This is a genomic window from Alteromonas sp. LOR (assembly GCF_000753865.1).
GTDB lineage: Bacteria > Pseudomonadota > Gammaproteobacteria > Enterobacterales > Alteromonadaceae > Alteromonas.
Window position 1 is genome coordinate 57,672 of the sequence record NZ_JQFW01000014.1, and the last position, 57,671, is coordinate 115,342.

The following is a 57,671-nucleotide window of genomic DNA, read 5'->3' on the forward strand; positions in this document are numbered from 1 at the left end:
CATTTCACCGCTAGCAAATAGCGTGCTGTTGCCTGCTTGAAGCTTAAAGTTAAACTGCGGACCAACGAGTTCACCAAGCATGACACCTAAAATTGTTTGTACGTCGAAGCCTGCAACAATATAACCATGCTCAGGCTCTTGAGGGCTGATTGCTCGTCCTAACAGAATGTGATGGTGTTGTGTGGAGGGAGAATAGAGTATCGCACTATTAAGTGACTCTGATAGCGTTGGAATAGCAAGTCCAAGCGCGTCCATAGGCTCGCCAATAAGGCTATTGTCGATACGAGTTTTAGTACCTGCTTTAGGGGTAGCAATCCACTGAATTGTGCCGGTTTTGTCAACATACGCCAGAGAACTATAGCCTCGCTGCATTCCCATTAACGATAAAGATTGAGTATTAAACCAGTCAACTGGATTTGGCTCAAAAGTTGGCCAATTTTGCATCAGGTTATAAATTGCTTTTACGCGTTCAGTGGAAAATACTTCTAAGCTTATTTTTACTTGCTCGGCCACCGACTGCGCTTTTGATACCCTTGCGCTTTGTTCATCCTTTTGAATATAAATACCGGTGGACACGAACAGTATAGAAAGTAATAAGAACAACACCGTGGGTAATGCATAAACACGATGGTTTATTCTATCGAACATGACTAAATCTCCGGAAACACAGCCTTTAAGCTTAATAAAGATTTATGAAGCAAATATGAATTGTCTTCGGTAGTATTCAATTCAGTGATTTAACTTTTTTATTATTAATGAGTGGTAGTTATGGGCAAAACGCCAGACTTTGACAGTGTTAAAAAAGCAAGCGCGCGTATCAATGACGTAGTAAAACGCACGCCTATTGTTGAATCGATGCTGTTAAACTCGTGGATGGGTCATAGAATTCTTTTTAAAGCTGAGTGCTTACAAACCATTGGCGCTTTCAAAATTCGTGGCGCAATGAACTTTCTAGCCAAATTAAAGGAAGAAGGTCGACTGCCATCACAGGTTGTCGCCAACAGCTCTGGAAATCATGCGCAGGCGGTAGCCTATGCAGCGGCTCACTTTGGTATAAAAGCCACTATTTTCGCCAGTGAAAATATATCCCCAATAAAAGCGGCGGCTACAAAGAGCTACGGCGCAGAATTGAAGCTGTTTGCTACTCGCCCTGAGGCAGACATTGCGGTTAAAGAAGCGGCCAATAGCCCTGATACCGTGTGGATACCGCCTTTTAACCATGAAGATATTATTGCCGGACAAGGCACTGCAGCCTTAGAGGCACTTGAAGACGCAGGAAACGTAGACGCAGTCTTTGCGCCCTGCGGCGGTGGCGGCCTCTTAGCGGGTACGCTACTAGCGACACGAGCATTGCAGCCCAACGCACTGGTGATTGGCGCAGAGCCCGCCGAAGCGAATGACGCTTCCATGTCGCTGCAAGCAGGTGAAATTGTGGCCCTTGAGCACACGCCAGTTACCTTAGCAGACGGTGCAGCCACCCCCAGCGTGGGCGATGTAACGTTTGAGTTACTACAACAACTCGATGATTTTTATGAAGTTGACGAGCTGCAGATTGCATATTGGACTCAATGGCTACACCATCTATTGAAGTTGCATATAGAACCCACCTGCGCAATGACAATGGCGGCAGTGGCATCGTGGGCGGCTAATACCCCTCCGGGCAAAACGGCGTTAGTTATGCTCTCTGGTGGTAATATTAGCCAAGCGTCAATGGCAGCAATTTGGGAGCAAGACTTTTTACTTCAACCCCCTATTATAGATTTCGACGACGGAACAGAAGAAGAATTATGAAAACAAAACCAATGAAAAAGCTAATAACCGGCCTCACGCTCGCGGCATCCTGTATTGCACTTAACTCTGTTATTTCTATTAACTATGCAAACGCGGCAACACTGGTTAAAAACGTAAAAGGCTACACCCTAAACGACAGTGGCACACTTGTTCAATTCACTAATATGGTGATGGACGAAGGCAAAGTACTCGCCCTTGATGCAAAGTCAGAACACTTTGATATTAGCACAACTATTGATGGCGAAGGAAAAGTCATGCTTCCTGGTCTTATCGATGCTCATGGCCATCTGTTAGGGTTGGGCGCCAACCTGTTGGAAGTGAACTTACGGGAGAGCACGAGTGCAAGCAATGCGGCAAAAATGGTGTCAGATTATGCGTTCGCGAATAAAACGCAGAGCTGGATTACCGGTCGCGGCTGGAACCAAGAATTGTGGAGCGACCGTGCTTTTCCCAGTGCAGCCGACCTAGACAAAGTAGTGTCAGACCGTCCGGTAGTGCTGACGCGGGTTGATGGACATGCTGCGTGGGTAAATACCAAGGCTATGGAAATCGCCGGTATCACCAAAAACACCAAATCTCCCGTTGGTGGCGAAATAATTAAAGATGCCAACGGCAATCCTACTGGCGTATTTATTGATAACGCATCAATGCTTATTGAAAAACACTTACCTTCGGCAAGCAACGCTATTTATCAGCAGCAATTAGATGCAGCTGGCGAGCACTTGCTAGCCAATGGAATAACGTCAATGCACGACGCAGGCATTAGCCGCGATGTGTATGACTTCTATTTAAAAGAGTCGGTAGAAAGCGACTTACCCATACGTATTTATGCCATGGTGAGTGCTACCGATCCTGAGTTATCCACCATGCTGGGTAACGGGACCATTCGCGATAACGACGACTTTTTGTATATACGCTCTGTAAAAGCCTATGGCGATGGCGCACTCGGCAGTCGTGGCGCGGCGTTGTTAGAACCGTATTCAGATGCACCTCATCAACACGGCTTATTACTTACTCAGCCAGAAGATATGAGTGAGCTATTCACTACCGTAATAGGCGCAGGATTTCAGCTGAACTACCATGCTATTGGCGACAAAGCGAATCACGTAGCGCTTAATGAGTTTGAAAGTACATTTAAGCAGATAGGCGGAAGCGAACTTCGCAATCGTATTGAGCACGCGCAAGTTATTGCACCTGATGATCTAGCACGCTTTTCTGGCTTAAAGGTGCTTCCATCCATGCAGCCTACCCATGCCACCAGCGATAAAAATATGGCAGAAGATCGCATCGGTAAAGATCGAATGAAAGGCGCCTACGCGTGGAAAACGCTGCTAGATTCAGGCATTGCACTGCCACTTGGCTCCGACTTTCCGGTGGAATTAGCCAACCCGTTTTATGGCCTACACGCTGCGGTGACCCGTCAAGACAGAGACAACCAGCCGGTTAAAGGGTGGTATGCCCACGAAGCTTTGTCTGTTGAGCAAGCTTTCAAAGGCTTTACTCTTGATGCCGCCTATGCAGGGCATATGGAAGATACGTTAGGCACACTTACTCCAGGTAAATGGGCTGACTTTATTTTAGTCGACCAAGACATCTTCAGTATTGAGCCTCAGCACATTTGGAAAACTAAAGTCCTTTCGACCTATGTTGCCGGTGAACACGTTTTTAGCCTAAGCAATGACTAGAAACAGCCTGCTCACTAAGGGTATTGGCGGCATTGGTGCCGCCTTACTTGTGCTAAACGGCCTTATCGGCGCAGGTATTTTTGCCTTGCCTGCCAAAATGGCTGCAGAGTTAGGTGCGTTTAGCCCTTATATATTTCTTATTTTTGGCGCCCTTATGCTCACCATTGTGTGGTGTTTTGGGCAGCTTGCTGTTTTTTATCAAGAAACTGGCGGCCCTGTCATTTACGCCCGTAAAGGGTTCGGTAATGCAGCTGCCTTTCAAACGGGGTTTGTGTATTACCTTGCCAGAGCGACTGCCATTGCGGCGAATATGCACGTTCTGCTGCTGTACGCCGGCTATTTGTGGCCAGAAATCAACTCAGGAATGGGAAAATCTCTGGCAATAATAGCGCTCACTAGCCTACTCATATTTGTCAATATTGTGGGACTAAAAGCAGCAATGCGCTCCCTCGATACGATCTCTGTTTTGAAGCTATTGCCTTTTGTAGCGCTTATTGGCGTAGGATATTGGCAACTTGATTTCTCTACTGTATCGCCCGTTGTCACCCCAACATTAGACACAATATCCGCAGGCGCACTCATTACACTGTACGCATTCATTGGTTTTGAAACGGTTGTGGTTACCAGCGGCGAAACTAACTCTCCAAAGAAAACCATTCCAAAAGCATTGATGCTGACGGTGTCAGGCATAGCGTTATTTTATTTCTGCGTTCAGTGGCTTTATTGGCATACGCTTGGCGCTGCAACACCCGATAGCGCCCCCTTAATCGCCCTTGCGAATATTATTTTTGGTGAAACTGGTGCGCTGATAATGACGTTAACCGCCGTGGTGTCTGTAGCAGGTAACCTACTTGCCAATATGATTTCAACATCACGCCTTACGTACTCAATGGCCCGCCAGTCTCTTATTCCGAAAAATCTTGGTAAACATTGGCTTGGTAAAGTGCATAGCGAGTTTGCCACACCGTATATTTCGGTACTGGTGCTAGGCATTTTTGCAGGCGTTATGGCGCTTAGCGGCAGTTTTGTGTGGCTTGCTATTTCAAGTGTGTTGGCAAGGCTTGTGGTTTACGCGGTGTGCGTTGTGGTGCTCATGAAAGCGCAACATCAGCTTACCTACACACCCAACATCGTCAAACGTGCAATACCCTTTATAGCCCTTGCTGTGTGTATTTGGTCTATCAGTCAGTCGGCAACCAATGCCTGGTTGTTCCTAGTTGGCGAACTGGTGATAGGCGCAGCACTTTACTGGCTGTTCACGAAAAACGCGAAAGACTAAAAACGTTAATTTGCAAAGAAAATAAGAGAAATATTGTGGAAATTGTTGTTATACCCGTTACCCCATTCGCTCAAAACTGCTCTCTAATTTGGGATCCAGACTCTATGAAGGGCGCCTTTGTCGACCCCGGTGGCAACGTAGACCAATTGATCAAAGCGGCAAACGATAACCACGTTGATATTGATAAAATAATACTTACCCATGGTCACCTCGACCATGTTGGCGGTACCGTAGAAATAGCGTCACACTTTAATGTGCCCATTATTGGCCCACATAAAGGTGATAAGTTTTGGTTAGATGGCCTCATGCAGCAAAGTCAGATGTTTGGCTTCCCACCTGCTTCGCCCTTTGAGCCTACCCAATGGCTTAATGATAACGACACCATTGCTGTTGGCGGTTTAACGTTAAATGTACTGCATTGCCCTGGGCATACTCCCGGACATGTCGCGCTGGTTGAACGCACTAGTAATAAGGTGATTGTTGGGGATATTATTTTTGCAGGGTCCATTGGACGTACTGACTTCCCACAGGGCGATCAGCAGCAGTTGATAAGCTCAATTAAGCAAAAGATCCTCACGCTTCCAGATTTGATGACCATTTATCCAGGGCATGGACCTACCACCACGATTGCCACAGAGAGGGCAACTAACCCCTATGTGTCTGGCCCGTATGGTTAATTGAATTGGGGTTAATTACATTGGGGCTAATTGCATTGAGATTAGCTACACGAGATGCCGCACTCGCTTTCGCCTTATAGCAATATTTGAGCTTAAAGCGGAAGCGGCGGCGTCAGTTTTAACTTAGGTAGTCAATCAACGTTTACTCGTAAGCGCCGCTAGCATAGTGAAGTTCATAGCTGTGGCTGTAAATTTCTAAAATATTGCCGAACGGGTCTTCCATGTAAATCATGCGATATGGCTTTTCACCAGGATAGTAGTAACGCGGCGCCTTCATGCGCTTTTTACCACCAGCCGCGACAATTTTGTCTGCAAGGCCTTCAACATCTGGGTCTTGAACACAGAAGTGAAAGATGCCCGTTTTCCAGTACTCAAAGTTATCTTCTGGGTTTTGCTGATCTTTAAACTCGAATATTTCCACCCCTACTCTGTCTCCAGTAGATAAGTGAGCTATGCGAAATTTTTCCCAGCCAGCCCCGAAAACATCGGTACACATCTCACCAATTGCAGAATCATCTTCAAGAATTTCTGTTGGCTTCATGATCAGGTACCAACCTAGTACTTCGGTGTAAAATTTTACGGCCGCGTCTAAATCGGGAACCGATAGCCCAATATGAGAGAACGTACGTGGATACGGTGTTTTTACTGCTTCAGTCATCACTTGCTCCTCTTAACGCATTCTTGCGTTAAACAAATAGTAGAAAGAAACTCAAGCCACCCAATGGAATGCCTGTGAGTCAACGTGAAGTGATGATAGCTAGACAAAAGCAAAACTTGAAATTATCATTAATTCTTACTTTGATAATTTAAGATTATAGCCATGCTTAATCCTATTTGGTTAGACACCTTTATCACGCTGGTAGAAACAGGCCACTTTACCCGCACCGCTGAACAGCGTTTTATGACACAGCCCGGCGTAAGCCAGCACCTAAAAAAGCTTGAAGAAACGTGTGGCTGCGAATTAGTTATTCGCCTAGGTAAAGGCATTCAGCTTACCGAACAGGGGCGGCGGGTGTTCGAATATGCCAAAGCTCAGCAGCAGCAGGAACAAAACTTCATTGCCAGTTTAAAGTTTGATGAGCCTTACGAGGGTAAATGTATCGTCGCTTGCTCAGGTGCTATTGCTCAGCGCATCTACCCTGCTCTTGTCGCATTGCAGGCGCAGCACACAGCACTTAACATCCATCTTGAAGTTGCGCCTAGAAGAACCATTCTTTCCGGTATCACTAACGGGACGTTTGAACTTGGCATAGTGACTAATATGCCCAACACAGAAGACGTGTCCTGTACCTATCTAGGTGAAGAGCCGCTAGGGCTCATTTTGCCTAGCTCGTACCTTACCCAAAAAGGAGAGCGCCAAGGAAAGCGCCAAAGTAAACACAGCGCAAACAATATCGTCGACACGCTCAATGCACTAGGGCTTATTAATCATCCTGATGCCGTACACTATCTTCAGCGCTATATTAAAGATAGCGGCGAGGCAGACTTAGCACTTATTAATCCGAATAAACTTAAGTACTCAGGTTATGTAAACCAACTCTCTCAAATTCTTATTCCGGTGAGTAAAGGGCTTGGTTTTACTGTGTTACCAAGCAGCACACTAGAGTTTGTTAACGTGGCAAATGAGCTTGTGATGTATACACCTAAAAATGATGTGGCCGAACCTCTTTACTGCGTTCAGGCAGCACATGCCGCGCTGCCCGCTCGCTACAATATAGTTAAGAATGTAGTAAAGGACGTGATAAAGGACATGGTAAAAAAGGGATAACGAAGGGACTAAAAGAGAACGTTAGCCTTGGTTCTCATCAGCTGACGGTTCTCTTTCAATATCTGGGTCGGGAGATACCATTTCCGATTCTTTTTTATGTTCGGGCACATCTACTTTGCCAGCAGCAATCACTTCTCCCTCTTGCCACAGTTTCCATTCCCCTCGTTCGTAAACATCCCACTGCTCATCATTGGTAAGGGGCTCTGTGGCAATAATACTCACTACGTCTTTCGGTGTGGTCTCAGCTGCAAAATCGATGGCTACTTCCACATCTTTTAAACACGCTGGCCCAAACGGTGCTCTACGGGTAATACTGGCAAGCTTGGTACTGCAAAACGTAAATAGCCAATCGCCGTTACCCAATAAACAATTAAAGACACCTTGCTTGGCATAAGCTTGAGCTAATGAAACAAGGCAATCGACCAATTGTAGGGGCGATGTATCTCGCGGTAAATGTTGTCGTACGTGGTTCATAATGTCGCAAAACATTTCTTCGCTGTCGGTATCGCCCACAGGCTCATACATACCTTTTGCAGCAGAGAAGCTGGGTATTTGGCCGTTGTGCGCAAACACCCAATATTCCCCCCAGAGTTCACGTGCAAAGGGGTGAGTATTCGCCAACGTGATGTTACCCACATTCGCCTGTCTAATATGGCAGATGGCGGTTTTACTTTTGATGGGTAACGTAGAAACAAAATCTGCAATGGGTGATGTAGCGCTCGGCTCAGGGTCGTGAAACATCCTTACGCCTTTACCTTCGTAAAATGCCACTCCCCACCCATCTTTATGCGGGCCAGTCTCACCGCCACGGCGGGTAAGCCCGGTAAAGCTGAAACATAAATCTGTTGGGGTATTGGCACTCATGCCTAAAAGTTCACACACTGCTTGGCTTTCCCTTTGCTACTAATTCTTCAGCACTGAGAATACGCAAGCAGCGACAATCAATCAATTCAACATTATATTTAATGGGGTCAGAGTCAATTAAAGTTAATGGGGTCAGTAAAAAACGCACACTGACCCCATTTTTTCTTGAATTTAATGGGGTCAGAGTAGGTTATTCTTATATTTAATAACATAAGACACTCTGCCCCCATTTATTTTTATACCGCTTTTGCTTTTGGTGAGTCCTCAGCCTCTAAAGCGCTGTACTCTTGTTCATTATCGGTCTTGCGAGGCTCGATACTTGCCTTACGTGATTCGCCGATAGCATGGCTATCCCGTACGTTTTTCTGCACTGTGATAGCGGCAAACAGGCTTAGGGTGAACGCCATGCCGAAGAAACCTTTTTCACTCAATAAGAGTTCAGCATTTAATAGACCTACAACTAATAATACGATGGCTGATACGGTTGCTACTGCTGATGCTAAAAAGTACGCTTTGGTAGTCGGCACGCCTTCCATTTTATCACGTACCGTCTTTTGCAAACTTACCACTGAAAATAAGCCAAACAACATGATTGTAAGATAGTATCCTTTTTCGTTCAGGGCCATAGGCGCGTTATATAAACCTATGAAATACGCGCCTACTCCTACAACGAGTGCTGCTAGTGACGCAATACGAAAAGCTTTAGTTGGTTTATTAAGGTTTTGCATAGTAAAACTCCTAAATATTCTTTATTTGACCCGTATGGGTAAACGTAACTGCCTTGTTCGTTAAATCGTACTTTTGCATGTAGCGGGCCAGGCTACCAAAGGTGGTGGTCTCTACCTTGCGGCCGTGGTCTGACAGCGTTACGCCATCGCTAAACATACTTGCCAAACCAAGTTTAGCCCGGCTCATATTTACTTTTTGCGGCGTAAAATGCGCTTTCGCATTTACCTTTAGCTGCGCAATATCTGTCGTTGAGTACATTGCCGCGTTCAATACATCAAGGGTGTATTCAGTGCAGTTTTGACGTTCGCTATTAAACGGGTTTGCCACCACCGAATACCGAGAATTGTGAAGTAACTTAGCGTTGTCATCACGGTATAGATTTATCAAAGCCTGTTGCACCTCTACTGAAGGAATAATAATTCCTGCTTCCAGCGCATAAGCACTCCAGAAAAAATCTACTGGATAGTCGGTAATTAAGTGACTTTTGCCCTGCTCTTCAGCGTCTTGATATAAATTGTGTATGGCATAACCTTTAGCTGTATTGCCATCGCTCAGCTGAATACTTGAGTAAATAGCAATTGCGGTATGGGTAAAGCGAATGCCTTTTGGCATATCTTCAATAGGTCTGCCACGCCTTGCGATAATAAACGCCCGCGCGCCTTCACTTGCCGCATACTTTTCCACATTTTTTGAAAAGGTCGCAATCGCTTCTGGTGTAAAGCTGGGCTTACCATGCTGCTGGCTTCCCGCGTATACGTTTTGAAGGCTAGACATCAAGAGTACAACGGCAAACCCGATTGAAGTTAAGAAGGTTTTCATGGCTAACCTACCGCTTAGTATTAGTTGTCGTGGTAGTTACTTTAGTTTTAGTGGTAACCACTTGGTTTGGGGCGGGGTCGGCAGTAATAATTGTCTCGGTAATTACCAAAGGCTGGTTATGAGCCACAGAAGATTGATGGCTAGCTTGATGAAGGTTGCGAGCACTTTCATTCACGGCGCTTTCTGCCACCGCGCTTCCCGCTACAACAACACTCCCAGTCAGTACCACAGGTACTGCCACTACCGCACTGGCTACTGAGGCCGTTGTCGCTAAACCTTGAGATGCGGCTAGCGCACTGTGCTTACTGGCTTTACCACTATGGTTAATAGAATCATCTGCCAATGCAGAATGGGTAAGAAGCGCACTACTTAGTAATGCAGTTAACATCAATGTTGAACGTGTATTTTTCATATCACTTGCTCCTGGTGTGTTAAGACAAGGTTTGCCTGAACGCGTTCTACACTAGAGACAAGAATAAATTTCGTAAACCAAAATGATTAATGTAGTATTAAATTACACCACAAGTATAAAATATTAATACCATGAGCCAGATCAGTCTTGTCTACGACACATTAAAACAATGCTTACGCGAACGGCGACTCACCTATAAGCAACTTGCAGAAACGCTTAGCGTGAGCGAGGCAAGCGTGAAGCGCAATTTTTCGCTACAAGCGTTTAGCCTGGATAAATTAGAGCAGATTTGCGAATGCTTAAATTTGTCACTAAGCGATTTATTTAGCCTTTCACAAAAACAGCAAGAGAAGATTTCACAGCTATCTGAACAACAAGAAATGGAGCTGCTCGCAAACCCGAAATTACTTCTTGCCGCAGTGTGTGTAAGAGACGGTTGGCGCTTTTCAGAACTTATCGAATATTACGATATTGATGAAGTGGAAGGCATTAAGCTAATGACAACCCTCGATAGACTTAAGCTTATCGAACTGTTGCCGAACAACCATTACAAACTGCTTATTGCTCAAGATTTTCGCTGGATCCCCGGCGGACCGCTAGAGAAATTCATGGAAAAAGAAGTCATGGTGAAGTTTATGGATCCGAAGAAAAACGAGCCGTGGATGTTTCGCTTTTACTTGCGAGGTCGCTATTCACAATCATCTATCTCTATTATTCAACGACGCTTAGAACAACTTAGGCAAGAAGCGGCCAAACTAAGCAGCGAAGACAACGACTTGCCAATTGAAGAGCGTAAGCATGTGGGGTTACTCATGGCAATGCGGCCTTGGGAGCCTTCGCTCTTTGAGAACATGAAACGAAAATAGACTGATGAGAGTATATTTGGGGTCAGGGTAGAATAATACTTTGACGTTTGGCTTAAGTCTTAACACGCCCAAACTAATCGTTTAGTACATTCAGACACGTGCTGACGAACCATTGATATGATCGTGACGCCTTCTACGATGGCTAATTGAGTTATGTTACTATATTAAAAAAACACGCTTGGCTACCACATGACCGAACAACCAAAAAACCCCCTTCACGGACTCACCCTCGAGAAAGTCGTCACTCAACTGCACGAACGTTACGGATGGGAAGGGTTGTACTATCGCATTCGAATTAATTGCTTTAATAACGAGCCCTCGATTAAATCGTCCCTTAAATTTTTACGCAAAACTCAGTGGGCGAGAGACAAGGTAGAGCAGCTTTACATACAGACATTTACAAAGTAGTACCGATTTTACATAAAGAACGTGCTACTACGTGTTTCGTCTGTTTTATTTGATTTAAATTAATAACTAGCGTTCAATCAACGTCGTAATATTGTTTAGTTTTTAATGTACGTAGAAGTACAAATACTGCTATGTTTAGTAAAACAAAAACAACGGAAGGAATAAGCCATGGTTAAGCAAGTTGTTGAATTTCGAACGTTGTTAAATTATGCGTTACTTTTTACGTTGAGCTTTTCACTGTCCTGCACTGCAGCTACCCGCACGGTGACCGTTGTCGACCAAGACAATAAGCCTGTCAGCAATGCTGTAGTCGCATTTCTCCCTGTACCCAACGCGCTAAATACGTCCACCAGCGTCACTGCCACCACTCATCAGGAAACTGTAAAGCACGCTGCTACGGGCAGTATTCAAAGCGATAGTGAGCAGGTGGCCATTATGGACCAAGTAGATAAGCAGTTTTTACCTCGCGTTATCGCCATTCAAAAAGGCCAAAGGGTCAAATTTCCCAACAGTGATGATATACGTCATCACGTTTATAGTTTCTCCCCCACTAAACCGTTCGAAATAAAGCTGTATAAAGGCTCAAATGTCGATCCTGTTCTGTTTGATAAGGCAGGTATTGGTACTCTTGGCTGTAACATACATGACGATATGGTGGGGCATATCTACGTGTCCGACGGAGAAATAACCAGCGTGTCTGATAGCAACGGCATAGCGAGCTTCGACCAGTCAGTGCCAGACACTGTGATAGTGTGGCACGAAGACTTATCGATAGATGGCAGCCTTAAAGTGAAAGTAATGCTAAAAGATAGCGACGGTACCTCCATAGCGGGCGTTAAATTAGTCCGCCTCGCTCCGCCACCTAAAAAGCGCACTTTCGGTGCTAGCCGATTTGGCGGTTGAGACAACCATTGAAGTCATATTCTCTCAATCAACACGTATTTAGACTGGCTGCAGGGTTAGTCTTACTGTCAACATTAGCAATACTGTTGAGCGTGTGGTCGTCGACCACTGAACATGCCAAGCGCGAATTAGCAGAGAGTCTTGAGGTTGCACGCTACGTGGTAGCAGAGGTTTTCAGTAACCGTGAAGAACAGCTATTTACCAACGCAAGCGTACTTACCGATGATTTTGGCTTTAAAAGCGCAGTAGCATCTCAAGATAACGCCACCATAACGAGTACCTTAGAAAATCACGGTAACCGAGTTGGCGCAGACATGATGGCGTTGCTATCGTTGTCGGGCAGTATTACCAGCAGCACCTCTAAAGGATTACAATCGGGACAGCAATTCCCCCATCCTCAGCTAGTGCAAAATGCGCTGCAACAAGGTGGAGAAAATGCATTTATTGTAGTGAATAATGAGCTTTATCAAGTGTTACTTTTACTTGTCGAAGCGCCAAACCCCATCGCTATCGCTGCTATTGGCTTTAAAATTGATGAACCCGTTTTAGCTCGTTTGAAATCAATTACGCTGTCTGATGTCGCTATTGTGGCAGAAGAAAAAGGCAGCATCATTTTTAAGCAAAGTACGCTGAGTGACGCTCAAGAAAATTATAAACGTTTAAACGGCGTAGACGAGTTGTCTTGGTTATCTTTTATCCCCTCAAACCAAGCACAGCTAATTACCCAATACATAACGTTGTTTAGCGATAGTGATACAAAAATAACGCTAGAGCTTTCAGAGAGCGCTCAAACGCTATTAACCGAATTTGCCAAACTACAAAAGCAAATTAGCATCATTGCCGCCCTGCTTCTTGCGATTTCGCTTATTATTGCTGCATTGTTCGCAAAACGGATATCACGACCCCTTCGCCGTTTATCGACAATATCGCAAGAGATAGCGGCGGGTGTGTACAACCATAAAACGTTTGTTACTTCCCACACCACAGAAATCGCGGCGCTTTCCGACTCTTTTCAGTCAATGCAAAGCAATATTCAAATGCGCGAGGAGCAAATTCAGTTTCAAGCTAGCCACGACCTGCTCACGGGCCTCGTTAACCGCTATCACATTGCCGATGTCATCAATAAAAAGTTGTTTAACAAAGAGTCTTTTGACGTCATTGGGATAAACATTCTTAGCTTTCGAAATGTGAATGATGTGTTTGGTTATAGCAACGGTGACTTATGCTTACATACGCTAGCAGGGCGCTTAGATGAGCTTGGCGGTATGGCAGCAAGACTAAATGGCGGTGAGTTTTTGTGGATACCCGAATCTCGGCTTAGCAATAATCAGTTGGGGGCTATTCAAGCTGAACTTGAAGCCCCTATTTACGCCGAAAGTGTTGTGATTACATTGAAGCTGTCCTTTGGTGAATTACACTGCCCTGAAGACGCCGATGACCCATCCACGCTGTTAAAACGCCTCGCGATTACATTAGACCATGCGCGACATTTGCCAGAGCACCGCGTTCGCTACAGCCCAGATTTCGACGCTGAATACACTCGACGTATTAGCATTATTACCGAATTAAAGCAGGCTCTGCACCGAGATAGCCCTGAACTTTCCTTGGTGTATCAGCCCAAGTTGTGTTTAGACAGTAGCTCGATAAGTCATGCGGAAGCGCTTATGCGCTGGACCAGCAAAACTCTTGGCTTCGTGGGCCCTGATGAATTTATATTAGTTGCCGAACAGGCAGGGCTGATAGGAGCGGTTACCGATTGGGTAATTAAACGGGCCATTAACGATACTAAAACATTGGTGGATAACGATGTAGAGGTGTGCGTTGCCATTAATCTATCTGCCAAAGACATATTGAATAAGTCACTACTACCACAAATAAAATCCCGTATTGCAGAAGCCGGGCTATCCCCCACTCAACTTTCTTTCGAAATAACCGAAAGTGATTTAGTCAGTGATGCCCAGGGTGTATACAGTGAACTTGGTTTGTATCGAGAGGCGGGATTTACTCTGGCAATCGATGATTTTGGTACCGGTTATTCATCACTATCGTATTTAAAAAGCTTACCGGTTAATGAACTTAAAATAGATAAAAGCTTTGTACTGAATTTAGATAAAAACCAAAGTGACCAACAGATAGTAAAAACCATTATCGACTTAGCGCATAACTTTGACTTAAAAGTGATTGCTGAGGGCGTTGAAACCCTACCTAGTCTGTCGTTGCTTAATCAATGGGGGTGTAATTATGCCCAAGGTTACCTCATTTCTCGCCCAGTACCGGTAGAGCAGTTTATGCAATGGTACAAAGAAAACGAACACACTGACTGGTTATCATGATGAAACACTGTACTGCGATGTTATGCGCCCTTTTACTGATTGTTTATAACAATGAAGCTCTCGCTGGCGACGGTAAATTACTTGGCACTGCAGGGCTTATCCAAGTTGAAGGCTCTGGTGGTGGCGGCATAGTTCCGTGGGCAACGTTGGCTGGCTACGATACCCAAGACCAAGTCTCTGTTAATGCTGTGATGACACAGGTTGACCTTGACGACTATCGTCTGAATGTTATGGGTGTGTCTGCTTCTTTTTACGACCGTATCGAAATTAGTGCAGCCCACCAGCGCTTTGACCTTAAACAGCTTGGCGGCGACATAAGGCAAAATATATTTGGGGTGAAATACCGCCTTTACGGAGATGCGGTTTACTCTCGCTTGCCTCAAGTTAGCATTGGTCTTCAACACAAACGACTTGAAGATGGTGCAATTGCAGAGCTACTTGGCGCTGACTCATCATCAAACGGTACCGACTATTACATTGCCGCTACTAAGATTCATCTAGGTGCTGTAGCAGGTTTCAATGCGGTGTGGAATGTGACTGCGCGAGCTACTAAAGCCAACCAGCTTGGTTTGCTGGGGTTTGGCGGTGCTGAAAACAACGATTATGAAGTTATGCTTGAAGCCTCAGCAGGCATATTGCTTTCGCGCAGCGTTGCCATTGGCGCAGAATATCGTCAGAAACCTGATAACTTAGGTTTAGGTGAAGATGATTGGGTGGACTACTTTGTTAGCTACATCCCTAACAAACACGTTGCACTTACCCTTGCTTGGGCTGAACTTGGCAGTATTGCAGGCGCACAAGATCAAAACGGCCTGTATCTCTCAATAAATGGCCAGTTATGGTGACATCATGTTGATAACGCGTATTCTCCCCCTCATCAGTTTTGTAGCAATTGTCGGCTTAAGTGGCTGCTCTACCACCGTTGGTGACCAAAACCCATCATCAAGCGTATACGCAGAGCTGGGCGGCAGTAAAAAAGTAGAAGAGATAGTGGAAAACTTTGTTGTTGAGATTGAGCGCGACCCCGTTATTCTCGCCTATTTCGATGGCGCAGATATTAATCGCTTTATCGATAAATTAAGTGAGCAAATATGCCATCGCACCGGCGGCCCCTGCGAGTATTCAGGCGATACCATGGAGCAAGTGCACGGTGGTATGAATATTACTGAAGCCGATTTTAACCGCACAGTCGACTTACTGATTAATGCAATGAACAAGGCAGACGTGCCCCACCCGCTGCAAAACAAAGTGCTAAGAGTGCTTGCTCCCACTCGCGACGAAATGCTTTATTTGTAAGAGGCGACTTGTTTCAAGGAACTACTTTTTTAAGGGCTCCCCTGCCTGTATACTGGAGCATCGGCAAGGGAAGTGACGAGAAGTATTCGGGCGTGTTGCCTTGATGCAAAACCACTCAACTGCGGTAACACGCCGCGATTACGAACATTTTAAGTCTCGCTGAGTGGTAATTATCTATGCGGACTGATATTAATGCTAGGCGTCGTTATAAAGCGTGCTAATCCATTTTTCTTCGTTAATGAAGTTCCAACTCCATTTAGCCCATTTCTCTTCAAGCCCCATAGCTTTTACCTCATCAAGGCTTTTACCCTCTTGCTTAAGGGCTTTTACATAATCAAATGTTTCACTGATCATGTTAAGGAACGTCGTATATTCCGCCTTATTACCTACACCACCGTGACCAGGAATAATCATGGTGCTATCGTCTATTTTTGTCAGTAAATGCTGCACAGACTCCATATACCCTACTACATTGCCGCCTGCACCTTGGTCTATATAGGGAAACATACCATTGAAAAATAAATCGCCTGTATGCATAACGTTAGGCTGTTCGAACCATACAACACTGTCACCATCGGTATGGCCCACAGGAAGGTGCATCACGTGTACCGTCTCGTTGTTAAAATATATTTTGATACCGTCTTCGTAGGTTATCGTTGGCAAAGCGTCAGGCTCAACGTTCTCGTCTCCCGCTAAACGTACCCGCACGTTTTCGTGAGCAAATATGGTGGCGCCTTTGTGACTGTGGAAAAAGGCATTCGAGCCTGTATGGTCACCGTGATAATGGGTGTTTATTACATACTTAGGTTTGTCGCTGCCAAGCTCGCCAAGCTGTGCGGCAATTTTTTCCGCAAGCGGAGCAAACTGATCATCAATAATAAGTACGCCATCTTCACCTGCAGAAACACCGATATTACCGCCCATTCCTGTTAGCATATGCACAGCACCTTTTATGGGTGTTGCTTTTACTTCCACGTTTGCAAATCTATCTTGTGCAAATGATACAGATGTTGGTAACGCTACAGCCGATAGCGCAACTATTGCTGCTGCTATAACCGACATTGAATGTGGCGATGATTTCTTTATTGTTTTCATTCTTATTTCCTTGGGTGGGTAACCTGTACTTGAAATACTGTAATTCGAATACTCTGGCGTTTAATGCAATGACTTTAATGCTAATAGTTAACGCTATTAATTTAACAGTCATTTTATCGATTACTAAAATGTAGCAGCTTGATTGGCATTGCTAATTAGATGCTAACGATTTTGCAGACGATTAACCTTAACTAGCATTAACTAATGGCCGATATTAAGCATAAAATTTACTATGCATTCACTATGGCTAAATCGACGTATTAGATCATTTTTTCACCGTCAGGAATATCGCCCATATAAGCAAAACGCAAGACTTCCATTCCGTCACGCTCTACTGTTTCTGTAAACATATCGAGAGGGCGAACCCACAGCGCACGTTCGCCGTAACAGGGCCTGTATACCACCAGTTTCGATTCATCTTCTGAGTGTGTAGCAATCTCATACACATCGTACATATTGCCTTTGTAATGCTTGTAGCGGCCTGGAGTAATTAGCTGTTCTGTTTCCATTGTGAGTCCTTATTCTTAGCTAGCTTTATCATGTGATTGCGTTTGTTAGATGGCTAAGTGCTGCTTGCTTAGCTCTCTTTGCTTAGCTCTCTTTGCTTGGCTCTCTTTGCTTGGCTTGGCTGGCTCGGCGTTAATCGTCAAAGGGTAGGATCAATTGCTGTGTTGATTGATGGGCAGCTAAACCTATGTGTATCCCCACCAGACGAATTCCCCGTCCGTTGGCCCGCTCGAACGCCTCTTCCATCAGCGTTGCAAAATAATGCTCTTCAAGCATGGCATGTCGATGCTCAACGGTAGTAAGCTGAAAATCATTAAACTTAAGCTTAACGCCCTGTGTTCTTAAACGCACAGGCTTTCCTGTTCTTTTCTTGTGGTTTTCCATGCGCTCATGAAGTTTTTCAAGCAAATGGGGAAGGAATGCCTTGCACTGTTCAATCGTCTGAATGTCGTCACTTAAAGTACGCTCTACACCAATTGATTTTCGCTCGCGAGACACTGAAAGTTCGCGTTCATCAATACCATGAGCCCTTTCCCACAATACACTGCCAAACTTTCCAAGCTCTTTTTGTATTCGCTCAAAAGGATACTGGCGCACATCGTTACAGGTATTCAGCCCCATGCGCGCCAATTTTTGCATTGTCACTTTACCCACACCAGGAATCTTTTTTAGCGGCATGTTACGAACAAACTCATCAAGATTATCCGGCGTAATCACACAAATGCCGTCGGGTTTGTTTTCATCACTCGCTACCTTTGCAACGAACTTACACGGAGCGACCCCTGCTGATGCGGTTAAACCTAATTCGCTTTCGATTCTTGCGCGGATTTCCTCCGCTATTAACGTAGCGCTACCGCCGCAAAACTGACTGTTAGTCACATCAAGGTATGCTTCATCTAATGACAATGGCTCTACTAAGTCTGTGTAGTCAGAAAATATGTTACGAATTTTTTGAGACTCGCTGGCGTAAGCGTCCATGCGACCTTTTACTAAGGTAAGATTTGGGCACAGCTTCATGGCATAAGCGGTAGCCATTGCACTACGTACGCCATATTTTCTTGCCGGATAGTTACACGTTGAAATCACGCCTCTGCGATCGGAGCTTCCCCCTATCGCGATGGGAATATTCTTAAGCGCAGGATTATCCCGCATTTCCACAGCGGCATAAAAACAATCCATATCAACGTGGATGATTTTTCGCATTTAAACTCGCATTGCGGTACTAGGATGCTTATAAGTGTATGCTAATACCAAACTGTACATATAGACAGTATAGTAGCGACTAGCGAAGACTTATTCCAGTAAGACGTGCTCTTTGAAGATTAAATGATAAAGCTTCTAACAGCCGCTTGTTGTTAGACTAATGATAGGTTTTGAATCAGCTGAACGAGCAGCTGCATATCTCACCTTGCAATTTGAAGGGTCCGGAGCATCATCTAATGTAAGGTTGATATTCCCCAACCTACCTGAACAATTGCCTCCACCCCAAGTTAATCCTTCGCTTACATCCATCGCCCTTTCAATACCGCTCGGGTGAGGGCACGGGAAGCCACAGCGTAGGGTAATAGTTTGTCCGGCAAGTTCGACAGTAGGATCTAAGTTGCAATCGGTTTTATTTTCGAGCCTAGCCTTATAGTTGACAAGATCCGACGCCGTTTTCATTGATCCCTCTGCAGCTTCTAGGGTGGCAATTCGACCATCACGTCCTAGGTCTACTAATCGAGGCACTGCGGTCACCGCGAGGATCCCTAAAACAACGATTACAACAATCAACTCGATAAGGGTAAACCCTTCTTCACCTAACTTCATAAATACTCTTCTTTAGTATCGACATATTCATAAGGTAATATTTATTAAGAGATAGTATATGAACTTAAAAGTAGCATGAAATAAAACCGATACAAAAAAGCCGCTAGTGGGTAGCTAGCGGCTTTATTCATTTTGGAAAAGTTGTACGGTCGCGTTTCAACTTACAAAATTTGGTTTTGCTTCCATTCATTCAGTTTTTTCTGACGTGCTTCTTCTTTTTCCATACGCGACTTTTTACGATCGCAAGGCTCTGGGCAGTCACACGCTTTTTCTATACCGATTGCGCCTAATCCGCCACAACTTCCCGAAATAGTTTTTCGCTGCACCAAGTAACCAATAGCCATGGCTGCAACCATGGTCAAAAAGAAACCGAATGCGAGAATAAATGTAGACATACCTACCCCTTGGTTATCCCCTTAATTATGTACTGTAACCAGTTTATCAAATTCTGGCGACGCATACTCCTCGAAACTATCATCTGTGCGACGAATGAGGAATACCGCAAGATTTTCCTGCTCTGCCACTTCAATAGCCTGTTCCCACCCCATCACGTTAAATGCAGTGGCAAGGCCATCTGCGGTCATTGATGACGGATGGATAACCGTTACCGACACCAAGTTGTGGGATATTGGGTATCCTGTAGTTGGGTCAATAAGATGAGAATAGCGCATACCATCTTCTTCGTAATAATTGCGATAGTCACCCGATGTTGCCACTGCATTTGTTCCAATTGACACCACTTTTTGAATTGCGCGTTCTGTCGTCACTGGCTTTTCAATGGCAATTAACCACTCGCTACCATCGCCACGTAATCCCTTAACACGCATCTCACCACCAATCTCAACGAGGTAGTTTTCGATGTTGTACTGCTCTAATATTTCAGCCACTTCATCAACACCAAAGCCTTTAGCTATGGTCGATAGGTCGACATAGAGCATAGGATGCTGTTTCTTCAGTCCCGTCTGAGTAGTACCTAATTTTTGATAACCTACGTAATCGCGAATATCGTCGATATCTTCGCGAGATGGTACTTTTTCAGGTCGCTTAGTGGGGCCAAACCCCCATAGGTTTACCAATGGGCCTACGGTAACGTCTAATACACCGCCACTTAATTTGGCCAGCCGCAATGCCTCATTAACCACAAGCAAAGTATCATCAGACACAGCAAAATTATCGGTATAACGATACTGATTAAAGCGCGACAACTCAGACGTGGGGTCGTAAGTTGACATCATTTTGTTAACGTTAACCAAACGCGCATCAATCTCAGCCTGAAGACCTTCTACCGCCTTGCCTTTATCAGCCAAGTACTTAACGTTATACGTTGTGCCCATAGTTTGTCCCTGCAGATGCACAACAGGACGACTTTTGTCACTGCAGCTTGCAAGCATTACCATGGCTATGGCTATTACAGCCAATAGAATTCGAACAAAAAATCGAATCACAATAGGTTCCTTACTCTATCCTTCACACAAACAAAAAAGGGGCTTACGCCCCTTTTATAAAGTTATTTGCGTAGATTAACCACCGAAGTCATCTAGCATGATGTTCTCGTCTTCAACACCTAAATCTTTAAGCATGTTGATAACGGCAGCGTTCATCATAGGTGGCCCACACATGTAAAACTCACAGTCTTCCGGTGCAGGGTGATCCTTCAGATATCTTTCTAGCAATACTTGGTGAATAAACCCAGTTTCGCCTTCCCAGTTATCTTCAGGCTGCGGATCAGAAAGCGCAACGTGCCACTGAAAGTTTTCGTTCTCTGCAGCAAGCTCGTCGAAATCTTCTGTGTAGAACATTTCACGAAGTGAACGGGCACCGTACCAAAAACTCATCTTACGGTTTGATTTCAAACGACGAAGCTGATCGAAAATGTGTGAACGCATTGGGGCCATACCTGCACCACCACCTACGAATACCATCTCGTTTTCAGTGTCTTTCGCGAAGAACTCACCGAATGGACCAGAAATAGTGGCTTTGTCACCCTCTTTAAGGCTCCAAATGTACGATGACATTTTACCAGCAGGTAGGCTCAAGTTATTAGGCGGCGGCGTAGCAATACGCACGTTCAACATAATAATGCCTTCTTCCTCTGGGTAGTTCGCCATTGAGTATGCACGAATAGTCTCTTCGTCTACTTTAGACTCAATGTCAAAGAAGCCAAAGCGTTCCCAGTCACCACGGTACTCATTAGGAATTTCAAACTCTTTATACTTAACATGGTGAGCAGGTGCTTCAATTTGAATGTAACCACCGGCACGGAAAGGTACACTTTCACCGTTAGGAATTTTAAGTTTCAGCTCTTTGATGAAGGTTGCTTTATTATCGTTAGAGATAACTTCGCAATCCCATTTCTTAACACCAAACACCGACTCTTCAAGTTCGATTTCCATGTCTTGTTTAATCGCAACCTGACACGACAAACGACAGCCTTCGCGTGCTTCACCTTTTGTAATGTGATCAAGCTCAGTAGGTAAAATCTCACCACCACCTGAATGCACATCTACGCGACACTGACCACAAGAGCCACCGCCGCCACACGCTGAAGATACAAAGTAACCGGCATCTGCAAGTGCACCTAGCAACTTGCCACCCGGCTCAGTTTTAATAGCTTTGTCCGGATCGCCATTAATGGTAATAGTCACGTCACCACTTGGTACCAATTTAGACTTGGCAAACATGATGATGAATACTAGTGCCAATACAATGGCAATGAACATGCCGACGCCTAGATAAATTTCTACGTTATTCATTTAAATGCTCCCGAGCTCGATTAAAGCTGAATACCAGTGAATGACTGGAAGCCTAACGCCATAAGACCCGCAATCATGAATACTGATCCAAGACCACGAATACCGTCAGGCATGTCAGCGTATTTCAGCTTTTCACGTACAGCGGCCAATAGCACAATGGCAATTGCCCAACCGATACCACTTCCTACGCCGTAAACGACACTTTCGGTCAAGTTATATTCACGTTGAACTGCAAATGCTACACCACCAAAAATTGCACAGTTAACTGTGATTAGTGGTAGGAAGATACCAAGTGCGTTGTATAGCGCTGGAAAGAACTTATCCAAACTCATTTCTAATATCTGAACCAACGCAGCAATAACGCCGATGAAGGTAAGAAAGTTAAGAAAACTTAAGTCAGCTTCTGGGAAGCCTGCCCATGCAAGCGCACCTGGAGCAAGGATATTAACGTAAATGATTTGGTTAACAGGTACTGATATACCAAGTACAACAATAACTGCTACACCAAGACCCATTGCAGTTTTCACTTTCTTAGATACCGCCAAGAAGGTACACATACCTAAGAAAAGTGATAACGCCATGTTCTCAACAAATATTGAGCGAACAAATAACGACAAATAATGTTCCACGACTTACTCCTTAGGCTCTACTTGCTCTGGACGGATAGTACGGATAAACCATATTAAGCCGCCGATTAAGAAGAATGAACTGAATGGCAGTATTAACAGCCCATTACCCTGGTACCAACCACCGTTCTGAACAAGTGGAAGGATCTCAAATCCAAGAATAGTACCGAAGCCAAATAGCTCTTTAATAGTACCAATAACGACAAGGACAAAAGAGTACCCTAGGCCGTTACCTATCCCGTCAAGGAAGCTCATAAGAGGTGGACTCTTCATCGCATAGGCTTCTGCACGACCCATTACGATACAGTTAGTAATTATCAATCCGACGAACACCGACAGTTGTTTCGAAATTTCATACGAATACGCTTTCAATATTTGGTCAACAACAATTACCAGCGAGGCAATGATTGTCATTTGAATAATAATTCGAACACTAGAAGGTATCTGGTTGCGAATAAGTGAGATAAACAAGTTTGAGAATGCTACAACGCTTGTTAGTGCTAATGACATTACCAACGCTGTTTCCAGCTTTGTGGTAATTGCCAGTGCTGAACATACCCCTAGTACCTGAAGGGCGATCGGGTTGTTGTCCAAGATTGGCCCAAAGAGGGCCTTTTTCATTTCTTTAGTATCTGCCATGAGACTTCCCTTATGAACGCCATGCTTGGTTCTTCAGGAACTGGCCGAAGCCTTGCTCGCCTACCCAGTAACGAATGGTGTTTTCTACACCGTTACTTGTTAGGGTCGCACCTGAAAGCGCATCAATTGTGTGAGGATTGCTTGGGTTAGCATTCTTTACTACACGAATGGCTACATCGCCGTTTTCGTATATTTCTTTACCATCCCATTTGTCCTGCCACGCTGGATTTTGAACCTCACCGCCTAGTCCTGGCGTTTCTTTTTGCTGATAGTAGATAAGCTCACGAACAGTTTGTCCGTCTGCATCTAGCGCTAAGAAACCGTACATAAGATCCCATAGTCCACTGCCGTGCACTGGAAGAATGATGCGCGAAACATCACCTTGTGCGTCACGCACCAAGTAAACACTTGCTACGTCAGGGCGGCGTTGGAAACCAACATTACTGTTTGTTACTTGCGTGCTGTATTCAGTTTGTTTAGCAGCCTTATACATATCGTAATCTGCAGTTGGCGCTTCAACGAATTGACCGCTATCCAGATTTACGAAGCGCGGTTCAACACGCTCGTCATAGGTGCTTTCGATAACACTGTTGCTCATGCCCATTTCATAAAGGCCTGCAGCGTTAAGGATATTACTCTTCTTATCAAGAGCAGCGTTTGTCTGCTGTAGCGAGCGCAGGCCAACAGCTGCGCCAGATACAACAATTGAACATACTAAACATACGGCAACAACAATGCCTACCGTTTTGCCTAAAGATTCTTTCTTAGCCGACACGTGCTACCCTCCGCTTGATATTGCTCTGCGCGACGAAATAGTCGAACAATGGTGCCCACAAGTTAGCAAATAGAATCGCTAGCATCACACCTTCAGGGAAGGCTGGGTTCAATACGCGTATTAATACCGTCATGAATCCGATGAAGAAACCGTAAGCCCATTTACCTTGGTTTGTGAATGCAGCCGATACTGGGTCTGTTGCCATAAAGAACATACCAAAGGCAAGTCCACCGACTACAAAGTGCCAGTATGCAGGCATTGCAAACATCGCGTTAGTATCACTACCGATTACATTGAGCAATGTTGCAAAGAACGCTACGCCAAGACCAACACCGGCAACGATGCGCCAGCTTGCAATACGCATATACATGATGAATAAACCACCAAGAATAATCGCAAGGGTCGATACTTCACCAGCAGAACCTGAGATAGTACCCAAGAAGCTGTTCATCCAGTGATCCATGTTTGCGTAGTCAAGTTCACCAGAAGCCGCTTGGCTTAGTGACGTTGCACCCGAGTAACCGTCTGCCGCTACCCATACTTGGTCACCTGAAATTTGTGCAGGATAAGCAAAATATAAGAACGCACGACCAGACAATGCTGGGTTTAAGAAGTTACGGCCTGTTCCGCCAAATACTTCTTTCGCGATAACAACACCGAAAGTGATGCCTAAAGCAACTTGCCACAAAGGAATTGTTGCAGGTAACGTTAGAGCGAAAAGTACTGAGGTTACGAAGAAACCTTCGTTAACTTCATGCTTACGCACTGAAGCGAAAAGGACTTCCCAGAAACCACCTACAATGAAGGTAGTGGCATAAATAGGTAACCAGAAACACGCTCCGTAGAAGAACATGCCTAGTACGCCGGCATTTGATAAGTCTCCGCCTAGAGCAGAGAACAAACCCGCTTGCCACGTGTCTGGCAACGTACCCGCACCGGCAGCAATCGCGTCTTGCGCTTGGAAACCAATGTTGTACATGCCGAAGAACATTGCTGGGAATGTTGCCATCCATACAAAAATCATAATGCGCTTAAGATCGATGCTATCGCGCACGTGAGTGTTTGCTTTGTTTACTTTGCCTGGCGTGTAAAAGATGGTCGCCGCAGCTTCGTAAAGCGCATACCACTTTTCATGCTTACCACCTGGCTCGAAGTTCGGTTCGATTTTTTCTAAATACGCTTTTAAACCCATGACTTAACCCTCTTTCTCTATCGTGGCCAAACAGTCGCGTAAAATAGGAGCATAGTTATATTTGCCAGGGCATACATACGTACACAACGCCAAATCTTCTTCGTCCAACTCTAAGCAACCCAATGTCTGAGCACCGTCAGTATCACCAGAAATCAGATCTCTAAGCAGAAGCGTAGGAATGATATCTAGGGGCATAACGCGTTCATAATTACCAATTGGAACCATAGAACGTTCTGAACCATTGGTAGTTGTTGTCATATCAAATTTCTTGCTACCACCTAAATGGCCTAGGTAAGCACGTGTCACTGAGTGTTTGTCCGAGCCTGGAGTAATCCAACCAAAGAACTTTTTCTCGTGACCTTCTTTTAATGCTGATACTTGTGTGTGGAAACGACCTAAGAAGCCGTGAACACCCTGTGCTGTTGTACCGTTAAGTACAGAGCCAGACACAACGCGTACGTCACCGTCTACAAGTTCATTTTTTGTTAATTCTGCTAAATCAGCTCCCACCGTTGTGCGAACAAGGCGTGGATTTTTAGCTGCAGGACCGGCTAATGAAACTACACGTCTGCTGTCTAATTCACCTGTTGTCAGTAATGCGCCAATGGCGATCACGTCTTGGTAATTAACATGCCAAACGGTTTTGTTCATGCCAGCAGAATCCAAATAATGGATGTGCGTACCTGGAAGACCAGCTGGGTGTGGACCACCGAACTCTTCTACGTCTACCGCGGCATCACCGGTTGCTACCGATGTACCTGGCGCCTTACAGACGTAAGTCTTTCCACCGCTCAATTGCGTTAACGCTTTCAGACCATTTGCAAAGTCTTCTTGGCGCTCAGCAATAATCACAGCCGGATCGGCTGCAAGTGGATTAGTATCCATTGCTGTAACGAAAATTGAGTTTGGTACAGAATCTAACGCAGGCGATTTGCTAAATGGACGCGTACGAATCGCTGTCCACATGCCAGATTCCACTAGGATTGATTGAAGCTGCTCTCGTGAAGCACTTGAGATTTGTCCAGTAGATAGCGTATCAAATTTAACAGCATCGCTGCCGTTTGCTTTGATAACTACAGACTGAAGCACTCGTTTTGCACCACGATTAACCTCTACCACCTCACCCGCAACTGGTGCAGTGAATTTAACGCCAGGGTTCTTTTTGTCTTCAAAAAGAACCTGACCTTTCTTCACTACATCGCCAGCTTGGACGTGCATGGTAGGGCGCATACCCACATATTCTTCTCCCAGAATGGCAACGCGCGTTGCAGCAGATGCATCAGCAATCTCCTGCTTTGGCGCTCCCTCAATTGGGAGGTCGAGACCTTTCTTGATTTTTATCATATGTAATTGCACTACTCTAATATAAATACCCTTTTGCATAACCGCAGTTATCCTGCCTGTCAGCATGCAAAAGCGTACTAGTAACAGGTGCTAAACACCTTTTTTGTTTTGATTGGCGGAACTTACCGATAAAGTCGCGGTTTGCTTGCTACTTTGCCGCAACGGCTTATTCCTAACGCGGGCTTCTCGCCCTGTTTTTATTGGACAGCAGTAATTGAACTATTTATTGCGATAACTCTGATATCAAATTCGTTACTGTTGTATAAGCGAAACACTGTCAAAAGCTTCTCACTTAATATCGGGATTTTAGCATTAACCAATGCCTTTGTGCCATGCAAATCACAGATAAAGACAAAATTTTCGACAATTTAATGTAAACCTATGGTCTATATCGGCTAATTTTTACATTTAACGCATTAAATAGGCTTTAAAAAAGCCGCCTTTAGAGGCGGCTTTCAACATGTTTTAGAGTCGCTATTCAGCGCTTACCAATTTACCTGAGGATCCATATCCTGCTCGTAATCTACCGACTCAATATCAAACCCGAACAGCTTAAGAAATTCGTGATGATAGCCAGCGTAATCACTTAATTCATGGAAGTTTTCTTGTGTGACTTGGTCCCACAACACCTTAATTTTTGCCTGCGTTGCGTCGTTGGTTTCTTTTGCATCCATACGATAGCGATTAGCTTCATCAAGAGTGGGGTTATCGCCAAAGAGGCACTGAGTGAATAATCCGTGTATTTGCTCAATACAGCCCTCGTGGGTTCCCTCTTCTTTCATCACTTTGTAAATGAGTGAGATATAAAGGGGCATTACTGGGATTGCTGAACTTGCTTGGGTAACGAGTGCTTTAAGCGAGCTGACGTTAGCTTCAACAAAGAGGTCGCTATTTTTACCAATAATGGCTGCTGCCGCACGGTCTAAGTCTTCTTTCGCTTTACCGATTGTCGCTTGCCCATAAATAGGCCAAGTTAATTCTTTACCAATATAGGTGTAGGCAGTTGTTTTACACCCTTCTGCCAACACATCGGCATCGCGAAGAAAGTCCATCCAGCGTTCCCAATCTTCTCCACCCATTACTTTGATGGTATTGAGAATTTCTTCATCATTCGCAGGCTCTAGTGATACATCGTGTACTTTGTCTTTATCAGTATCGTAAGTCTTGGTTGTATAGGCTTGGCCCACAGGCTTTAGAGTAGACTTATAGGTTACGCCCGTCTCTGGGTCTGTTCTACGCGGTGAAGCGAGACTGTAGATAACAAGGTCTACTTTTCCGATGTTTTGCTTAATCTTTTCGATAGTTTCTGCTTTTATCTCATCAGAAAATGCATCGCCGTTTACAGTGTCTGCGTATAAACCTTTGGCGTTAGCTTCTTTATGAAAAGCAGCGGTGTTATACCAACCAGCGGTACCTGTTTTTCTCTCCGTTGGGGCTTTTTCAAAGCATACACCCAAGGTTTTAGCGCCATATCCAAAGGCTGAAGTAATTCGAGATGCAAGGCCATAGCCTGTTGAGCTGCCAATAACGAGTACGTTTTTAGGTCCATCACCTAGGTCGCCCTGACCTTGTACATATGCGATCTGTTCTTTAACTGATGCTGTACAGCCCGCTGGATGCGCGTTTGTACATATGAAGCCTCTCACTTTAGGCTTGATAATCATAATAATTTTCCTTATTTAAGCGTGGCGCTATTGTAATGCCGTCATTGCGTTTAACAACTCGGAGCAGTGAACACAGCATAACGCAAAGGAAGGGGTATTGAATATGGCCTTGGTAAAAGCCCAATTTACTGAAGATGTTTTTTACAGAAGGTGCTTTTAATAGGTAGTGTTTTTAACAAAAGAAGATTTTTATTGATGGTGCCTTACTACACCAGATGATTTTTTAGTAGAGATTGGGGCGCAGCAGAATGCTGCGCCCCAATAGGCTGATTAACCTAGAATGTCGAGTAGCTCAACATCAAAAATCAGTGTGCTATAAGGTGCAATTGCTGCGCCAGCACCTTGCTCACCATAGGCAAGATCGTGAGGCACATATAAACGCCATTTTGCGCCAACTTTCATGCTTTGAAGTGCTTCAGTCCAACCTTTGATAACGCCACCAACTGGGAACTCTGCAGGCTGACCACGCTCGTAAGAGCTGTCGAATGTTGTACCGTCAGTTAAGGTGCCGTGGTAATGAACACGAACCGTGCTTTCAGCTACTGGTGAATCGCCTTCACCTTCAGCGATCACTTCGTACTGAAGACCAGACTCTGTTACGTTAACTTCTTCACGCTTGGCGTTATCTTCCAGGAATTTAGTTCCTGCTTCGATCACAGCTTTGCTTGCTTCTTCTTTAGCAGCTTGCATACGGTTGTGGATTTCACCAAACGCATCGCGAAGCGTGTCGTTATCAACTTGAGGTGCAGAAGCCGCAAACGCATCTTTTAAACCAGCTACAACTGCATCAATCGCTAAGCCGTCGAACGGGTTAGATTGTAGTTGCTGGCCCATTTGGTAACCAATGCCGTAACTTGCTTGGGTTTCTACTGTATTGAAAGTATCAGTCACAATAACTCCTGAAATTAAATTACAAATGCAGTGCATATTTTAAACAATTCGCACGCTGCGAGAATTTTTCTGCATTTTCCGGTGCGAGAGTGTATCACACCACAATTTATCTTGCTTTCAGCATTGTTAATAAGTCTATTAAAGTATCAAAATGTTGTAAATTATAACCGAAAGAGGTTAGACAAGTTGCAAAGGACACAGTATGGTTATGACCATATATTTAGGAGGATAGCATGCAAACTCATCACGATGCTGAACTAAAAGATACCGTTCGATATCTTGGAAAGACACTTGGCGAAACGATTAAAAATCAGTTGGGTCAAGATTGGCTTGATCGTATTGAAAAAATACGAATCGACGGCAGAGCCTCGTATCAGGGCGACGGAAAATGTAGCGAAGAACTGAAAGAAACTTTCAAAACCATGTCTGACGATGATTTACTCACCGTTGGTCGTGCATTCGCGCAGTTTTTGAATTTAGGCAATATTGCTGAGCAAGAGTACAACGCAGCGATGAATGTTGATGCGTCGATGGATGCATTATTTGAGCACCTTGATAAAGCCGAACTTACCACTGAAAAAGTACAAGAAGCTGTAGGCAAGCTCAATATCGACCTTGTTTTAACTGCCCACCCTACTGAAGTTACTCGTCGAACGCTAATACACAAGCATAAAGAATTAGCCGACTGCTTGCAGGCCGTTCACCAAGAATCACTCAACGATGTGGACCGCGGCAAAGTGGAAACCCGTATCGCCGACTTGATTGCACAGGCATGGCATACTGAAGAAATTCGTTCGGTACGACCAACACCAGTAGACGAAGCGCGCTGGGGCTTCTCAGTTATCGAGAACTCACTATGGGAAGCGGTGCCAGACTTCCTTCGCGAGTTAAGCGATCGTCTTACTAAAGACTACAATGTTGCGTTGCCACTTGACGCTTCGCCAGTTCAGTTCAGTTCTTGGATGGGCGGCGATCGCGATGGCAACCCATTCGTTACTTCAAAGGTAACTGAGCAAGTATTGTTATTGGCAAGAAAGCGAGCTGCGAAATTATTCGCTATCGACTTAGATCGCCTGCAGGTTGAGCTTTCAATGTACGACTGCAACGACGATATTCGCGCTAAAGTTGGCGATGCAAATGAACCGTACCGCGCGCTGTTGCGTCCATTGGTAAACCGCTTCATTAAAACTCGTGACGGGATTGACGACTATCTTGCAGGGAAAAACCCTGATTCATCGGATTGGATTGAAAGCGACGACGAGCTTATTGATGCACTTATGCTTTGCCATCAATCATTGATTGACTGTGGCATGCAGGTTGTTGCCAATGGCTTATTGCTAGACACTATTCGTCGCGCTCGCGTATTTGGTATTCACCTGCTACGTCTTGATGTACGTCAAGATTCAGAGCGTCACTCAGATGTATTCAGTGAACTAACGCGTTATCTTGGCCTTGGTGATTACGCACAGTGGAGCGAAGCAGACAAGCAGGCGTTCTTATTGCGCGAGCTTGGCTCAAAGCGTCCTTTATTCCCGGCTAAATGGGATGCATCAGATGACGTAAAAGAAGTACTCGATACCTGTAAAGTTGTGGCTAAACACAGCAAACACGGTTTTGGTATTTATATTATTTCAATGGCGAGTGAGCCCTCTGACGTACTTGCCGTGCAGCTATTGTTACAAGAAAGTGGCGTCAGCTGGCCAATGCCTGTTGCGCCATTGTTTGAAACACTGGATGACTTAAACAACTCGCCTGATGTAATGCGCAAGCTACTGTCAATTGACTGGTATCGCGGATACGTGAAAGGCCGTCAGTTTGTGATGATAGGTTATTCTGATTCTGCAAAAGATGCCGGAGCACTCGCCGCTGGTTGGGCACAGTATCAGTCTCAAGAAGCACTCGTTGCCATTGCCGAAGAGTTTGATGTGTCACTGACGTTGTTCCACGGTCGTGGCGGTACTATCGGTCGTGGTGGCCTACCTGCTCACGCCGCTATTTATTCGCAGCCTCCAGGGTCTCTTGAAGGCGGCTTCCGTGTAACTGAACAAGGTGAAACCATTCGCTATAAGTTCGGTATGCCAACACTTGCTAAACGTAGCTTAGGTATTTATGCCAGCGCTATTATTGAAGCAATGTTGTTCCCGCCTCCGGCACCAAAAGAAGAATGGCGGGAGCTTATTACTACGATGGCAGGCCAAGGTCGCGACAACTATCGCGCTACTGTACGCCACGATGAAGAGTTTGTTCCTTACTTCCGCGTTGCAACGCCTGAACAAGAGCTTGGCAAGTTACCGCTAGGTAGTAGACCTGCGAAGCGTAAACCTCAGGGCGGTATTGAAAGTCTACGCGCTATTCCATGGATATTTGCATGGGCACAAACGCGCTTAGTACTGCCTAGCTGGCTTGGCGTTATGCGTGCAATCGATAGCGTGAAAACGCCTGAAAACGAGAAAGTGGTCAACGAAATGTTCAGCGAATGGCCATTTTACCGTTCTCGCCTATCAATGTTAGATATGGTGTTTCACAAAGCCGACCCTCGTATCAGTGAAGCGTATGACGAACGCTTAGTACCCAAAGAGCTTAAGCACTTTGGTGAAGCACTGCGTAGTGAGTTAAAAGAGAGTATTTCTTCTCTGCTTGCGATAACTGGCGAACAGGACATTATGGCAAATGATCCTCAAGGCAAAGAGTCGATGGAAATTCGCGCAGCGTATTTGCAGCCTCTGCACTATCTGCAAATTGAATTGCTTGACCGCATCCGCAAAGCAGGTGATGAGTCGCAAAATACCAGCTTAGAACGCGCGATGATGGTGACGATTGCAGGTATTGCCATTGGTATGCGTAATACGGGTTAGTAAGTTATTTTAAGAAAGCACATCAAAACCCGCGTTTAACGCGGGTTTTTTTATACCTCATTTTTCCCATTTGCTCTAAATCTCCTACCCTTCTATTAAATTGATAAGCGTTAAGTCTTATTTTTTATTCGCAGTATTGCTAATTCACGCACTCGGGACAGTTACCTTCTAGTATCACTCACTATATTGTTAGGCTTGTATTTGCAGTAACAATACAAAAAGTCTTGAGCAGAAAGCCTCTTACGTAAGCCGCTATTGGAATTATCGCAATTATGAATTATTTAAAAATAAGCAGCTCAATATATGCAGTTCTTATTATCTCCGCCTTCATTTTAATACAAGTGAAAGGAGATAATAGCGGTTACTTTGACTTCTTCGTTGTATTGACGCTTGGCTACATAGCAATTTTGCAGCATGTTGTTTTAAAAGAAATGACCAAAAGCAATGAACGGCACAACGATTGAAATCAAGCCTGCGCTACGACATATCAAGGCTCTAAACTGGAAGGACACTAATAGCAGGCTTTTACTCTTTCAAGAGCACGCGCATGGGTGCGGCGGCGAAGCCTAAAGGATTCAACAAAAAGGCTGGAGACGTAAGGTCGTAACAGACTGCATGTACTTATTTTAAAACGCAGTGAATCGATGCTATGCGGGGGAATGCCTAAACTGGAAGGCTTGTAATGAGCAGGCTTTTACTCTTTCAATAGCTCGCGCATGGGTGCGGCGGCGAAGCCTACAGGATGCAACAAAAAGGCTGGATACGTAAGGTCGTAACAGACTGCATTTACTTATTTTAAAACGCAGTGAATCGATGCTATGCGGGGAATGCTTAAACTGGAAGGCTTGTAAAGAGCAGGCTTTTACTCTTTCAAGAGCCCGCGCATGGGTGCGGCGGCAAAGCCTACAGGGCGTAACAAAAAGGCTGGATCCGTAAGGTCATAACAGACTGTCTGCAGCAGGGATGCTGCAGCCAAGCCTCCATGGATGGAATCTCGGCGTGTCTGTGTAGGCCTTACGTATCCAGCCTTTATTCAGCGGATGCAGCGCATCCGCCAACAGCCTAATTAGCCGTTTACGAAGTCTACGCCTAGCTTGATATCGCCACGTAGGCCTTCAAGCATGTCGTTTTTCGCTTTTTCTTCAAATGCGCTTAGCTCGCCGTATGGCAAGATTTCTTCAACACCGTTTGCACTAAGGCGAACTGGGTGTGCAAAGAATGCTGCATCATCGCTGTCATCAGTTTGAACGTAAGTGTATTCAACCACGTTCTCACCTTGCATTGCTGCTACAAGAGATAGGCAGAATCGCGCTGCTGCTTGACCCATAGAAAGGGTTGCAGAACCGCCGCCAGCTTTCGCTTCAACAACTTCAGTACCCGCATTTTGGATACGAGTCGTTAGGCTAGCCACTTCTTCATCGGTAAACTCAACACCTTCAACTTGTGAAAGAAGAGGTAGAATAGTTGTGCCAGAGTGACCACCAATTACTGGTACGTGCACAGAAGCAACATCTACACCTTTAAGCTCAGCAACGAAGGTTTCGGCACGAATAACGTCAAGCGTAGTTACACCGAAAAGTTTGTTTTTGTTGTAAACGCCTTTTGCTTTAAGCGTTTCAGCTGCAATAGCAACTGTAGTGTTAACTGGGTTGGTGATGATTCCAACACACGCATCTGGACAGTTATCAGCAACACCTTCAATAAGGTTTTTAACGATTCCAGCGTTGATGTTGAATAGATCAGAACGATCCATACCCGGCTTACGTGGCATACCAGCTGGAATAAGAACAACGTCTGATCCAGTTAGTGCACCAGCTAGGTCATCTTTACCGTGACCGGTTACTTTAACCGCAGTGGGGATGTGGCTTAAATCAACTGCAACACCAGGTACAACTGGCGCAACATCATAAAGCGCTAAATCTGAACCTGCTGGCAATTGTGTTTTTAACAACAACGACAGCGCTTGACCGATACCACCTGCAGCACCTAACACGGCTACTTTCATACCATTTCTCCTATGGGATTACTCACGTATTTAAACGGAACGTCACACTAATGCAACGCGGGGGAAAACTCAATCACCGGATCGTCTTATTGACGTCATAAGCAGCGATTTTTTGTCAATATTCATTATCATGGATGATTATGCAAACAAATTGCCTAAAGTCCACCTGTGGGGCACAATATGCGAATAAAAACCAGATTCTCACGTTTTTGTCACGCCCTACCGACGAAAACGATAAACGACATGAAAAAAGAGCGCTGAATGGCTAATACAAAACAAGAACAACTGATTAAAGCTTTCAAAGAGATACTTAAAGCAGAGAGCTACGGTTCACAAGGTGAAATTGTAGATGCCTTAAAGGCCCAAGATTTTGACAACATCAGTCAGTCGAAGATATCAAGAATGCTCAGTAAGTTTGGCGCAGTACGTACTCGTAACGCCCGTGGGGACATGGTGTACTGCCTTCCCCCTGAGCTGGGTATGCCTACCGCTAAAAGCCCCCTAAAACAGCTTGTGCTTGATGTAGTACACAATAATGTCATGGTTATCATTAGAACTAGCCCCGGCGCCGCACAGCTCATTGCTCGCCTCCTCGACTCATTGAGTAAGAAAGACGGCGTATTGGGCACCATTGCCGGTGATGATACTATCTTTATCGCCCCTGCGGATGTTCAGAAAATTGAAGAATTGAGAATTCGTGTGGAAGAGTTATTCGACAATGTTTGATAAAGACAGTGTTTAATAGAGACAGGGTCTAATAGAGACAGGGTTTAACAAAGACAGTTTTTAACTGAGACAATCTCTAACTAAGTAGCGCCGAGTAATAAACATCACAGCCTATAGAAAAGCCGTCGACGGACATTCACTATGAAGTGAGGTCATCGGCGGCTTTTTACGTTTTAGTTCGCGTTATCGCGTTATTTGAACCATCGCTTTAGTGCTCCTAAGCACTCTAAGACAGCAACTTAATTAAAGCATCTGCTGCAGGTCGTGATGACGGTGGATTTTGCCCCGTTACCAGTAACCCATCAGTACATACCTTCACAGCAAAATCTTCTGCAGCTTCAAATTTACCGCCCTTTTTGCGCAGTTCGTCTTCCACTAAATACGGCACTACTTCTGTTAACTGCATTGCCTCTTCTTCACTGTTTGTGAAGCCTGTAACTGATTTCCCCGCTACAAGATAGCTACCGTCAGGTGCTTTCACATCTTTAAGTACGATTGGCGCATGGCACACCGCACCAACAGGCTTATTCGCAGCAATAGTATCTTCAATTAATTTAATTGAATGAGCGTTGTCCGACAAATCCCATAATGGACCATGTCCGCCTGGGTAAAATACCGCATCGAATTCTTCTGCTCTCACATCTTCTAACGGAATTGTAGATGCGATTGCACTTCGGGCAATATCGTCTTTTGTGTAGCGGATAGCATCGTCGGTCATCGCGTCGTCGGAGAGGCTATTGGGGTCGATAGGTACCTGACCACCCATAGTCGATGCGAGTGTAATGGAGTAGCCTTGGTCTTTGAATGCATAGTAGGGAGCGGCAAACTCTTCCAACCACATACCGGTTTTGTTACCCGTATCGCCCATGATTTCGTGTGATGTCATTACCATAAGAATAGACTTTGACATTTGACCTCCTTGCGTTGATTTCCAGAATATAGAGTCTTCTTCTTTCGTCCAAGGTGAATGATTAGATCAAAAAAAATGCCACTGCCCATAAAGGGGAGTGGCATTTTACACTACAAAGATTTTATATCATTTGATTAGAAGTCGTATTTAATACCGAACTGTAGCTGCCATACAGACTGAGAAAGAATCTCAAGGTTCTGAATGCGGTCTTCGCCGTTAAGGTCGAAGTACTCATATTGGCCATCTACGATGTTAGCTGATACAACTGCGCGCTCATACTCGTAACGAGTACGCTCAATGCGGCCCCAATCGTCATTTAACAAGTTACCGAAGTTCTCAATATCAAAGAATACCGTTAGTTTGTGCTCTGGGTAGAACGCAGGTAGTTCTTGTTGGATACGAACATCGATGATTGTTGACCAGCGAGAGTTGTCACCGTTACGAGCGGCAATGCCACCTTTATACTGTGCTAACTCAGAGCTATTGATGTAATCAAAAAACGCTTGTTGTGCCGCTGGATCACCGTCGAAAGATGATGAAGCGAACAACGGATCATCCATACCAGATGGAACGTATAGTAAGTGACCTGCATCATCGTTACGGCTTTCACGAGCACAACGACCGCCACCAACATCTAGCACACACGCGTTGTTTTCGTCGAACGTGTAGCTGTAAGGTTGACCAGAACGACGTTCTGCGAATACTGACACTTTAGTTTGGTAGCCATCGATAAACTCTTGGCTCCAGTTAAAGCGCATTTTCCATAAATGCTCAGTTTGGAAACTAGAAGTTCCTGCACGAGGCTGCTGACGATCGTAGGCAGCAAAGTCTGAATAGTTAGACGTTGCGGTTGACGAAGTACCGTAACCGATGTCTTCTACGTCAGCATATGTATAGCTGGTGAAGAAATCGAAAGAACCGTACGCAGTTTCCCATGCATTTGTTGCTGACAATGCGTAAAGCATTGAGTCGCCTTCATCCACAGATCCTGTTGCGATTGCTTCTGGTCCTTCACTACAGTCGTAAACACCACGACCATCTGGTGCAGTACCAACAGGCTCTTCACAACGTTGGTCGTACCAATAAGTCGCGTTTTCTAGCTTGTTATAAAGAACGTCAGCAGAGAATACCCAACCTTCAAGCATTTCCATTTCTGGCTCGTGGGCAACACCTAAGCTCACTTTCCACGTTGTTGGTATATCAAAGTCTGAGCGAAGCGCATTTACTGCTCCATCAGGATCAGTATTCGCAAGCTGATCTAGGATATTCTGAGGAATATACTGACCTGTTACTGGGTCTGGCGTAGTCGGTACTTGGTAAGTTTGACCAGAACCGAAATCTTCGTAGTTATCAGAGATTACACCGTCGTTAGAGTAACTGTTTGATACCCAAACACTTGGTGCACCACCAGAGAAGCGACCGATACCACCACGAACTGTCGTGTAATCAGATGCATACCACTGGAATGAAACACGTGGTAGAAGTAGGTCTAAGCCATCGATGTCATTTGCATTTGAGTAACCGTAGCGGTCAACAAAGTTTTGGTTTTCGCGAATAGAACCTTCTGATTCGTACCAGTCATAACGAAGACCAGCGTCGATAGTAAGTTCTGACGTAGCGGCCCATGAATCTTGGATATATAACGAGTTGTAGTTATAACCCCAGATAGCGCGCAAATCGTCTTCGTTGTTACTTACCGCATTATCGTATAAAAGTGCTGACGCTTGAGCGTTGCGCAAATCATCGATACTGTCGAATAAGTAAGAACCTTCAGAGTTCTGAGCAAATAAGTTGTCTACATCAACTTCTTCACGTTCAAAACCAGCCTTAATAATGTGATCGCCAGTGGTATAAATTGCCACCGCTTTCATTTGTAGGAAGTCTTGGTCTAACGAGTTTCCGTGACGGAAGCGGTCTGGACCAATTGTAAGGTAGTTTTCATCACCATCTACTTCGCGAAGGAAAACAGCAAAGTTAGGGAATTCAGACCCGTTTAACGAATCTTGACCTGTTGCTTGTGTTGTACTTGCAATTTTGAACTGAGTAGAGAAGTTCGTTGTCCAGTCTGAGAACACGTGAGCAATAAAGCTTTCTACTTCTTCTGAGCGGTCGTACCACGTCGACGATGCACCTAGTACTTCATCGTTAGTAAGGAAGTTGTTACCGTTTTGCTCATTGATTGAGTTACCTTCAGTTCTCATGTAAGTGAACTTGGCGCGGTGGTCTTTTGCGATGTTCCAATCGATGTTTGCTAATACTTTTTCATCTTGTACAGCGTCTTTTTGGAAATTACCAACATCGAAGCCCCATACGTCTGAAACAACCTGAGATACTTCAGCAAGGTCATCAAGAGTAATGTTTTCTTGTTCGTTAACCGCACCAGAGCCTAAAGGGCCGTTGTTAAGCGGAGCAACTGCTTCAAACTTGTCGTAGGCAACAAAGAAGAAAAGCTTATCTTTAATAAGCGGACCGCCAAGCGTAGCAACAAAAGTTTCTTCTTCGAAATCGAAGTTGAAGTCTTCGTCACCATTGTTTTCGCCAATCATGCCGTCGTCAGTGTAGTAGTAACCTACTGAGCCATGAAATTCGTTTGTACCTGACTTAGTTACCGCGTTGATAGTACCGCCAGTAAAGCCATTGTACTCAACGTCAAACGGTGCTGTTTGAATCGATAGAGACTCAATTGCGTCGTAAGAAATAGGAGAACGCTGTGTAGGATAGCCGTTCGCGTTAAGACCAAAACGGTCATTTAACGCAACACCATCTACCGTAAGTGAGTTAAAGCGGTTGTTTGCACCAGCAATGCTCAACTCTTTTGAACCACCGCTTTGGACGTTTACAGACGCGAATGGGTCAAGTTGTGCAGCATCAGTAATGTCACGGTCGATTGAAGCAACTTCGCTAAGTGCTTTAAGGCCTAAACTCGTGCTTAGCCCTTCGTTGCTGTAACCAGCTGTAGCTCGAGTACCTGTAACAGTAATAACTTCGGCTGCATTAGCCGACTGAACGGTAACTGGAAGCGCCAACGCTTGATCTAGTGATAAGTAAACATCCTCTACCTTCGTTGGTACGAAACCATCACCAGAGATAGTAACTGTGTAGGGACCACCGACACGAAGACCACGTGAAGAGAAAGTACCGTTTTCGTTGGTTGTTGCTGTCGAAATAGTACCTGTTGGTTCGTGCTTGATAGTTACGGTGGCGCCGGCAAGATTTGCCCCTGCTTCGCTAACAACATTGCCTCGGATTGCAGACGTTGTTGTTTGAGCCATAACTGTACCAGCTAGGCCAGCAGAAACAGCAACTGCGATTGCAACGCGGCTGAGTTTTGCTTTGAAGTTCATGTGTGTGTTTCCCTTTTGTTTAGAATTTTTTTCTAATTAGATGTTACAGACAACTTTTGCTCGCCCTGCTTGTGAGCAAGATTTGGCTAAATTGTCTTCGAGCTTCGTGTCATTTTTATTACAAAATTGCATTTTTGTTTACGCAGAGTTCAGATATCGTAAACAGCTACGCTTATTTAAGCTGACCAGGTGGTCAAGTTAAATTACCTATTGTTATTATTGTTTCCAACTCGCAATTTACATCGCTATTCTTGCCACACCCGCGACTAATAAACAGCGTTTAACAAAAATCAGATTAACCCAGACAAAATTCATTAAAATCAGTACAGTAGACCATTCAAATAAATTTACCTATTGCAATAAATAATCTTAGCTGTTGAAATGTCACTTTCAATTATTAACTTTATTGGTCGTTTTTTGACAACTCTTCGAATTGTTTCTTCATTAAAATGGTGGTTGTTACTATTCGCAGCGGTTTGCTGCGTCTCAGTCAATTATTTTTCAAATTTACGGAACTTTTCTGACATACCACCACAAACAGGTCAGTATTTAACCTGCAATGGCGAATTTTCAGCCAACGCCGACCGATTTTCAGTATATGTTACAGACAGCAGAATTGCACAGCTTGCTAGCGAAAAAATCTGTAACAATAGTGTCATAAAACGGCAATATGGAGAGGTAAAGGTAATAATTGGTCAGAGCGACTATGACACCTTTCGGTATATCAACCACGGCGTGGTTGATTTAGCATTAGTGAAGAGAAACGTAGTAGACGCCTTTGCAGCCAACGATATCTACGGCTTAACGCCTATCGCATCTCACCCAGATTACGGGGCATTTTTTATCTCGTTACGAGAAAAGCCAAAATTGGAAAAAGAATATTTATTGGGCAAGCGAATTGGCTTGCTCGACTACCCTAGCAGCCGCTCGGGGCACATAGTACCTAAAACAGTATTGAAGCGGCTTGGGTTAAGTGACACTAATGTGAACATTGTGTATTACAGCTCACATCAAGAACTAAGGCGTGCCCTGCTCGCTGGTGAGGTTGATATCATTTCTTCTTATTGGGCAAAAGACGATGAAGAAATTCTGTCAAAAAATTATACCGCACCATTATTACAGCAGGTAAGCGGAATGCGTTGGTATTTAAAGATGCAAACTCAAAACACCGACCTATTTTGCGCAATGCAGTCAGTCATCCATGATATCGCTATGGCACATCCTCGTCCCTATTATAAGAATATTGTTCTTGAGGAAGGCTGCCGATGAACATTTCAAATAAACTGACATTTAAGTCTAAGCGACGAATTGTTATTAATGGATTGATGCTGCTCTTTTTATTGCAGTGCATAGCTGTTGCAGGACAGTTTGTTTCTTATCAAAGCACGCTTCATAGCGCTATTGATAAGGTTGAACGAAGAATTAGTTTAGACAGCGCTTTTTTAGATGTGGGTAATCAAACCCTGCAAACGCCGGTAAATAGCTACGCAATATGGCAATACACTACAACGTTGAATGCGGAGCTCTCTACCCAAGGCTACCCTGTTTTAGTGAAGTCGATTCAAGGTGTGGAATTTAAAAGCGAGAAAATCACAAAAGCGAACTTTCCTAAAAGCTATACAACGGTGTTAAGAAATGCAGAACAACGCATAGATATAGAGATAGTAAGCAAACCTATATCTAACGCACTTGGTTTTAGTTGGACCGCGTTGATCGCATCACTTCTTATAATGCCAATGTTTGCGATTAACACCAGAACCACTGCAAAACAGAGAGCGCAGCGAGCAGAGGCATTATTGCCCCCAGCCCCAAAACTTATTATCAACTTGCAAGATAAAACCATATCTAACGGCGTCACCGATAATGCAGTGACGTTACAGAACAAACCACTGTGTTTTTACACTGCGTTAGTGAAGTTCTGCATCGAGAATCCTGGAGTGCCATTGCCTCCGCACAAAGACGTACCTAATGAGTTAGTCGCACTGGCGAATAAAAGTTTTGGCCGTCTTATTGAATTAGGTCATACCAAACGGAAAAGGCCAGACTTTAACGCCAATTTAGATAAAACCCTCAGCGAGATTCGAGCGTCACTTGATGAAGTGTTTGCCGACTTTAATGCTGAAAAAGAAACCTACTATCCGCCAAGAGCACAAGGTGAAGGTTCTCGCTCAAAACAACATTCTTATGCTTTACCCAAAATCGCTTTAGCTGACATAGAAATAATTGGTAACTAGGGGAGTTGATCTAGACAACTTGCTTTAAATTTGAACAACAACGCTTTGTATGTGAATAATATTGACCAATTGGATAACTTCTTCATGTTTTAGTGAAGGGCCTGCAATACCTTGAAATATCGGTGAACTTCAAGAAAAGACCTAGCAAAGACCAGACCAAAGACTAACGAAACATGAATATAACATTGATTCGTGAGGGCTAAGCGCGTATCTTTGCACCAACAAAACCAGCTTTAAAGTACTATGCAATCGCCATTAATTATTGCCATTTCTGGAGCGTCAGGCTCTGGGAAGTCTCTTTTTACGAAAAATTTATTTAACGGATTCAGCGCACAAGGCCGTCCTGTACAGGTTTTGCGCGAGGATCATTACTACCGTGCGCAAGATCATTTGCCCATGGAGCAGCGCGAGCAAAATAACTACGACCATCCAAACGCATTTGAGCACGAGTTGCTTAAAGCGCATTTGCAGGCGTTGAGAGAGGGGCAGCCAATTGACTATCCTCACTATTGCTATAAAACACATACTCGCTTGCCTGAAACTGAGCGCTTAAATCCAGCACCAGTTATCATTCTTGAAGGTATTATGTTGCTTGCTCGTACGGATCTCCTTCCTTTATATGATGTGAAAATCTTTATCGACACGCCATTGGATATTTGTTTGATGCGCAGAATGATGCGCGACCTAAAAGAACGCGGTCGCTCTATAGAGTCTGTGGCCAAGCAATATGAAGAAACAGTAAAACCAATGTACCACCAATTCATTGAGCCAAGCCGCTTTACTGCCGACGTAGTAGTAACGCAGGGTGGAAAAAATCAAATTGCATTAGATGTGATCAAATCACACATTCAGCAAGCGCTTCTTTAAGGGAATAACATTATGGTAGGTTTACTGGGCGTTGCGCTCCTAATAGGTATTGCATTAGCGATGTCGTCGGCGAGGCGCAGCATCAACTGGCGCACTGTTGGTGGTGCATTCGCTATTCAAGCCACAGTGGGTGCGTTTGTCCTGTATTCCGAACCCGGCAAAGAGTTCCTTCTCAAAGCAACAGAATTTGTTGGCAATATCATTGGTTACAGCCAAGACGGAATAAGCTTTCTATTTGGCCCCCTCAGCAACAATTCTCTTGGCTTTATATTTGCGGTTAATGTACTTCCCGTTATTGTTTTCTTCTCCGCACTTATTGCGGTGCTTTATCACCTTAAGGTGATGGGCGTTGTTATAAAAATTATTGGTGGTCTTCTGCAAAAGCTATTAGGCACCAGTCAACCTGAGTCAATGTCTTCAGCGGCAAATATCTTTGTCGGTCAAACCGAAGCGCCTCTGGTAGTTCGCCCCTTTATCCCACACATGACTCGTTCTGAGCTGTTTGCCATTATGGTAGGTGGTTTGGCATCAATCGCAGGCTCCGTTATGGCCGGATATGCGGGTATGGGCGTAGAACTTAAATACCTACTGGCCGCGAGCTTTATGGCGGCACCTGGTGGATTGTTGATGGCGAAGATTATCTTGCCTGAAACGACTAAACCAAATGAAGATTTACACGACGTAGATGCAGACAGCGCAGGCTACGCCAACGTATTTGATGCTGCTGCTAGTGGTGCAGCATCAGGCATGCAGCTTGCGTTAAACGTAGGTGCAATGCTACTCGCTTTCATAGCACTTATTGCCATGTTCAACGGCCTCATTGGCTGGACCGCGGGGCTATTTGGCTTTGAAAACGTGACTTTTGAAGGGATCCTGGGGTTTGTTCTTCAGCCACTAGCATGGGCAATCGGCGTACCATGGGAAGAAGCACAACTTGCTGGTAGCTTTATTGGACAAAAGATGGTGGTTAACGAGTTTGTCGCTTACCTCAGCTTTTTAGAAAACCAAGATCAGCTGTCTCAAGCCTCTCAGGCCATTATCACCTTTGCATTATGTGGTTTTGCAAACTTCTCTTCTATCGCTATTTTGATGGGCGGAATTGGTGCTATGGCGCCAACACGCAGAAAAGAAATTGCGCGACTGGGATTAAAGGCAGTTATTGCTGCAACCTTATCTAACTTAATGAGTGCGGCATTGGCTGGCATTTTCCTTTCTCTCGGTTAAAATTTTTTTAGACAGACTATTTGGTCAAGTTTTTACTAGACTAAACGGTCAGGTTTATGTAAATTACGCACATTCTTCGCAGGCGTTGATCTGAATCAACGCCTGCGTCTTTTTTCTGTAGCCCGTCTACCTTTATAATGCCGCAATCAAAATATACGGGATAACGTTATGCAATTAGTTGCTGTTGATTACCAAGCTGAAAACGCACAAGAAGAATTTGTTAAATCACTTCGGGAAACTGGATTTGGTGTTCTTAAGAACCACCCTATTCAGCAGTCTTTGGTTCAAGGTATTTATGACAATTGGCAGGGTTTCTTCAATAGTGAACAGAAGAACGATTACCTTTATAACAAAGGTAAGCAAGACGGATTTTTCCCTCAGAGTGTTTCTGAGGTAGCTAAGGGTTTCACGAAAAAAGACATAAAAGAGTATTATCACTACTACCCTTGGGGCCAGTGTCCAGAGGAGCTACGTCCTCAGGTATCTCAATACTACAAAGAAGCCAACACGCTTGCTTCAGAGTTATTGAGTTGGATTGAGTCTCACTCGCCAAGTGACGTAAGTGATAAGTACAGTCAGCCGTTAGGGGATATGATTAAAGATTCAGATCAGACCCTATTGCGTATTCTTCACTACCCGCCTTTAAGCGGTGATGAAGAGGTAGACGCAATTCGCGCTGCTGCTCATGAAGATATTAACTTAATTACTATTTTACCAGCTGCAAATGAGCCGGGCCTTCAGGTTCAAGCGAAAGACGGCAGCTGGCTAGATGTTCCTTGTGATTTTGGTAGTTTGATTGTGAATATTGGTGACATGCTGCAAGAAGCATCTGGCCACTACTTCCCATCAACCACTCACAGGGTAGTGAATCCTGATGGCGCAGACATGACAAAGGCTCGTATTTCACTGCCTTTGTTTTTGCACCCTCGACCAGATGTTGTTCTTTCAGAACGTCATACCGCAGGGTCATACCTGCAAGAGCGCCTTCGTGAGCTGGGCGTGATTTAAGTTAAGTTCCTTTTGTAGTGTTACCTTTCTGCCACGGCTTGTCCGTGGCTTTTTTCTATCTGCTTATTTTCATCTCTATTCAGCGTCGAGCCAATACAGCAAGCTTTGATGAATAGCGCTCAGCGCTATAATCATCTGGTGCGTAAGTCTTAGCGCTTTTAAGGTAACGCACGGTATTGTTGGTATCGCCCAATTCGAAATAGGTCTTAGCCATACCAAATAGCACTTCGTGATTCTTTCTGTCGAGTCGCACAGCACGTTGATAGTGACTCAGCGCTTTCTCAAACTTACCATCCTCAAATGATTGCTCGCCAAGGATAAAATGATAAAAAGGGTTAGTCTTTCTTTTTGTTTCTATTTTGCTAAATAGTTCAGCCGCTTCCTCCCGCCTATTTTGATATCGATACAAAATAGCGAGGTTCTCCCATACGGTTAAGTTTTCAGGATCGAGAGATAACGCGTGTTCGTAAGTCCGTTGAGCTTGTTCAAAATCTCCTTGCATACGATAAAGCACGCCTAAATTTGTCCAGGTTTGCTGTAATGTTGGCGCAACTTTGGCTGCGGCTCTGAAATAGCTGTATGCACGGGTATAGCTATTTGCTACAAATGCATCTGCCCCCTTGTTGTTATAAAACATGGCTAACACACTTTTTTGCGATACGGGAATGCGAGGGAAGTGACTTCGAATAACTTGTGGATCAAAATCCACGTCGGCATAGGTTGTTCCTATGGTAATTGCCATTGAGGTTTCTGGCGCGCTTACTCTTAAATTGATATGGCCATTGAGCAAACTAAAGCCATCTCTGCGGGTCCAGTATTCGGGAATGTCTACCTCGTAAAATGTGGTATTTAATCCAAGGTGTTGGGCTAAGGCGAAGGTCATTATTGACAATGACAGGCAATTGGCCGCTCGGTTATTAAAAGTGGTATTTGCCACCGTATTGGCGTTATTGCGATACACCATGCCATTGTCTGAGTAGTCTAAAATAGCGTTGACAAAGCCTCTAACATTCTTTGCATTTAATGCGTTGTCGTAGGCAGAACGCTCTGCAAAGCGTTTTGCTTCTTCACCGAGATAAAATACATCTTCCTCTGACTCAACGCGAAAAAGTGGGTAACTGGGGAATAACTCATCTTTTAATAAGGGCTTGATATCTGCAGTTGCACGATCATCTTGCTGTGTACTTTGGCAAGCAGCTAAACACACCGTTATTATTACTAGTGTTAATAATGATTGGACAGGCATGACATACACTCCTCATGCACTTTCATAGGCATTTCATGAAGCCGCTGAGTAAAAGCGCGCTTCGAGCCCCTATAAAGCGTCATTCGATACTATAAGTATAGACTGCCCTGATAAACTTGCTTTTCTCTGTATTTAATTTGAGTTATTCGCCTTCAATTTGCTTTAGTTCTTTTTCTATTTACTGCGCCGGACAAAATAAATAAAAGCACATTTTATCGCCTCGCGCCCTTCCACAGATGCATTTTAACGCTAAGGGCTCTCGTGTTACATAAAGTTAATCATCACTTTTTGAGAAACCACCGTAATCATTAGCGAAATCAAACTTGTTAAAAGATAGTAAAGATTTATAACCCGTTGGATAAACTCAAAAGGAAATATTATGCGTAAGTTTTTAAGTGCTTTAGTTATTGTAGTAGTGAGCTCATCTGCATTCGCTGGACACCATAAAATGGGTGACCACAAAGATATCGTTGACACAGCGGCGAGCAACCCAATGTTTTCTACCTTGGTAGCTGCGGTAAAAGCAGGCGGTTTAGTAGACACATTAAAAGGTGACGGACCGTTTACCGTTTTTGCACCTACTAATGATGCCTTTGCAGCGCTTCCTGCAGGTACATTGGAAATGTTGTTAAAGCCAGAGAATAAAGACACCTTAGTGCAAATTCTTACATACCACGTTGTTGCAGGTAAAGTAGCGGCGAAAGACGTTGTATCACTTTCATCTGCGACCACAGTGGAAGGCAGTGATGTAAAAGTTAATGCCGCTATGGGTAAAGTGAAAATTAACAATGCGAACGTTGTGAAAGCTGATGTAATGGCTGAAAACGGCGTGATTCACGTCATTGACGCAGTATTGCTACCTGCTGATGTAGCAGCAGCGTTATAGTCTAGAAAACGAGAAAACGTTGTAAACCACCGCTCTGCGCGGTGGTTTTTTGTATTTGATGCACAGAGATTATAAATCAGTTATGCCAACATATTAGATTTCTATAATTTAAACTTATGTTGAATAACTTTTTTTCTCGCGTAGGTGTAGAGTTAATAGATATACTGCCTCAGAGTAGTACCCTAACGAGGAATTGCTGTGTACATCGAACAAGTTGACAACAGAGCACTCTCTGATTGTAACGTTCTTATTGTAGATGACGATGCGAGTAGCAGACTCATACTAGAAACCTTGCTGACAGATATGGTTTCGTGCGTTTCAGTTGACTCTGGCAAAGCGGCCATCGAGCATTGCCGGTTCAAAAAGCCTGACCTAATTTTGATGGACGTTTCCATGCCAGAATCAGACGGTCACGCCACCACGGTATTATTGCGTAAAAAACCTCAGTGTGAATCCATACCCATTATTTTTGTAACTTCATCCTCAACGGAGGAAGAAGAATCAAAATGCTGGAACTCTGGATGTGTGGATTTCGTCGTAAAGCCAGTTAACGCCTGCACACTGCTAAATCGCGTAAAGTCTCACCTAAAAAATAAAATGCGCAATGACTTGCTCGAGAAGCTCATTTATATCGATAAACTCACTGGCGCATACAACCGCCATTACCTAGATGACTATCTTCCCAGACTTGTTCGCGATGGACTTCGTAATGTGACGCCACTGTCCCTTGTCATATTAGATATCGACCACTTCAAGCTTTTCAACGACATGTACGGTCATTTAGACGGCGACAGCTGTCTGTGGAAAGTCAGTCAATGTATCAACGACACGTTAAAACGGCCTATGGATAAGTTGGTTCGTATCGGCGGGGAAGAGTTTTTAGTTATTTTGCCGAATACGGATACAAGAGGAGCCGCTGCAGTCACAAAGAGGCTGCTAGAAACCGTATATGAATTGAATATCAAACATGATGCCTCTGAATTTGATCGAGTCACATTAAGCGCAGGACTCTCGACTAAAAAAGCGGACGATGAAAAAACCATAGACTACGTCATGCTAGAGGCTGATAAAAACCTCTATCTCGCTAAAACCGATGGTCGAAATCGCGTAAGAGTAGAAGGGCTTGATGAAGCCGAATTTGACACCCCGGTACGAGAAACCAAAAGACGAGTACTTGTGTAGGCTTAGCGGTTCGTTAGCTAGCTTTTTTCCTAATCTGTGTTTTTATTTACCCTGTGTTTTTACCTATTCTGTGTTTCTCCCAATCGATATTTCCCAACCGCCTTAGTGTGCAGCAGTTGCGTTAACGGACTGGTTTGGTCTAACCCAAATTGCTCAAATTGAGCGAATAACAGCTGAATTGTGGCAAGTGCGTCATCAAGGGCATTGTGTTCAGGACAGCTTGGAAGGTCTAATCGCTGTCGACACACGGTAAGTGTTGCACTATTGGTAGGAAGCACTTGATGCTGTTTATTCAACTGATAAACCGCAAGCTTGAGCGTATCAATATAGATAACATCCATAGCGGGTAAAGACAGCTTTATAAACGCTTTATTAAGCGCCGCTAAATCAAGACTCGCATTGTGAAACACCAGCACTGACGATTGAAGCCGTGGCATCAACTTATCTAAGCTAACGGCTAACGGCTTCCCTTGAGCCAAAATATCATGGGTTAACCCGTGAATGACTGGGCTTTGGCCTAACGCAGCCGATGTTTTTATAACAAAATACTCGCAAGAGCCCAGCGACAACTGCCCGCCCTTACCTGCCACCCATCCTATAGATGTAATATCAGTGACTTTGGCATCAAGGGAAGTCAACTCAACATCAATTGCCAGTAAATCCGTGTTATTGATATACCTACCGCTAAGTTGCTTTGTTAGCGACGAGCCTGCAGTTAATGCAAGCTGCCTTTTAAGCCATTGCAATATCATCTATCGTTTTACCCTACCCGTTGATTTACCTTACGCTTTAGATCACCTTGCGGCTTTCTCACCACAGCCTTGCTTACCTTTGTATCATTAATCCTTATCACCAGTGACAGAAGGCGCGCTAACCAACCCCGCCGGAAAACTTCATTACCATGGCTTCGTTAGCCCGCTCTATAGCTTTAAAGCCCGCTTTAAGTTGGTGCTTTTGAATCGACGACAGCATGCTCACCGAAACGAGGTTATCGGTTACTTTGTTCTCTAGCTGATGACGCCAGCGCAGCCTATTTAAAAACACCCAAATATCTTTTAAGTTAGCCGCATCTTTAGAAGAAAGCTCTGACTTGTCAGACAAACTCTCAAGACGGGCAACGGTATTGGGTAACGTAATACCATCAGCTAACGCATAAATACGCGCAATGTTGTTAATCAGTGCGACGGCACGGGTTTTTAAGTCGATGGTGTCTTTTTGTTTACGTCCTTTTTCATAGCTAAATTTTTGAAACATAGATAGGGGGACAGACACATCATTGCTATTGCGCGCCAGGGCGGCTAAGAACATCTTCTGCTGTAATAATGGTGCTCGCCTTTTCTGCAACTGTTTGAACAGGCTTGCATCACCTGCTGCACAGCGTACATCCAAAAAAATATTAAAGTGCATAATGGCCTTGCTTGTGGGTGCTGCTACCCACCGCTCAGCTTCTTTTACCGCTTCATCAACTGACAACCGCAGCTCAGGATTACTGGCCATAATGTTGCCATCACACAGCTTAATCCCGCATTTTGCTAATCCTTTGCACACGTAATCTGTCATATCAGCAAAATAGGCGGCCTGCTTTTCGTTAGGCGTAGACGCTAATAATAAACCGCTGTCTTGGTCAGAGCCCGTGGTTTGATCTTCCCTCGCCTGCGAGCCATACACTAGCCAGGCAAACATCATAGGGGCTTTACCGTTATCTTGCTGGAAAAACCCAATAAGCTTTCGCGTCATTACGTCGGTTGCCTGAGACAAGATTTTGCCCGCAATATCGTAATCTCCGGCACGCTTGGCGTGCGCAGCAAAATAATGCGGTAATTGCCAAGACAGCCTTGTGAGCTCATACAGGTTATTCGCTTTTGTGAGCTCACCAATAATAAAAAGTACGTTGCCCCTTTGGTGCCTAATAATATCGCTGGCCGTCACCATGCCTATAGGCGACTGGGATAGATGGTCGATAACCGGCAAGTGATGAATATTTTTTTCTGTCATCAGCGCCATGGCATCAAACAGCGTTCTGCTGTTGCCAATTTGGGTAGGGTTCACTGTCATTATTTGCTTAACCGGAAGGGCGGTATCAAGAGCGTGGGCCACTACGCGAGAGCGTAAATCTCTATCTGTCACTATGCCAATGAGCTTATCGTTATCGGTTACTAATAAGGAAGATACTTTTTCTTGAGTCATTAGCATTGCAGCATCAGCAATTGACATATTGCTGTGAGCGGCCACTGGCGCTTTATCGATAACATCGGTTAGCGACTTGTATAGCCACATGGAATTAGAGTCGGCTATAGCGTGATTTTGCAGCGCATTATTGCGCAAGCCCGTAAAAAAGCTATTCACCTCTACAAGCTCAAGTAACGAAAATACGTCATCAGCGGCAAAACTGTAAACAAGGCCAGGGCTGTCTACGTGTATGGACAATGGATAGGTACGCTTATCTAAAATTGCGGCATAATTAAAATAATCTCCCTCGCTTAAATGCCTAGCCGCGCCTTCCCCATCTTCTACGGAAAACTGACCGCTTTGAATAAGATAAAGTCGGGGCTCGCCCGTTTTAAAATGCTCGGTATTATCTTTTGTCACATAGAGTAAATCAGCATGTCGAATAAGGTCATTGCGTTGAGACTCGTTTAACATATCAAACGGTGCTGATGTAGAAAGAAAGTCTTCAACCTGCTTTGCTATTGCTGTCATTTGTTCATCCTTATTCTCGTTCTATTGGCCTTTCAGTTGCGCAGCGCCTTTCTTTAAATCTGGTCTTTACCTCTGATTTTTACATCAAGGGTTTACCTCTGACTTTTGCATCTGGCTTTTACCTCCGGGGCTGTTGATACTTCTGCCGCCGCTTCTGACTATGCCTCTTTCTTTAGTGAATTGATTAATTCATCAAAGAAAGGGGCATTTGCACAAAAGAAAAAAACCAACCCACTAAACACTGTTAGAAGGTTGGTTTTCCATTGTACTAATGCATCTTCTTACGAATGTTTTTCATTCATTAGTGTGCAGAGGCCTCGCCTGCTCCTTTAGGATAGCGAATACTTTCAACCAACTCTTGGATTTCCTCTGGTGCTTCATCTGTCACTTTGAAGACAAGGAATGCCACCACAAAGTTAACTATCATACCCAGTGTACCGATACCTTCAGGTGAGATACCAAACAACCAGTTGTCGGGTATATTCGCCTCAGGACTCACAAACTTGAAGTAGATAATGTACGTCGCGGTGAAGGCAATACCAGATAGCATACCCGCAACTGCACCTTTGTCATTCATACGCTTGCTAAAGATACCCATAATAATCGCAGGGAAGAAACTGGACGCTGCTAAGCCGAAGGCAAAAGCGACCACCTGCGCAACGAATCCGGGCGGGTTAATACCAAAGTAACCGGCAATGACGATGGCGACACCTGCGGCCAATCGTGCATAAAATAGCTCTGCCTTATCCGTAATATCTGGCGCGAAGTTTCGTTTCAGTAAGTCATGAGATACCGACGTGGAAATTACGAGTAACAAGCCAGCTGAGGTAGAAAGCGCAGCGGCAACACCACCAGCGGCCACCAAAGCGATAACCCAAGCCGGTAAATTCGCAATTTCAGGGTTCGCCAGTACCATGATGTCACGGTCGACGGTCATTTCGTTGCGCTCATCACCAGAGTAGAACATGACGCCATCGCCATTCTTATCGTTAAATTCGATAAGTCCGGTTTGCTCCCAGTTCTTAATCCACGATGGTGCTTCTTCATAGCTTGTACCTGTAAGCTCAGGGCCGTTTATGGTTTCAATCATATTAACGCGAGCGAAAGCAGCAAGAGACGGTGCAGTGGTGTAAACAATGGCGATAAACGCTAGTGCATAACCCGCTGATTTACGTGCATCGTGTACTTTAGGAACAGTGAAGAAGCGAACAATAACGTGTGGCAAACCTGCCGTACCTACCATAAGTGCAAAGGTAATGAAGAACACATCAATCGTACTTTTCGTGCCTGTCGTGTATTCATGGAACCCGAGATCGGTGGATAAATTATCGAGCTTTTGCAGCAGATGCATACCCGACCCATCGGCCAGTGTGGCGCCAAACCCAGTTTGAGGAAGGATATGACCGGTTACCATTATAGAAATAAATACCGCAGGAACTACATAGGCAAATACCATCACACAAAACTGTGCAACTTGCGTGTAAGTAATACCTTTCATACCACCTAGTACGGTGTAGAAAAAGACGATAACCATACCAAGCACAACGCCGGTAACAATATCAACTTCTAAGAATCGACTGAATACAACGCCGACCCCTCGCATCTGCCCGGCCACATAGGTAAAGCAGACGAAAATGGCACAAAATACTGCAACGGTTCGCGCTGTTTGTGAGTAGTAGCGGTCTCCAATAAAATCGGGTACAGTGAATTTTCCGAATTTGCGAAGATAAGGTGCTAAGCAAAGCGCGAGCAGAACATAACCACCTGTCCAACCCATAAGATAAACGGCACCGTCGTATCCCATAAAAGAGATAAGACCGGCCATGGAAATAAATGATGCAGCTGACATCCAATCTGCGGCAGTTGCCATGCCGTTTAGTACAGGTGGAACACCGCCGCCAGCGACGTAGAAATCGTTTGTCGATCCGGCTCTGGCCCAAATCGCAATGGCAATGTACAGCGCAAAAGTAGCGCCTACAATGATAAAGGTGAGTGTTTGAACATCCATCGTATTATTCCTCTTCTACGCCGTAACGTTTGTCCATTGCGCTCATTTTCGCCATATACACAAAAATAAGAGCAACAAAAACTAAAATGGAACCTTGTTGTGCAAACCAGAAGCCCAGTTTGAAACCAAAGAATTGGATGTTGTTTAATGCATCGGCAAACAAAATGCCGGCACCAAAGGATACAGCGAACCAAACGACTAAAAGTTTAAAAAGGAGAGCTAGGTTCTCCTTCCAATATGCTTTTTGGTCATCATTATTTCTAAAAGACATTGTTCCGTCCCCACGTCAGGTTAATCGGTTGTTGTTTTTTTACATTTTCCTAACGCTTAACTTTTTTACATTGTCGCTACTGATTTCACATTGCAAGCAACATTCACCAAAAGCAGCGAAGCCAAGCCTATAGGAGGTTGGATATCACTTTAGACCTGCATGAAATATTTAAAAATGAGACCATGGTCGTAGGTAGACGATGGTCTCAATAGGTATAATACGCATCGAGTTGTAAATTTTTAGTTAATGGAAAGGCTATGGTTTTTGGTTGGGTTACACTAGCGGTACTGTATCTATTTTTACTTTTTTCTCTAGCAAGCTGGGGCGAAAAGAACTCGCCAACGGCGCGGGCGCTTACCTCACACCCAGCGATATATTCTCTTGCATTGGCTATTTACTGCACTGCGTGGACGTTCTTCGGCATGGTGGGACAGGCAAGCAGAGATACCTGGATTTATCTGCCTATTATGCTCGGCCCCATTTTGGTATATGTGGTGGGTTATAAGTTTATTTATAAGCTGACTTTGGTAAGTAAAAAGCAGCACATCACAACTATTTCTGACTTTATTGCTTCTCGTTACGGAAAGCGCCAAACAGTGGCGTTGGTCGTTACACTCATCGCGTTACTTGCCACCATTCCCTATATCGCGCTGCAACTCAAAGCAGTTGGCAATACGTTTCAGCTACTGACCCAGCAACCTAAAAACGACATTATTATTATTGCGGCAACGGCTTTTATTGCAGTTTTCGCCATCTATTTTGGTACCCGCCAAACGGATGTCACTGAATATAGAAGAGGGTTAATGCTAGCTATCGCCTTCGAGTCGTCGGTGAAATTGCTCGCACTGGTTTTGGTGGCGTTTGTTGGCTATAGCGCCTGGAAAACCACACAAAGCGGGCCCTTTTTTGAAAGCTTTTTAAACGAAGCAGCCTTGTCTACTTTTAGCTCATTTACATTTATTGCTCAAACCATAATGGCAGCCGCCGCCATCGTGTGTTTGCCACGGCAGTTTCACGTAGCGATTATCGACAATTTAAGCTTGTCCCATTTACGCACCGCCCGCTGGCTGTTTCCGCTTTATCTCATTATTATTTCAGCGGTTATTCCGGTTATCGCCATTGCCGGTAAAGCCATATTTGCAGGTACCGGCATCGAGCCCGATTCGTACGTGTTATCACTGGCCATGTTTTCAGAGTCTGCCCTACTACAAGTCATTGTTTTTGTTGGCGGTTTGTCTGCTGCCACTGCGATGATTATTGTAGCAACGCTTACGCTCAGCACTATGCTAACAAACGACGTAATACTACCGCGCATACTGGCACTGACCGAAGACACAGACAAAAAACGAGATATTTCACGCCGCATTAGACTAATTCGGCGGGTGGTTATCGCCTTTATTTTGCTAATGGCCTTTTTATACCACCAGCAAATGACCAGCAGCCGCTCCCTGCACTCTATAGGTCTAATTGCTTTTTCATTGGTTATTCAACTACTACCGGCCATTGTAGGCGGCTTATATTGGAAACGAGCCCATGCTCACGGTGTGTATGCGGGGTTAATGATTGGCTTGGTTATTTGGGTTTTGTGGCTAGTGCTGCCTATTGTGAGCGACCAAGTATCAAGGCTTGAACAAAATGAACTGATTAGCCAAGGAGCAATGATAAGTTTAGCCGCCAATGCGTTTATGTACGTGCTTTTTTCTTGGTTTGCGCCTCAGCGACTTATCGATCGCATTCAGGCAGAAGCCTTCGTGTCGCCTACTATGTCTGCCAGCAACACCATAAAAACCCAGGTAGCAAACGTGAGAGTGTCAGACTTAACCACGCTACTGTCCACGTTTATGGGTTCGGGCAGATGCGTACAGCTTGTTGATGAATATCAGACGCTTAATCACTGTCAGCTGAATGAGCAAGATACTCCTGATGAGTCATTCTTATCGTTCTGCGAGCGAGCGCTAGGGGGGGTAATTGGTGCATCAAGCGCAAAAGTGCTTCTTGATAGCGCCTTGCGTGGTAAAAAAATGGACTTCACTGAGATCATCAACTTCTTTGATGACACCACCCAAGCCATGCAGTTTAATATGACCGCCCTACTCACCTCCCTTGAAAATATGGACCAAGGGATAAGTGTTGTCGACAAACATCTTCATTTAGTCGCGTGGAACAAGCGCTATTCAAACCTGTATCCCTACCCTGACGACTTACTTGCTGTTGGCGTGCCCATTGAACGTCTTATTCGCTATAACGCGGCTCAGGGTGAGTTTGGCACTTTCAATGTTGAAGCCGAAGTAGAAAAGCGCTTAGAGCACTTGCGCTCGGGCATGCCCCATAAATTCACCCGCCAGCGAAAAGATGGCCGAGTGATAGAAATGGTGGGTAACCCGCTACCTGGTGGTGGCTTTGTAACCAGCTTCAATGATATTACCGGTCACGTAGAAATTCAGCAGGCCCTTGAAGAGTCTAATATCGATCTTGAAGCCAGAATTAAGAAGCGTACCGAAGAGGTACATTCCATTAATGCCGAGCTTCGCCTTGAAATTGAAAAGCGCGCTGGTGCTGAAAAAGAGTTAATTCGAGCAAGAAAAGCTGCAGAAGATGCCAATGCAAGTAAGACGCGATTTTTAGCCCTTGCCAGCCATGATGTATTACAGCCACTCAATGCGGCCAAGCTATACGTAAGCGCACTGGAAGAACAAGACTTGTCAGAGCAAACACATACGATCATTCAAAAGCTCAGTCATAGTGTGTCTTCCAGCGAAGCGCTTATTGGTACGTTGCTAGATATTGCGCGCCTTGATCAGGGCGAGATGAAGCCAGATTTTGAGTCGGTTGACGTTAGCAATCTGCTTTCACCTCTTGTGGATGAGATGTCTATGCGAGCGAAAGAGAAAGGGCTGGAGCTTAAAGCAATAATTCGCCCATGCTGGGTGCGAGCCGATAAAACTTACTTATACCGGATTTTGCAAAATTTACTGTCTAACGCGGTGAAGTATACCGAGAAAGGCAGAGTGTTATTTATTGTTAAACCTGTGGGCAATTCCGTGACGTTTAATATCATGGATACCGGCATTGGCATTTCTAGCGACAAATTGGACACGATATTTGGCGACTTTTTCCGGGCTAATGAAAGCAAAGAGCACGGTCTTGGATTAGGGCTTGGTGTCGTACGGCGACTTAGCTTACAGCTTAACAGCGAAATTAAAGTCACTTCTCGCCTAGGCAGAGGCAGTAGCTTTCGATTCACGCTGGAAAAAGTAGCGGCAAAACGTCCTTCTGCCCAAGTCGCGAAACCAAGAAACACCACATTTAGCGGAATGAAAGTACTATGTGTAGACGATCAGCGGGAAAACTTAGATGCGTTGAGTACCTTACTTGAAAAATGGGGCGTTAGCGTAACGCTCGCCAATAATTGGGATGACGCACTATCTCTTGCAGTGTCGGTGAAGCCACAAATTCTCTTAATGGATTATCAATTAAGCTTTGAGGAAGAGAAAAACGGCTTGGCGCTCATCGAACTTATTCGGACAACGCTGAATGTGGTTGTACCCGCGGCCCTGATTACCGCGACCCCCGATGAAAACTTGGTGGTTCAATGCAAGGAGCAGGGAGTCAACTTTTTAGCTAAACCGCTAAAACCAGCGAAGCTGCGGGCCTTACTGCAAAGCATGACCCGCTACATTCGAGAAGCCAAAAATGTAGAGCGCGATTAGATGCGTTTAGAGAATCTGCTATCGCTCTTCATTGGCTTGGTTTGAATCGTCTACTTGCTTAGGAGTAGGTGTGTCAGTTTTCACCACCACTTTTCCTATGCTGTTCCACTTTACCTTCGGGTTTAGCATAACAGGGCGAGTAAGAATAAGGTTGTTTGGGTACATAATGGTTTCGCGCTCCGTTGTCACCAACCTAGTACTAAACGGACCAATATCAGCTATAAAGCCTTCAACAAAATTATCGCCATCGATAATGCGTAGGTAGTTGCCTCTACGATAGGACACATTGGTGAGCAAAATAAAATAGGCGGTAATATTACTTATAAGCGACCAACTCGCGAATAAGGCAACACCGGTTACCGTAATAATGGACGTGGAAAGTACAAGTAGCCCTGAAAAGTCGATACCCCAAGCAAGCAATAGTAAACACAAAGAAACAGTGGCCACCAGCACACGCGCAGCAAACAGCCCCTTTAATGCGCTATGAGATTTTAACTTTGACTTGGCAATATCATTTTCAATTTTTGGCAGCAGCTTTCTAGACATCACCAGATAAACCAGCAAAACCAAACTGCTAAACACGATATTCGATTGGTACTCAGTTGCCCACCGCAACACCCCATTTAACAGTTCCATCATTAACCCGTCGTTTTCCACAAAAACCCTCATATCAGTGTCAATATTCGTTACTAAGTTTATGGCAAATATCCCGCCATTTTCGACATGCTACCGTTATTGGGCTACTCTTTCATAAAATAAAAACAATCGCCACCATAAGAAAAAATCGTAAGACAGTCGTTACAGACTCAATTAGTATGCGCGCCTAAATAGCTTGCGCATTTACTTGTACCATGTAACGGTGCGGTTAATTCGTAAGCAAACTCACTTCTTCGTTATCAAGGCTGATATATCAATGCGTATTGCAATACTCTCGAGAAATCCGAAACTCTACTCTACTTCACGCCTTGTTGAGGCAGGCAAGGCTAAAGGTCATGAAGTTGATGTTATTGATACTATGCATTGCTATATGGATATTACGAGTGCCCGCCCTTCGGTAAGGTACAAGGGAAGAAAGCTTCCCTATTACGATGCGGTAATTCCGCGAATAGGCGCGTCGGTGAGTTTTTACGGCACATCAGTCGTTCGTCAATTTGAAATGATGGGCACATACAGTGTTAATGAATCTGTCGCTATTAGCCGCTCTCGAGACAAACTTCGCTCCTTACAGCTGCTCTCTCGTAAAGGCATTGGCATGCCAAGAACAGGCTTTGCTCATCACCCGGATAAAATAGACGACGTGATAAAAACCGTTGGTGGCGCTCCTGTGGTGATAAAATTACTGGAAGGCACCCAAGGTATTGGCGTTGTGC

Annotated in this window: 51 protein-coding genes (2 of these 51 cut by a window edge); 22 read left to right on the forward strand and 29 right to left on the reverse strand. The window is 44.6% G+C overall.

All coding sequences use genetic code 11. From position 1 onward, the window contains the following. Nucleotides 1-648: the start of a putative bifunctional diguanylate cyclase/phosphodiesterase gene (locus JV36_RS0105035; protein ID WP_032095543.1), read on the reverse strand. Its footprint begins 2,337 nt before the window's first position; 648 of the gene's 2,985 nt are visible here — the first part of the coding sequence; the start codon lies at nt 646-648; its stop codon lies off the left edge, out of view. Between the two features lie 120 nt (nt 649-768). Between JV36_RS0105035 and JV36_RS0105040 the strand changes: the two genes are divergently transcribed. From JV36_RS0105040 to JV36_RS0105055, 4 genes are read left to right on the forward strand one after another with little or no spacing between them, the layout of a single operon-like run. Continuing rightward, a complete protein-coding gene (locus JV36_RS0105040; protein ID WP_032095542.1) occupies nt 769-1,791 on the forward strand; it encodes a serine/threonine dehydratase in 1,023 nt (340 codons plus the stop codon). Continuing rightward, nucleotides 1,788-3,476, forward strand: a complete 1,689-nt coding sequence (locus JV36_RS0105045) for an amidohydrolase (protein WP_235207776.1) — start codon at nt 1,788-1,790, stop codon at nt 3,474-3,476. The genes JV36_RS0105040 and JV36_RS0105045 overlap by 4 nt, the downstream gene beginning before the upstream one ends. After that, nucleotides 3,469-4,755: an APC family permease gene (locus tag JV36_RS0105050; protein WP_032095541.1), complete on the forward strand. Its 1,287-nt coding sequence runs from the start codon at nt 3,469-3,471 to the stop codon at nt 4,753-4,755. The genes JV36_RS0105045 and JV36_RS0105050 overlap by 8 nt, the downstream gene beginning before the upstream one ends. A 35-nt stretch (nt 4,756-4,790) precedes the next feature. Beyond that, on the forward strand, nt 4,791-5,432 hold the full coding sequence (locus JV36_RS0105055) for an MBL fold metallo-hydrolase (protein ID WP_081926533.1): 642 nt from the start codon (nt 4,791-4,793) through the stop codon (nt 5,430-5,432). Nucleotides 5,433-5,574: 142 nt separating this feature from the next. Here JV36_RS0105055 and JV36_RS0105060 read toward each other — a convergent pair whose 3' ends face one another. Further along, on the reverse strand, nt 5,575-6,090 hold the full coding sequence (locus tag JV36_RS0105060) for a lactoylglutathione lyase family protein (RefSeq protein ID WP_032095540.1): 516 nt from the start codon (nt 6,088-6,090) through the stop codon (nt 5,575-5,577). 162 nt (nt 6,091-6,252) lie between these two features. Here JV36_RS0105060 and JV36_RS0105065 point away from each other — a divergent pair, with 162 nt between their 5' ends. Continuing rightward, nucleotides 6,253-7,200 (forward strand): LysR family transcriptional regulator, encoded by a 948-nt coding sequence (locus JV36_RS0105065; RefSeq protein ID WP_032095539.1) that lies wholly within the window; start codon nt 6,253-6,255, stop codon nt 7,198-7,200. Nucleotides 7,201-7,221: 21 nt separating this feature from the next. On the opposite strand, the gene JV36_RS0105070 is transcribed toward JV36_RS0105065, so the two are convergent. The 4 genes from JV36_RS0105070 to JV36_RS0105085 form a co-directional block, all read right to left on the reverse strand. Beyond that, the gene (locus JV36_RS0105070; protein ID WP_032095538.1) at nt 7,222-8,082 is read right to left on the reverse strand and encodes a class II glutamine amidotransferase; all 861 of its coding nucleotides are present in this window, start codon (nt 8,080-8,082) and stop codon (nt 7,222-7,224) included. Nucleotides 8,083-8,300: 218 nt separating this feature from the next. Beyond that, a complete protein-coding gene (yiaA, locus tag JV36_RS0105075; protein ID WP_032095537.1) occupies nt 8,301-8,792 on the reverse strand; it encodes an inner membrane protein YiaA in 492 nt (163 codons plus the stop codon). Nucleotides 8,793-8,802: 10 nt separating this feature from the next. Further along, nucleotides 8,803-9,612, reverse strand: a complete 810-nt coding sequence (locus JV36_RS0105080) for a DUF2145 domain-containing protein (protein WP_032095536.1) — start codon at nt 9,610-9,612, stop codon at nt 8,803-8,805. Between the two features lie 7 nt (nt 9,613-9,619). Beyond that, the gene (locus JV36_RS0105085) at nt 9,620-10,024 is read right to left on the reverse strand and encodes a hypothetical protein (protein ID WP_032095535.1); all 405 of its coding nucleotides are present in this window, start codon (nt 10,022-10,024) and stop codon (nt 9,620-9,622) included. A gap of 131 nt (nt 10,025-10,155) precedes the next feature. On the opposite strand from JV36_RS0105085, the gene JV36_RS0105090 reads away from it, so the two are divergent. The 6 genes from JV36_RS0105090 (at nt 10,156) to JV36_RS0105110 (ending at nt 15,830) form a co-directional block, all read left to right on the forward strand. After that, nucleotides 10,156-10,890, forward strand: coding sequence for a helix-turn-helix domain-containing protein (locus JV36_RS0105090; RefSeq protein WP_032095534.1), 735 nt, complete (start codon nt 10,156-10,158; stop codon nt 10,888-10,890). A 189-nt stretch (nt 10,891-11,079) separates the two neighbouring features. Next, the gene (locus JV36_RS19385; RefSeq protein ID WP_081926534.1) at nt 11,080-11,298 is read left to right on the forward strand and encodes a VF530 family DNA-binding protein; all 219 of its coding nucleotides are present in this window, start codon (nt 11,080-11,082) and stop codon (nt 11,296-11,298) included. A gap of 168 nt (nt 11,299-11,466) precedes the next feature. Next, on the forward strand, nt 11,467-12,201 hold the full coding sequence (locus JV36_RS0105095; RefSeq protein ID WP_032095533.1) for a hypothetical protein: 735 nt from the start codon (nt 11,467-11,469) through the stop codon (nt 12,199-12,201). 8 nt (nt 12,202-12,209) lie between these two features. Further along, nucleotides 12,210-14,534, forward strand: a complete 2,325-nt coding sequence (locus JV36_RS0105100; protein WP_032095593.1) for a GGDEF domain-containing phosphodiesterase — start codon at nt 12,210-12,212, stop codon at nt 14,532-14,534. A gap of 17 nt (nt 14,535-14,551) precedes the next feature. After that, on the forward strand, nt 14,552-15,379 hold the full coding sequence (locus JV36_RS0105105; RefSeq protein WP_052010119.1) for a DUF3034 family protein: 828 nt from the start codon (nt 14,552-14,554) through the stop codon (nt 15,377-15,379). A gap of 4 nt (nt 15,380-15,383) precedes the next feature. Beyond that, nucleotides 15,384-15,830, forward strand: coding sequence for a group I truncated hemoglobin (locus JV36_RS0105110; RefSeq protein ID WP_200883135.1), 447 nt, complete (start codon nt 15,384-15,386; stop codon nt 15,828-15,830). A 195-nt stretch (nt 15,831-16,025) separates the two neighbouring features. Here JV36_RS0105110 and JV36_RS0105115 read toward each other — a convergent pair whose 3' ends face one another. The 14 genes from JV36_RS0105115 to JV36_RS0105180 all read right to left on the reverse strand — a co-directional run bounded on the left by JV36_RS0105115 (nt 16,026) and on the right by JV36_RS0105180 (nt 29,125). After that, nucleotides 16,026-16,925 (reverse strand): MBL fold metallo-hydrolase, encoded by a 900-nt coding sequence (locus tag JV36_RS0105115; RefSeq protein WP_032095531.1) that lies wholly within the window; start codon nt 16,923-16,925, stop codon nt 16,026-16,028. Nucleotides 16,926-17,185: 260 nt separating this feature from the next. After that, on the reverse strand, nt 17,186-17,434 hold the full coding sequence (locus JV36_RS0105120) for a DUF1653 domain-containing protein (protein ID WP_032095530.1): 249 nt from the start codon (nt 17,432-17,434) through the stop codon (nt 17,186-17,188). Nucleotides 17,435-17,564: 130 nt separating this feature from the next. Continuing rightward, nucleotides 17,565-18,635, reverse strand: a complete 1,071-nt coding sequence (gene dinB / locus JV36_RS0105125) for a DNA polymerase IV (RefSeq protein ID WP_032095529.1) — start codon at nt 18,633-18,635, stop codon at nt 17,565-17,567. Between the two features lie 135 nt (nt 18,636-18,770). Beyond that, nucleotides 18,771-19,241, reverse strand: a complete 471-nt coding sequence (locus tag JV36_RS19985; RefSeq protein WP_052010113.1) for a type II secretion system protein — start codon at nt 19,239-19,241, stop codon at nt 18,771-18,773. 161 nt (nt 19,242-19,402) lie between these two features. Continuing rightward, nucleotides 19,403-19,636 carry a (Na+)-NQR maturation NqrM gene (gene nqrM / locus JV36_RS0105135; RefSeq protein ID WP_032095528.1) on the reverse strand — a complete coding sequence of 78 codons (234 nt, stop codon included), beginning with the start codon at nt 19,634-19,636 and terminating at the stop codon, nt 19,403-19,405. A 21-nt stretch (nt 19,637-19,657) separates the two neighbouring features. Beyond that, a complete protein-coding gene (locus JV36_RS0105140; protein WP_032095527.1) occupies nt 19,658-20,686 on the reverse strand; it encodes an FAD:protein FMN transferase in 1,029 nt (342 codons plus the stop codon). 75 nt (nt 20,687-20,761) lie between these two features. Continuing rightward, the gene (gene nqrF, locus JV36_RS0105145) at nt 20,762-21,994 is read right to left on the reverse strand and encodes an NADH:ubiquinone reductase (Na(+)-transporting) subunit F (RefSeq protein WP_032095526.1); all 1,233 of its coding nucleotides are present in this window, start codon (nt 21,992-21,994) and stop codon (nt 20,762-20,764) included. A 20-nt stretch (nt 21,995-22,014) separates the two neighbouring features. Further along, nucleotides 22,015-22,623: an NADH:ubiquinone reductase (Na(+)-transporting) subunit E gene (gene nqrE, locus JV36_RS0105150; protein ID WP_032095525.1), complete on the reverse strand. Its 609-nt coding sequence runs from the start codon at nt 22,621-22,623 to the stop codon at nt 22,015-22,017. Nucleotides 22,624-22,626: 3 nt separating this feature from the next. Continuing rightward, nucleotides 22,627-23,259 carry an NADH:ubiquinone reductase (Na(+)-transporting) subunit D gene (locus tag JV36_RS0105155; RefSeq protein WP_032095524.1) on the reverse strand — a complete coding sequence of 211 codons (633 nt, stop codon included), beginning with the start codon at nt 23,257-23,259 and terminating at the stop codon, nt 22,627-22,629. 10 nt (nt 23,260-23,269) lie between these two features. Then, nucleotides 23,270-24,034 carry a Na(+)-translocating NADH-quinone reductase subunit C gene (locus JV36_RS0105160; protein WP_032095523.1) on the reverse strand — a complete coding sequence of 255 codons (765 nt, stop codon included), beginning with the start codon at nt 24,032-24,034 and terminating at the stop codon, nt 23,270-23,272. Further along, nucleotides 24,024-25,226 carry an NADH:ubiquinone reductase (Na(+)-transporting) subunit B gene (locus JV36_RS0105165; RefSeq protein WP_032095522.1) on the reverse strand — a complete coding sequence of 401 codons (1,203 nt, stop codon included), beginning with the start codon at nt 25,224-25,226 and terminating at the stop codon, nt 24,024-24,026. Before JV36_RS0105165 ends, JV36_RS0105160 begins: the two co-directional genes overlap by 11 nt. Nucleotides 25,227-25,229: 3 nt before the next feature. Continuing rightward, nucleotides 25,230-26,570: a Na(+)-translocating NADH-quinone reductase subunit A gene (locus tag JV36_RS0105170; RefSeq protein WP_032095590.1), complete on the reverse strand. Its 1,341-nt coding sequence runs from the start codon at nt 26,568-26,570 to the stop codon at nt 25,230-25,232. 485 nt (nt 26,571-27,055) lie between these two features. Further along, nucleotides 27,056-28,234, reverse strand: a complete 1,179-nt coding sequence (fabV, locus tag JV36_RS0105175; protein ID WP_032095521.1) for an enoyl-ACP reductase FabV — start codon at nt 28,232-28,234, stop codon at nt 27,056-27,058. 270 nt (nt 28,235-28,504) lie between these two features. Next, complete coding sequence (locus JV36_RS0105180; RefSeq protein ID WP_032095520.1) at nt 28,505-29,125, reverse strand: FKBP-type peptidyl-prolyl cis-trans isomerase; 621 nt, start codon at nt 29,123-29,125, stop codon at nt 28,505-28,507. A gap of 233 nt (nt 29,126-29,358) precedes the next feature. Here JV36_RS0105180 and ppc point away from each other — a divergent pair, with 233 nt between their 5' ends. Further along, nucleotides 29,359-31,980, forward strand: coding sequence for a phosphoenolpyruvate carboxylase (gene ppc, locus JV36_RS0105185; RefSeq protein ID WP_032095519.1), 2,622 nt, complete (start codon nt 29,359-29,361; stop codon nt 31,978-31,980). 1,066 nt (nt 31,981-33,046) lie between these two features. On the opposite strand, the gene mdh is transcribed toward ppc, so the two are convergent. Further along, nucleotides 33,047-33,985: a malate dehydrogenase gene (gene mdh / locus JV36_RS0105195; protein WP_032095517.1), complete on the reverse strand. Its 939-nt coding sequence runs from the start codon at nt 33,983-33,985 to the stop codon at nt 33,047-33,049. A 261-nt stretch (nt 33,986-34,246) separates the two neighbouring features. Here mdh and argR point away from each other — a divergent pair, with 261 nt between their 5' ends. Then, nucleotides 34,247-34,711, forward strand: a complete 465-nt coding sequence (gene argR, locus JV36_RS0105200) for a transcriptional regulator ArgR (protein WP_032095516.1) — start codon at nt 34,247-34,249, stop codon at nt 34,709-34,711. 226 nt (nt 34,712-34,937) lie between these two features. Here argR and JV36_RS0105205 read toward each other — a convergent pair whose 3' ends face one another. Then, the gene (locus JV36_RS0105205) at nt 34,938-35,621 is read right to left on the reverse strand and encodes a type 1 glutamine amidotransferase domain-containing protein (protein WP_032095515.1); all 684 of its coding nucleotides are present in this window, start codon (nt 35,619-35,621) and stop codon (nt 34,938-34,940) included. A gap of 134 nt (nt 35,622-35,755) precedes the next feature. Further along, nucleotides 35,756-38,965, reverse strand: coding sequence for a TonB-dependent receptor (locus tag JV36_RS0105210; RefSeq protein WP_032095514.1), 3,210 nt, complete (start codon nt 38,963-38,965; stop codon nt 35,756-35,758). Nucleotides 38,966-39,346: 381 nt separating this feature from the next. Between JV36_RS0105210 and JV36_RS0105215 the strand changes: the two genes are divergently transcribed. The 5 genes from JV36_RS0105215 (at nt 39,347) to JV36_RS0105235 (ending at nt 44,298) form a co-directional block, all read left to right on the forward strand. Then, nucleotides 39,347-40,234, forward strand: coding sequence for a PhnD/SsuA/transferrin family substrate-binding protein (locus JV36_RS0105215; protein WP_032095513.1), 888 nt, complete (start codon nt 39,347-39,349; stop codon nt 40,232-40,234). Next, nucleotides 40,231-41,199, forward strand: a complete 969-nt coding sequence (locus JV36_RS0105220; RefSeq protein WP_032095512.1) for a hypothetical protein — start codon at nt 40,231-40,233, stop codon at nt 41,197-41,199. Before JV36_RS0105215 ends, JV36_RS0105220 begins: the two co-directional genes overlap by 4 nt. Nucleotides 41,200-41,442: 243 nt before the next feature. After that, nucleotides 41,443-42,066, forward strand: coding sequence for a uridine kinase (gene udk / locus JV36_RS0105225; protein WP_032095511.1), 624 nt, complete (start codon nt 41,443-41,445; stop codon nt 42,064-42,066). 12 nt (nt 42,067-42,078) lie between these two features. Then, on the forward strand, nt 42,079-43,290 hold the full coding sequence (locus tag JV36_RS0105230) for a NupC/NupG family nucleoside CNT transporter (RefSeq protein WP_032095510.1): 1,212 nt from the start codon (nt 42,079-42,081) through the stop codon (nt 43,288-43,290). A 168-nt stretch (nt 43,291-43,458) separates the two neighbouring features. After that, nucleotides 43,459-44,298: an isopenicillin N synthase family dioxygenase gene (locus tag JV36_RS0105235; RefSeq protein WP_032095509.1), complete on the forward strand. Its 840-nt coding sequence runs from the start codon at nt 43,459-43,461 to the stop codon at nt 44,296-44,298. A gap of 79 nt (nt 44,299-44,377) precedes the next feature. On the opposite strand, the gene JV36_RS0105240 is transcribed toward JV36_RS0105235, so the two are convergent. Further along, a complete protein-coding gene (locus JV36_RS0105240; protein ID WP_032095508.1) occupies nt 44,378-45,544 on the reverse strand; it encodes a tetratricopeptide repeat protein in 1,167 nt (388 codons plus the stop codon). Between the two features lie 379 nt (nt 45,545-45,923). On the opposite strand from JV36_RS0105240, the gene JV36_RS0105245 reads away from it, so the two are divergent. Further along, complete coding sequence (locus JV36_RS0105245; RefSeq protein WP_032095507.1) at nt 45,924-46,430, forward strand: fasciclin domain-containing protein; 507 nt, start codon at nt 45,924-45,926, stop codon at nt 46,428-46,430. Between the two features lie 198 nt (nt 46,431-46,628). After that, complete coding sequence (locus JV36_RS0105250; RefSeq protein WP_032095506.1) at nt 46,629-47,612, forward strand: GGDEF domain-containing response regulator; 984 nt, start codon at nt 46,629-46,631, stop codon at nt 47,610-47,612. Nucleotides 47,613-47,671: 59 nt separating this feature from the next. Here JV36_RS0105250 and JV36_RS0105255 read toward each other — a convergent pair whose 3' ends face one another. The 4 genes from JV36_RS0105255 to JV36_RS0105270 all read right to left on the reverse strand — a co-directional run bounded on the left by JV36_RS0105255 (nt 47,672) and on the right by JV36_RS0105270 (nt 52,591). Next, a complete protein-coding gene (locus JV36_RS0105255; protein ID WP_052010112.1) occupies nt 47,672-48,364 on the reverse strand; it encodes a 3'-5' exonuclease in 693 nt (230 codons plus the stop codon). Between the two features lie 118 nt (nt 48,365-48,482). Then, the gene (locus JV36_RS0105260) at nt 48,483-50,312 is read right to left on the reverse strand and encodes a putative nucleotidyltransferase substrate binding domain-containing protein (protein WP_032095505.1); all 1,830 of its coding nucleotides are present in this window, start codon (nt 50,310-50,312) and stop codon (nt 48,483-48,485) included. Between the two features lie 301 nt (nt 50,313-50,613). Then, the gene (locus tag JV36_RS0105265) at nt 50,614-52,320 is read right to left on the reverse strand and encodes a sodium:solute symporter family protein (RefSeq protein WP_032095504.1); all 1,707 of its coding nucleotides are present in this window, start codon (nt 52,318-52,320) and stop codon (nt 50,614-50,616) included. Nucleotides 52,321-52,324: 4 nt separating this feature from the next. After that, on the reverse strand, nt 52,325-52,591 hold the full coding sequence (locus JV36_RS0105270) for a DUF4212 domain-containing protein (protein WP_032095503.1): 267 nt from the start codon (nt 52,589-52,591) through the stop codon (nt 52,325-52,327). A gap of 257 nt (nt 52,592-52,848) precedes the next feature. On the opposite strand from JV36_RS0105270, the gene JV36_RS0105275 reads away from it, so the two are divergent. Continuing rightward, nucleotides 52,849-56,301, forward strand: coding sequence for a PAS domain-containing hybrid sensor histidine kinase/response regulator (locus JV36_RS0105275; RefSeq protein ID WP_032095502.1), 3,453 nt, complete (start codon nt 52,849-52,851; stop codon nt 56,299-56,301). 18 nt (nt 56,302-56,319) lie between these two features. Here JV36_RS0105275 and JV36_RS0105280 read toward each other — a convergent pair whose 3' ends face one another. Next, nucleotides 56,320-56,940 carry a mechanosensitive ion channel domain-containing protein gene (locus JV36_RS0105280; protein WP_032095588.1) on the reverse strand — a complete coding sequence of 207 codons (621 nt, stop codon included), beginning with the start codon at nt 56,938-56,940 and terminating at the stop codon, nt 56,320-56,322. A 274-nt stretch (nt 56,941-57,214) separates the two neighbouring features. On the opposite strand from JV36_RS0105280, the gene rimK reads away from it, so the two are divergent. Next, on the forward strand, nt 57,215-57,671 hold the 5' portion of the coding sequence (rimK, locus tag JV36_RS0105285; RefSeq protein ID WP_032095501.1) for a 30S ribosomal protein S6--L-glutamate ligase. Its footprint extends 449 nt past the window's final position; 457 of the gene's 906 nt are visible here — the first part of the coding sequence; the start codon lies at nt 57,215-57,217; its stop codon lies off the right edge, out of view.

Excerpts from the sequence above, each read along its gene's own strand:
- JV36_RS0105040 (WP_032095542.1), top strand. The coding sequence starts at position 769 with ATGGGCAAAACGCCAGACTTTGACAGTGTTAAAAAAGCAAGCGCGCGT.
- JV36_RS0105045 (WP_235207776.1), top strand. The coding sequence starts at position 1,788 with ATGAAAACAAAACCAATGAAAAAGCTAATAACCGGCCTCACGCTCGCG.
- JV36_RS0105050 (WP_032095541.1), top strand. The coding sequence starts at position 3,469 with ATGACTAGAAACAGCCTGCTCACTAAGGGTATTGGCGGCATTGGTGCC.
- JV36_RS0105060 (WP_032095540.1), bottom strand. The coding sequence starts at position 6,090 with ATGACTGAAGCAGTAAAAACACCGTATCCACGTACGTTCTCTCATATT.
- JV36_RS0105065 (WP_032095539.1), top strand. The coding sequence starts at position 6,253 with ATGCTTAATCCTATTTGGTTAGACACCTTTATCACGCTGGTAGAAACA.
- yiaA (WP_032095537.1), bottom strand. The coding sequence starts at position 8,792 with ATGCAAAACCTTAATAAACCAACTAAAGCTTTTCGTATTGCGTCACTA.
- JV36_RS0105080 (WP_032095536.1), bottom strand. The coding sequence starts at position 9,612 with ATGAAAACCTTCTTAACTTCAATCGGGTTTGCCGTTGTACTCTTGATG.
- JV36_RS0105085 (WP_032095535.1), bottom strand. The coding sequence starts at position 10,024 with ATGAAAAATACACGTTCAACATTGATGTTAACTGCATTACTAAGTAGT.
- JV36_RS0105090 (WP_032095534.1), top strand. The coding sequence starts at position 10,156 with ATGAGCCAGATCAGTCTTGTCTACGACACATTAAAACAATGCTTACGC.
- JV36_RS19385 (WP_081926534.1), top strand. The coding sequence starts at position 11,080 with ATGACCGAACAACCAAAAAACCCCCTTCACGGACTCACCCTCGAGAAA.
- JV36_RS0105095 (WP_032095533.1), top strand. The coding sequence starts at position 11,467 with ATGGTTAAGCAAGTTGTTGAATTTCGAACGTTGTTAAATTATGCGTTA.
- JV36_RS0105105 (WP_052010119.1), top strand. The coding sequence starts at position 14,552 with ATGTTATGCGCCCTTTTACTGATTGTTTATAACAATGAAGCTCTCGCT.
- JV36_RS0105110 (WP_200883135.1), top strand. The coding sequence starts at position 15,384 with ATGTTGATAACGCGTATTCTCCCCCTCATCAGTTTTGTAGCAATTGTC.
- JV36_RS0105115 (WP_032095531.1), bottom strand. The coding sequence starts at position 16,925 with ATGAAAACAATAAAGAAATCATCGCCACATTCAATGTCGGTTATAGCA.
- JV36_RS0105120 (WP_032095530.1), bottom strand. The coding sequence starts at position 17,434 with ATGGAAACAGAACAGCTAATTACTCCAGGCCGCTACAAGCATTACAAA.
- dinB (WP_032095529.1), bottom strand. The coding sequence starts at position 18,635 with ATGCGAAAAATCATCCACGTTGATATGGATTGTTTTTATGCCGCTGTG.
- JV36_RS19985 (WP_052010113.1), bottom strand. The coding sequence starts at position 19,241 with ATGAAGTTAGGTGAAGAAGGGTTTACCCTTATCGAGTTGATTGTTGTA.
- nqrM (WP_032095528.1), bottom strand. The coding sequence starts at position 19,636 with ATGTCTACATTTATTCTCGCATTCGGTTTCTTTTTGACCATGGTTGCA.
- nqrF (WP_032095526.1), bottom strand. The coding sequence starts at position 21,994 with ATGAATAACGTAGAAATTTATCTAGGCGTCGGCATGTTCATTGCCATT.
- JV36_RS0105155 (WP_032095524.1), bottom strand. The coding sequence starts at position 23,259 with ATGGCAGATACTAAAGAAATGAAAAAGGCCCTCTTTGGGCCAATCTTG.
- JV36_RS0105165 (WP_032095522.1), bottom strand. The coding sequence starts at position 25,226 with ATGGGTTTAAAAGCGTATTTAGAAAAAATCGAACCGAACTTCGAGCCA.
- JV36_RS0105170 (WP_032095590.1), bottom strand. The coding sequence starts at position 26,570 with ATGATAAAAATCAAGAAAGGTCTCGACCTCCCAATTGAGGGAGCGCCA.
- fabV (WP_032095521.1), bottom strand. The coding sequence starts at position 28,234 with ATGATTATCAAGCCTAAAGTGAGAGGCTTCATATGTACAAACGCGCAT.
- ppc (WP_032095519.1), top strand. The coding sequence starts at position 29,359 with ATGCAAACTCATCACGATGCTGAACTAAAAGATACCGTTCGATATCTT.
- mdh (WP_032095517.1), bottom strand. The coding sequence starts at position 33,985 with ATGAAAGTAGCCGTGTTAGGTGCTGCAGGTGGTATCGGTCAAGCGCTG.
- argR (WP_032095516.1), top strand. The coding sequence starts at position 34,247 with ATGGCTAATACAAAACAAGAACAACTGATTAAAGCTTTCAAAGAGATA.
- JV36_RS0105205 (WP_032095515.1), bottom strand. The coding sequence starts at position 35,621 with ATGTCAAAGTCTATTCTTATGGTAATGACATCACACGAAATCATGGGC.
- JV36_RS0105210 (WP_032095514.1), bottom strand. The coding sequence starts at position 38,965 with ATGAACTTCAAAGCAAAACTCAGCCGCGTTGCAATCGCAGTTGCTGTT.
- JV36_RS0105215 (WP_032095513.1), top strand. The coding sequence starts at position 39,347 with ATGTCACTTTCAATTATTAACTTTATTGGTCGTTTTTTGACAACTCTT.
- JV36_RS0105220 (WP_032095512.1), top strand. The coding sequence starts at position 40,231 with ATGAACATTTCAAATAAACTGACATTTAAGTCTAAGCGACGAATTGTT.
- udk (WP_032095511.1), top strand. The coding sequence starts at position 41,443 with ATGCAATCGCCATTAATTATTGCCATTTCTGGAGCGTCAGGCTCTGGG.
- JV36_RS0105230 (WP_032095510.1), top strand. The coding sequence starts at position 42,079 with ATGGTAGGTTTACTGGGCGTTGCGCTCCTAATAGGTATTGCATTAGCG.
- JV36_RS0105235 (WP_032095509.1), top strand. The coding sequence starts at position 43,459 with ATGCAATTAGTTGCTGTTGATTACCAAGCTGAAAACGCACAAGAAGAA.
- JV36_RS0105240 (WP_032095508.1), bottom strand. The coding sequence starts at position 45,544 with ATGCCTGTCCAATCATTATTAACACTAGTAATAATAACGGTGTGTTTA.
- JV36_RS0105245 (WP_032095507.1), top strand. The coding sequence starts at position 45,924 with ATGCGTAAGTTTTTAAGTGCTTTAGTTATTGTAGTAGTGAGCTCATCT.
- JV36_RS0105255 (WP_052010112.1), bottom strand. The coding sequence starts at position 48,364 with ATGATATTGCAATGGCTTAAAAGGCAGCTTGCATTAACTGCAGGCTCG.
- JV36_RS0105260 (WP_032095505.1), bottom strand. The coding sequence starts at position 50,312 with ATGACAGCAATAGCAAAGCAGGTTGAAGACTTTCTTTCTACATCAGCA.
- JV36_RS0105265 (WP_032095504.1), bottom strand. The coding sequence starts at position 52,320 with ATGGATGTTCAAACACTCACCTTTATCATTGTAGGCGCTACTTTTGCG.
- JV36_RS0105270 (WP_032095503.1), bottom strand. The coding sequence starts at position 52,591 with ATGTCTTTTAGAAATAATGATGACCAAAAAGCATATTGGAAGGAGAAC.
- JV36_RS0105275 (WP_032095502.1), top strand. The coding sequence starts at position 52,849 with ATGGTTTTTGGTTGGGTTACACTAGCGGTACTGTATCTATTTTTACTT.
- JV36_RS0105280 (WP_032095588.1), bottom strand. The coding sequence starts at position 56,940 with ATGATGGAACTGTTAAATGGGGTGTTGCGGTGGGCAACTGAGTACCAA.